Raw genomic sequence first — 57267 nt, 5'->3', positions numbered from 1 at the left:
GTGGGACGGCTTCCGGTCGGTGGTGTTCCGCGACGGCGACGAGGTCGAGATCGGCAGCCGCAACGAGAAGCCGATGACCCGCTACTTCCCCGAGCTCGTCGAGGCCGTCCGGGCCGCGCTCCCGCCCCGGAGCGTCATCGACGGGGAGATCGTCGTCGTCGACGCCGAGGGCACCGGGCTGGACTTCGAGGCGCTGCTGCAGCGCGTGCACCCGGCCGCCTCGCGGGTGAGGAAGCTGTCCGTCGAGACCCCGGCCCACTTCGTCGCGTTCGACCTGCTGGCCCTCGGCGACGAGGATCTCACCTCCCGCCCCTTCACCGAGCGCCGCGCCCGCCTGGCCGAGGTCGTCGGGGGCCTGGCGCGCCCCGACATCCACCTGACGCCGATGACCGAGGACCTCGACACGGCCGAGGAGTGGTTCGAGCAGTTCGAGGGCGCCGGGCTCGACGGGCTCATCGCCAAGAAGGCGGACCTGACCTACCAGCCCGACAAGCGGGTCATGAGCAAGATCAAGCACGAGCGCACCGCCGACTGCGTCGTCGCCGGTTACCGGGTCCACAAGTCCGGGCCCGACGCGCTGGGCTCGCTGCTGCTCGGGCTCTACACCGAGGACGGCTCGCTGCAGAGCATCGGCGTGATCGGCGCCTTCCCGATGGCCAGGCGCAAGGAGCTGTTCACCGAGCTCCAGCCGCTGGTCACCTCGTTCGAGGGCCACCCCTGGGCCTGGGCGGCGCAGGAGGAGGGCACCCGCACGCCGCGCGAGGCCGAGCACAGCCGGTGGAACGCGCAGAAGGACCTGTCGTTCGTGCCGCTGCGCCCGGAGCGCGTGGTCGAGGTCAAGTACGACCACATGGAAGGCGTCCGCTTCCGCCACACCGCGCAGTTCAAGCGCTGGCGCCCGGACCGCGACCCGGCGTCCTGCACGTTCTCCCAGCTCGACCGGCCGGTGCGGTTCGACCTCGCCGAGGTGCTCACCGCTCGTTGACCCGCCGAGGCGGGTCGACGGTCGGCGCTCCTTCGTCGCGCTGCCCGCCGCGGCGGTGGCAGCGCGGTGGCTACTCCACCCGCGCCGGCGTCGGCGACGCGCTGGCGTCGAGCTCCAGGCGCACGGCCGTCGGCAGTGCGGACACGGCGAACGCCTCGCGGGCGCGGGCGAGGACCCGGCCGTCGAGATCGGCCCACACGTCGCGGACGTCGGTGCCCTCCACCAGCGTCAACGCGATGCGCAGCGCGGGCTTCTGCGGTGTCCCGACGAGCCGGACGCGGGCCCGGCTCACGCCGTCGATCGTCTCGGCGTCGTGGCGCACGGCGTCACAGATCGCGGCGTGCTCGACGGTGAGCCGCTGCCCGGGCAGCTCGGAGAGCGACACGTCGGGCCGAGGCTCGGGACGCAGGGAGCGCAGCGTCCACCAGACGCCGACGACGAACAGCACGAGGCCGGCGCCGATCGCGATCCAGCGGGTGGCCGAGACGTGGGTCGACACCCAGGACACGGCGATCGGGTCGATCAGCGGGCGACCCGCGCGGTTGGTCCCGAACACGCCGTAGCTCACGAGCAGCGCGAGCACCGACGTGACGACGAGGACGAGGCCGAGCAGCAGGGTGAGCGTGCGGTCGCCCCCGGCGGACCGGGCGACGGCCTTGCGGGAGCGGCGGCTCACTTGACCCCCTTGGTGGTGGTGACCGACACCGCGACCCGCGGGCGCCGCGCCAGGGGCAGCCGGACGAGCAGCTCCTCGACGCGGTCGCGCACCGCCGTCCGGACCCCCTCGGCGGGGTCGAGGGTCGCGGCCTTGACGGTGATCTTCGACGACGACGCGACCACGGACGCGGAGACGACGTCGTCGTGCGAGCGGACCTCGTGGCCCACGGCGCGGGCCAGTGAGCGCGGCGAGGTGGTGACCGTCACCTCGGGGACCGGGTCGGCCAGGAACACGTCGTGCCGGCGTGCCGTCAGCGCGATGAGCAGCACGAACAGCCCGATGACGCCGACGACGACCGCCAGGACCCGGACCGACCCGGACTGCCAGGTCAGGCCCTCGACGGCCGTGCGCCACGCCGGCCACGGCACGACGAGCGGGCTCGAGGCCGGCGCGATCCAGGCCGTCACCGTCTCGACCACGAGGGCGAGGCCGACGACGGCGAGCAGCAGGCCGAACAGCGGCGCGAGCACGCGCAGGAGCAGGCGCACTTCTCACTCCGTCCGGGAGGAGGGGGTCCGGGAGGTCGCCGATCGGGACGGGGCGGCCCGGAGATCGGGATCGGTCAGCGCCGAGACGCCGATGTCGAGCGAGCGCACGCGATACGGCGTCAGCGCCTGCACCCGGTCGCGGACGGTGTCGCGCACGGCGGCGGCACTGTCGGCGATCCGGGCCGGGTAGGCCAGCGGGACCTCGAGGCGCAGGTCGACCTGCTCGCCGTAGCCCGAGACCTTCGCGCTGGTCCCGGACTCGCCGAGGTCCAGCCCGGCCAGGCGGCGCTGGGTGCGCACGGTGCCCGCGGTGTGGTCCGCGGCGTACTCCGCGATCTTGCGGACCACGGAGAGCGACACGTCCAGGCGGCCCCGCTCGGCGGCCTCGTCGAGGCTCTCCGGGACGGAGTCGACCATGGGGACGCCCGTCGGCGCGGTGACGTCGGTCGGGGTGCTCATTTGTCGCGGCCGCGCCCGACGAACTGGTTGACGTCGAGCTCACCGTCGAGCACGCGTCCGACGACGAAGCCCAGGACGCCGAGGATCAGGGCGACGAAGAAGCCCGGGAGACCGCCGGCGGCGGCCGCCACACCCAGGATGAGGCCGACGAACATGCCGGCGCGGGTGGCGCTCATGACCACTACCTCCACGAAGAACGTCGCCCCGCGCGGTCGGCGGGGCGGGACTGCTGCACGACTACTGCACGCGGGCGCTGCCGCGGCGCGGGTCGTACCGGCGGGCCAGGCGGCGCCCGAACCGCCCGAGCCGGGCGAGGCGGCCGTCGGGGACGACGACGATCGGCGCGTCGAGCCGGGGATCCCCGGCGTCCGGCCGGGTCGGGCGAGCGGCGGCTCCGTGAGCCGCCAGACCCTCCCGGAAGGCGACCGGGTCGCCGCCGACGTCGGGGTGGTGCGCGCGGACGAACGCCCGCCGCGCCGCCCGCGCCTCGTCGCCGACCGTCTCGCTCACCCCGGCATCTCCATGTCGACGACGGTGACGTCGACGCGCCGGTTGCCGGACGCCGCCGCGACGATCCGGCGCAGCTCCGCCGCGGTCGCCTCCACCGGGGCGCCGTAGTACAGGACCACGGCGATCCGGTCGGGCTCCTCGGCGTCGCCGAGGACGATGCCGGGCAGCCGGCGCCCGGGCAGGTAGCTCGCCACCGTGCCGAACGGCCCGCCGGAGAGCGCCGCCACCGCGGGGTGGGCGAGCAGCTCCTCGGCGATCCGCTCCGGCAGCGGGCCGAGCCCCGGGGCCTCCGGCGTCCCCGGGGCCAGCGCGGCGCTCGGGGGCCGGGTCCCGGTGGGGTGGTCCGTGCTCACTCGACGCGCGTCGACGGCTGGCTCGGCGCCGCCTCGCCGTTGTCGTCGTCGTCGTCGCCGGGCATGTGGATGTCGTTGACGGCGATGTTGACCTCGATCACCTCGAGGCCGGTCATCTGCTCGACCGCGGCGATGACGTTGCGGCGCACGGCGCGGGCGAGCTCGACGATCCCGGCGCCGTACTCGACGACGATGTCGAGGTCGATCGCGGCCTGCTTCTCGCCGACCTCGACCTGGACGCCGGCGGCCTGCGAGGTGCCGCTGCCGCCGGGGATGCGCTCGCGGATGGCGCCGAAGGCGCGCGAGACGCCGCCGCCCATCGAGTGCACGCCGGAGACGTCGCGGGCGGCGATGCCGGCGATCTTCTGGACCACGCCGGAGGCGATGGTGGTCTTGCCCTGCCCCGTGTCGTCGGCGAGGCGGGCGGGGGTCGCGCCCCCGGTCCGTCCGCTCGACACGGCTGCGGCCTCGGAGCCGGTGGCGGTGCTGGGGCTCTGCGTCATGGTGTGGCGCTCCTGGGTGCGCGGGTGTCTCGTCCGTGGTGCACGTTCATGACCGGGTGGGCCGGTTGCCGACCCGGTACCCGTGGGACACGGCGGACGCCGGGAAAGTCATGGCGTGTCACCCGAAAGGAGTAACGAGGTAGCGCAGGAGCAGCCCGTGGTCGTGGGCGACGACCGAGGCCAGCGTCAGGGGCCGCGGGCCGTCGAGCGCGGGGCCGCCGACGATGCGCTCGATACCCCCGCCGGCCAGCTGGGGCGCGACGCTCAGGCAGAGCTCGTCGACGCGGCCGGCGGCGAGCAGGGAGCCGAACAGCGCCGGGCCGCCCTCGCAGAGGACGCGGGTCAGCCCGCGCGCGGCGAGGGCGGCGAGCGCGGCGTCGGGGTCGGTGGCGCCGGTCTCGTCGCCGCTGACGGCGACCACCTCGGCCCGGTCGAGTCTCGTCGCGGCCTCCTCGGCGTGCGCCGCGGCGACGAGGACGAGCGGCGGCACGGAGGTGTCGGTGAAGAGGCCCGCGTCGGGATCGAGGTCGCCGCGGGTGCTGACGACGGCGATCGGCGGGACGGCCGCCTGGCCCCGGGCCGTCCGGCGCTCGCGGCGCTCGGGCGTGGTGCGCGCCCCGCGGTAGCGCTCGGCGCGCGCCGTGCCCGCCCCGACGAGGACGACGTCGGCGAGCTCGCGCAGGACGCCGAACACCTCGCGGTCGCCCGGAGCGTGCAGGCCGGTGGAGAGCCCGCCGTGCGCCTTGTCCGACACCGCCCCGTCCGCGCTGGCGACGAAGTTCACGCGGACCCAGGGTGCGTCCGGGTAGGCGTAGAGCTCGAGGAGGTCGTCGCGCCCCAGCTCACCACCCTCCGGTGAGGGCCAGACCCGCCTCACGAAGAGGCCTTCCGCGCTGATGTCCTCCGGCGGAGGTCGTCGATCGCCTCCGAGGCCTGCGACTTCGTCAGCCCGGTCGGTGGCTCGACGCCCGCTTGTTGCGCGAGGGTCTCCAGGTAGCTGGCCTGCGGCCCGGTCATCGGCTCGTCCCCTGTCACCCATTCGGACGTCGGACGCTCCTGGCGGGAGAGATCGGGAACGTCACCCGAGTCGCCGGCGCCGCTCGCCCCCGCAGACCCGTCACCGGGCGTCACCGACCCCTGGAGGCGCTCGATCTCGTCGGACGCCTGCGCCTTGGTGAGGCCGGACGGCGGAGCCTCTCCGGCCTGGTGGGCGAGGGTCTCGAGGTAGCTGGCCTGGGGCCCGGTCATGGGCTCGTCACCGGTGACCCACGCGCTGTTGTCCTTCGCCGCGGGGGAGTCGTCACCCGGGGTCGTCACGGCGTGCCCGGAGGGCGCCGCGGCCGCCCCACCGCCGTACCCAGCGGTAGTGGCCTCTTGGCCCGACGGTGTGTCGTCGGTCAGACTGGTCGGCGTGTCGGGATCGGTCATGAGCACTCCTCGCTCGTCGGGCGACGTCGCCGCGGCTGGTCTGCCCGGCCGCGACCCGTACGGTGATACGGCCGGGCGCGCGGCTGATACGGCCGAGCCCTCGAACAGACGTTCGAGGCACTGACCTGGTTACCCCCTCAACGGCGAGGGACACCTCGGTCGGCCGACCGCGCTCCGTGTCCGATTCCGCGTTGCTGCGCTATGGCGATCAGCACTCTTTCGGACGCGTCCGCACGGTGCGCAGTGACGGCCGCGGAGGTTAACGTCAGATTGCCCCTCCGGTCGTCCGCCCACGGACTCCACGACCGGTGCGCCGGGGCCTCTCCCGGGCCGAGCGCCGTCACAGCGAGCGCTCCCCGGAAGCCACGACCACCACGCCGGACCCCGGCACCACCACCTGCACGGAAGCGACGATCGGAGGCGCACGTGGAGACTCGACGTTCCGAGGGGCTCTACGACCCGGCGTACGAGCACGACGCCTGCGGCGTCGCCTTCGTGGCCGACATCGCCGGGCGTCGTGACCACCGCACCGTCACCCGCGGCCTGACCGCGTTGCTGAACCTCGAGCACCGGGGTGCCCGGGGCGCCGAGCCGGAAACCGGCGACGGCGCCGGCATCCTCCTCCAGGTCCCGGACGGCCTCTACCGCCCGATCCTCGCCGAGGCGGGCGTCGAGCTCCCCGAGGCCGGACGCTACGCCGTCGGCAACGGGTTCCTGCCCGCGAACGCCGATCCGGCGCAGGTCGAGGAGATCGTCGCGCGCATCGCCGCCGAGGAAGGACTCGAGGTCCTGACCTGGCGCGAGCTGCCCGTCGACCCCGACGGCGCCGGCATCGGCGACACCGCCCGCGAGGTCATGCCGCGGTTCCGCCAGCTCTTCCTGGGCCTGCCGGCCGCCGTGGACCACGTCGTCGACACGCCGAACGCGGGGGACGACGACGCGGGCGTCGTGATGACCCTGGAGCGGCGCGCCTTCGCCGTCCGCAAGCGGGTGGAGCACGAGACGCGCGCGGCGGGCGTCGAGACCTACTTCCCGAGCCTGTCCGGACGCACCGTCGTCTACAAGGGCATGCTCGCCGAGGCGCAGCTCGAGGCGTTCTTCGCCGACCTGGCCGACGAGCGCACCACCAGCTCGATCGCGCTGGTGCACAGCCGCTTCTCCACCAACACCTTCCCGGCGTGGAGCCTCGCGCACCCGTACCGCTACCTCGCGCACAACGGCGAGATCAACACGCTGCGCGGCAACCGGAACTGGATGGCCGCGCGCGAGTCGATGCTCACCACCGGGGCGTTCGGCGGCGACACCGCCGCCGACCTGGACCGGCTCTTCCCGATCGTCACCCCGGACGCCAGCGACTCCGCGACGTTCGACGAGGTGCTCGAGCTGCTGCACCTCGGTGGGCGCTCGCTGCCGCACGCGGTGCTGATGATGATCCCGGAGGCGTGGGAGAACCACACCGAGATGGACCCGGCCCGCCGGGCCTTCTACCGGTACCACTCCACCCTGATGGAGGCCTGGGACGGCCCGGCGCTCGCCGCGTTCACCGACGGCTCGGTGATCGGCGCGGTGCTCGACCGCAACGGTCTGCGCCCCGCCCGCTACTGGGTCACCGAGGACGGCCTCGTCGTGCTCGGCTCCGAGGTCGGCGTCCTCGACATCGACCCCACGACGATCGTGCGCAAGGGCCGCCTCGAGCCGGGCCGCATGTTCCTCGTCGACACCGTCGGGCGGCGCATCGTCGACGACGACGAGATCAAGGGCGAGCTCGCCGCCGAGCACCCCTACGACGAGTGGCTGCACGCGGGGATGGTCGAGCTGGCCGACCTGCCGGTCCGCGAGCGCATCCCGTTCAAGCACGACACCCTCGTGCGCCGCCAGCAGTCCTTCGGCTACACCGGCGAGGAGGTCTCGCTGCTGCTGCGCCCCATGGCGACCACCGGCGCCGAGGCCACCGGCTCGATGGGCAACGACGCGCCGCTCGCGCCGTTCTCCTCGCGCAGCCGGCTGCTGTTCGACTACTTCGTGCAGCTGTTCGCGCAGGTCACCAACCCACCGCTGGACGCCTACCGCGAGGAGCTCGTCACCTCGCTGCAGGTGCACCTGGGCTCGGAGACCAACCTGCTCGACGCCTCGCCGGCGTCGTGCCGCCGCGTCGTGCTGCCCCTGCCGGTGCTCGACGACGACGAGCTCGCCCAGCTCGTCGGCATCAACGACGACGGCGACATGCCCGGCTTCGCGCCGTACGTGGTGTCCGGGCTCTACCACCACGCCGGCGGCGGGGAGGCACTGCGCGCCCGGCTCGCGGAGATCCGCGAGGAGGTCGGCACGGCCGTCGCCGACGGCGCGCGCATCATCATCCTGTCCGACCGCAACTCCGACGCCGAGCACGCCCCGATCCCGTCGCTGCTGCTCACCGGCGCGGTCCACCACCACCTCGTGCGGGAGAAGACCCGCACCCGGGTCGACCTCGTGGTCGAGGCCGGCGACGTCCGCGAGACCCACCACGTCGCGCTGCTGCTGGGCTACGGCGCGAGCGCAGTGAACCCCTACCTCGCGCTCGACACGGTCGACGACCTCATCGACCGCGGCATCATCACCGGCGTCACCTCCGGTACCGCCACCCGCAACGTCGTCGAGGCGCTGGCCAAGGGCGTCCGCAAGGTCATGAGCAAGATGGGCATCTCGACGGTCGCCTCCTACATGGGCGCCCAGGTGTTCGAGGCCATCGGCCTGGGCACCGAGGTCGTCGAGGACTGCTTCGCCGGCACCACCTCGCGCCTCGGCGGCGTGGGCTACGACGTCCTCGCCGAGGAGGTCGCGATCCGTCACCGCCAGGCCTGGCCCGCGGACGGCGTCAAGGCCGACCACCGCGAGCTCGCGGTCGGCGGCGAGTACCAGTGGCGCCGCGAGGGCGAGCTGCACGTCTTCAACCCGCACACGGTGTTCAAGCTGCAGCACTCCACGCGCACCCAGAACTACGACACGTTCAAGCAGTACACGAGCGCGGTCGACGAGCAGAGCTCGCGGCTGCTCACCCTGCGCGGCCTGTTCGGATTCAAGGAGGGCGAGCGGACCCCCGTCCCGATCGACGAGGTCGAGCCGGTCTCCGAGATCGTCAAGCGGTTCAACACCGGTGCCATCTCCTACGGGTCGATCTCGCAGGAGATGCACGAGGTGCTGGCCATCGCCATGAACCGCCTCGGCGGGCGTTCCAACACCGGCGAGGGCGGCGAGGACCCGGACCGCTTCACCCGCGACCCGAACGGCGACTCGCGGCGCTCGGCGGTCAAGCAGGTCGCGTCCGGGCGCTTCGGGGTGACCAGCGAGTACCTCGTCAACTCCGACGACATCCAGATCAAGATCGCCCAGGGCGCGAAGCCCGGCGAGGGCGGGCAGCTGCCCGGCCACAAGGTCTACCCGTGGATCGCGAAGACCCGGTACTCCACGCCCGGGGTCGGCCTCATCTCGCCGCCGCCGCACCACGACATCTACTCGATCGAGGACATCGCCCAGCTCATCCACGACCTGAAGAACGCCAACCCGCGGGCGCGCGTGCACGTCAAGCTCGTCTCGCAGGTCGGTGTCGGCACGGTCGCGGCGGGTGTGTCCAAGGCGCACGCCGACGTCGTCCTGATCTCCGGGCACGACGGCGGCACCGGCGCCTCGCCGCTGAGCTCGATCAAGCACGCGGGCGGCCCGTGGGAGCTCGGACTCGCCGAGACCCAGCAGACGCTGCTGGCCAACGGGCTGCGCGACCGGATCGTGGTGCAGACCGACGGGCAGCTCAAGACCGGTCGCGACGTCATCATCGCCGCCCTGCTGGGCGCCGAGGAGTTCGGCTTCGCGACGGCCCCGCTGGTGGTCAGCGGGTGCATCATGATGCGCGTCTGTCACCTCGACACCTGTCCGGTCGGCGTCGCGACCCAGAACCCCGTGCTGCGCCAGAAGTTCGACGGTAAGGCCGAGTACGTCGTCGCCTTCATGGAGTTCATCGCCCAGGAGGTCCGCGAGCACCTCGCGGCGCTGGGCTTCCGGTCGATCTCCGAGGCCATCGGGCACACCGAGGTCCTCGACACCCGCGCCGCCGAGTCGCACTGGAAGGCCGAGGGCCTCGACCTCTCCGCGGTCCTGCACCGCCCGGAGATGCCGGCCAACTTCGCCGGCCAGGCGCTGCACCGGACCAAGGACCAGGACCACGGCCTGGAGAAGGCGCTCGACCACACGCTGATCCAGCTCGCCGAGGGCGCGATCGCCGACGGCACCCCGGTGCGCCTCGAACTGCCGGTGCGCAACGTCAACCGCACCGTCGGCACGATGCTCGGGTCCGAGGTGACCCGCCGCTGGGGCGGCAAGGGCCTGCCCGACGACACCATCGACATCACGTTCACCGGGTCCGGCGGGCAGTCCTTCGGCGCGTTCCTGCCCCACGGCGTGACGATGCGGCTCATCGGCGACACCAACGACTACTTCGGCAAGGGCCTGTCGGGCGGGCGGCTCTCGGTGCGCCCGCACCCGCAGGCGCCGTTCGTCCCCGAGCAGAACATCGTGGCCGGCAACGTCATCCTCTACGGCGCCACCGCCGGCGAGGCGTACCTGCGCGGCAAGGTCGGTGAGCGCTTCTGCGTCCGCAACTCCGGCGCGCTGGCCGTCGTCGAGGGCGTCGGCGACCACGGCTGCGAGTACATGACCGGCGGCCGCGCGGTGATCCTCGGCCCGACCGGGCGCAACTTCGCGGCCGGCATGTCCGGCGGCATCGCCTACGTGCTCGACCTGCAGGAGAGCCGGGTCAACCACCAGATGGTCGAGCTCGAGGTCGTCGGCCCCGACGACGTCGAGGAGCTCCGGTCGTTCGTCGAGCGGCACTACGCCGCGACCGACTCGGCCGTGGCCCACGACCTGCTCACCGACTGGGATGCCGCCCTGCCGCGGTTCACCAAGGTGATGCCCACCGACTTCAAGCGGGTGCTGCAGGCGACCGCCGACGCGGAGCGCAACGGCCGCGACGTGAACGAAGCGATCATGGAGGCTGCTCGTGGCTGACCCGCGGGGTTTCATGACCACCGGCCGGGAGCTCCCGCGGCGCCGGCCCGTCGACATCCGGATCCGTGACTGGCACGAGGTCTACGAGGAGTTCAACCCGGCCACCCTGCGCAAGCAGGCCGGGCGCTGCATGGACTGCGGCATCCCGTTCTGCCACCAGGGCTGCCCGCTCGGGAACATGATCCCGGAGTGGAACGACCTGGTCTGGCGCGACGACTGGGCCGAGGCCATCGAGCGCCTGCACGCGACCAACAACTTCCCGGAGTTCACCGGGACGCTGTGCCCGGCGCCGTGCGAGGCCGCCTGCGTGCTCGGGATCAACTCCGACCCGGTGACGATCAAGCAGGTCGAGATCGAGATCATCGACCGCGCCTGGGACGAAGGCTTCGTGCGCCCGGTGCTCCCGGAGACGAAGACCGGGAAGTCGGTCGCCGTCGTCGGCTCGGGGCCCGCGGGCCTCGCCGCCGCCCAGCAGCTCACGCGCGTCGGGCACGACGTCACCGTCTACGAGCGCGCCGACCGCATCGGCGGGCTGCTGCGCTACGGCATCCCCGAGTTCAAGATGGAGAAGAAGCGCCTCGACCGCCGCCTCGAGCAGATGGTGGCCGAGGGGACGCGCTTCTTCGCGGGCGTCGAGGTCGGCGGCCCGGCCGCCACGGACCTGTCGGTCGAGAAGCTGCGCGCCGACCACGACGCCGTCGTGCTCTCGGTCGGCGCCACCGCCTGGCGTGACCTGCCGATCACCGGCCGCGAGCTGTCCGGTGTCCACCAGGCGATGGAGTACCTGCCGCCGTCGAACAAGGTGCAGCAGGGCGACTACGAGCGCTCCTTCATCGACGCCGAGGGCCGCGACGTCGTGGTCATCGGCGGCGGCGACACCGGCGCGGACTGCGTGGGGACCGCGCACCGCCAGGGCGCGCGGTCCGTGACCCAGCTCGAGATCATGCCGATCCCGCCGAGCGAGCGCCCCGCCACCAACCCGTGGCCGACCTACCCGATGATCTTCCGGATCTCCTCGGCCCACGAGGAGGGCGGCGAGCGGCTGTTCTCGGTGAACACCGAGGAGTTCCTCGGCGACGCCGACGGCCACCTGCGCGCGCTGCGTCTCGTCGACGTCGAGCGCGTCGACGGCAGGTTCGTGCCCGTCGAGGGCAGCGAGCGCGAGATCCCCGCCGACCTCGTCTTCCTCGCGATGGGCTTCCTCGGCCCGCAGAAGGAGGGGCTGCTCGACGGTCTGGGCGTGGAGTACGACGACCGCGGCAACGTGCGCCGGGGCGACGACTACCAGTCCTCGGTCGCGGGCGTGTTCGCCGCCGGCGACGCCGGTCGCGGGCAGTCGTTGATCGTCTGGGCGATCGCCGAGGGCCGCGCCGCCGCCGCCGGGGTCGACGCGTACCTCACGGGTCGCGACGTCCTCCCACGCCCGATCGCCCCGACCGACCGCGCGATGGCGTAGGTGATTCACAGCGAACGTGGTGTTCGCTGCTTCTATGCGCTCGAAGTCCCCGTTCGCGGGTGCGCCGAGGCCAGCTTCACGCGACGGCTGTGAGAGCCGGGCGCGCCGGGGCGGGGTGCGCGGCGAGGGCGGGCGCCGCGGTGCGGTTGTGCCGGGCGAGACGGGCGGGGCCGGCGACACGGGCGGGGCCGGCGAGACGGGCGGGGCCGGCGACACGGGCGGGGCCGGCGAGACGGGCGGGGCCGGCGACACGGGCGGGGCTGGCGACACGGGCGGGGCTGGCGATCACGTCGGCGTCGCGGAGCAGCCCGCAGTGCCCGATGCCGTCGACGACGACCGTCTCGGTGCCCTCGACGGTGACGACCCGGGTGACGATCCCGGCGACGAGGACCCGCAGCGCCGAGCGGAGCTCGCGGAGGTGGCGGCGCACCGTCGACGAGATGCCCATGATCCATCTCCGTGACCCGGGGCCGGGCTCGGTACCCGGCCTGTCCTGGTCATGAGCGTGCTCGCTAGATCGGCCCGTGTCGGGTGGGCGGGCCCGCCGACCGGGTAGGGTGCGCCCCCGCATTCACCCGGAAGGGGCGAGAACAGTGGACGTCCAGGGCATCGGCGCCACGGCGGCACGCTACGCCCGGGCCGCGCGGTACATGGTCGAGTCGGGTACGTACAAGGACACCGCGAAGCGGCTCGGACGCCGGGTGTCGTCGACCCGCCACGCCTACGGCCTCAAGCGGGACCTCACGACGGCGCACGAGACCCCCGTCGCCAAGATCCCGATCACGGTCCGCCCGCTCGTCGACGCCGACGTCCCGCGCATCCTCGACGAACACGCCGAGGTCGACGAGACCGAGCGCTGGGAGCGGCACACGCGGACACGGCTCCTCGAGCGCGGGATCGGGCAGCCGTACGTGGCCGTCGACCCGGACGACGACCCCTGCTACGTCCAGTGGCTGTTCGGGCCCGACGAGAACGCCGAGGTCCGCGAGTTCTTCCGCGGCATCTTCCCCGTGCTGGGCTCCGAGGAGGCATTGCTCGAGGGTGCGTTCACGCCCACCCGCCACCAGGGCCGGCGGATCATGAGCGCCGGCATGTCGATGATCGCGGAGAAGGCGCGCGACCTCGGCGCCCGCGACGTCCTCACCTTCGTCGGGGTCGAGAACATCGCGAGTCTCAAGGGCTGCGAGCGGGCGGGGTTCCTGCCCGCGCTGGACCGCTGGGAGACGCGGCGGCTCGGTCACCTGCGCGTCCGGTTCCGCCCGATGGGCCCCGGCGAGGTCGAGTGCGCCCGCGTCCTGAAGCCCTGACGGTCCCTACGCGGGGCGGGGCTGCCGGTGGGCGGCGATCGCCGGCACCGTGACCCGCAGGCGGTGCGGGGCGACCTGCCAGTAGCGACGGTCGGGGTCGGCCAGACGCCAGCGCTCGGCGAGCTCGGTGACCCGGTCCTCGTCCACCGCCCCCGGCCGTGCCCGCCACCGGCGGGAACGCCCCCGGACGAGGACGTCGAGAGCGCCCCAGGCCTCGTCGGCCGAGCCGTGCACGGTGACGATGGCCGGGGACTCGCCGTCCCCGAACAGCACCGTGTAGGCACTGACCGCGTCGTAGGTCACCGGATCTCCTCCCGCCGGTCCGTTCGGGCCGGCTCGAGTCCAGTGAAGCCCTCCGCGCGTCCCCCCGACGAGCGGCGCGCGGCGGTTCCGCGCCGAGCTGAACCGATTCCGCGGCGGGTGGTCCGGCCGCTCGTGTGTCGCCCGTCCGGTCGTGCCGTCGGTCGCACGCAGGGCGCACGTGGCCCGTTCGGCCCGCGTGACCAGCCCGCGTGACCAGCCCGTGTGACCAGCCCGTGTGACCAGCCCGTGTGACCAGCCCGTGTGATCAGCCCGTGTTGCGCATTCCCGCCGAGATGCCGTTGACCGTGAGGAGCAGCGCGCGCTGCAGATCGGGGTCGGGCTCGGAGACCTTGCGACGCTCGGCGAGCGTGTGCACCTGCAGGTGGTGCAGGGGCTCGAGGTAGCCCTCGCGGATGTCGAGGGTGCGGCGCAAGAGCGGGTTGCCGTCGAGCAGCGCGCCGCCGGCGGAGAGCTTGAGGACCTCGCGCTCGGTGACCCGGTGCTCGGCCTTGATGATCTCGAAGATCTCCTGGAGCTCCGGGTCGACGAGCTCGGCGACGTAGAACCCGGCGATCCGCATGTCGGTCTTCGCCAGCGTCATCTCGACGTTGGACAGGAGGTTCGCGAAGAACGCCCAGTCGCGCATCTCGTCGACGACCTCGGAGTAGCCGGCGTCGTGCGCGGCCTTCAGCCCGGTGCCCAGGCCGAACCAGCCCGGCACGATCATGCGGGTCTGCGTCCAGCCGAAGACCCACGGGATCGCCCGCAGGTCGGCGAGCGAGGTCTGCCCGCCCGCGCCGGGGCGCTTGCCCGGGCGCGAGCCCACGTTGAGCATCGAGAGCTCGTCGACCGGCGTGGCCTGGGTGAAGAAGTCCGGCAGGCCCTCATGGGAGATCAGCTTCTCGTAGGCCTCCTGGGCGGCGTCGGAGATGACGTCCATCGCCTCGTCCCAGCGCTTGAGCGTCGAGGCCTCCACCCGCGAGGTCTGGTGCAGCAGCGTCGCGTCGAGCACCGCCGCGAGCATGATCTCGAGGTTGTCCCGGGCCAGGGCGGGCAGCGAGTACTTGTCGGAGATGACCTCGCCCTGCTCGGTCACCTTCATCACCGCGTCGACGACGCCGTGCGGCTGGGCGGCGATCGCCTCGCCCGCCGGCCCGCCGCCGCGCCCGACCGACCCGCCGCGGCCGTGGAACAGGCGCAGCCGCACGCCGTGCTTGGCGGCGACGTCGCGCAGCTGGCGCTGAGCCTGGTGGATCGACCACTGCGACGTGGTGAGCCCGGCGCCCTTGTTCGAGTCGGAGTAGCCCAGCATCATCTCCTGGACGTCGCCGCGGGCGGCGACGAGCGCCCGGTACGACGGGTCGGAGAGCATCCCGTCGAGCAGGTCGCCGGAGATCTTCAGCTCGGTCGCGGTCTCGAACAGCGGCACGATGTCCAGCGACGACGCCGCCCCGTCGGCGGTGAGCTCGACCAGCCCGGCCTCACGTGCGAGCACGGCGACGGCGAGGATGTCGTCGACGTTCTGGGCCATCGAGATGATGTAGGTGTGCAGGGCCTCCTGGCCGTAGGTCTGCTGCACCGTGCGGATGCACTCGAAGACCTCGAGGGTCTCGGTCACCGAGTCGTCGAACTGGCCGTCGCGGCGCGGGGTCAGCGTCCGGCGCCCGGCCAGCTCCTGCGAGAGCACCTCCCGGCGCCCGCTGTGGTCGAGCTCGCCGTACGGGGTGTGGAGCTCGCCGAGCCGGTCGAACAGCGCCGCCAGCGCCGTGTGGTGGTAGTTCGTGTGCTCGCGCACGTCGACGCTCGCGAGGTGCAGCCCGACGGCGTTGGCGCTGCGCATGACGTCACGCAGGCCCCCGTCGGCGATCCGCTCGCCCTGGTGGCCGCGCAGCGAGACGTCCATGACCTCGAGGTCGCGCAGGTACTCGTCGGCACCGAGGTAGTCGCGGCCCGGCCGGTGGGGCGTGTCCTCGGCGTAGCGGCGGCGGGTGTTCTCCAGGCGGGCGTGGATGTAGGAGCACTTCAGCCGGTAGGGCTCCTCGGCGTTGAGCCGCACGAACCGGTCGTAGACCTCCGGCAGTGCCCGCCGGTCGCGGGCGAGGCTGCGGCGCAGGTCCTCCGAGACGCCGACCAGGCGCGTCGACAGCGACAGCTCCTGCACGAGCTCCTCGACCAGGTCGCTCTGGATGCGCACGCCCCGCTCGCCGTAGATGCGCATGGTCTCGTGCGTGAGATCGGCGGTGACGTTCGGGTTGCCGTCGCGGTCGCCGCCGACCCAGCAGCCGAGGACCAGCGGGCGCGAGCCCTCCGGGAGGCGCAGGCCGACCCGCTCCAGCTCGGCGTCGAGCTCGGAGAGGACCTCCGGCAGCGTGCGCCGCCCGAGCTGGTCGAGGTAATACGCCACCGACCGCGCCTCGTCGAGCACGGTCGGGCGCTCGGGGCGGATCTCGTCGGTCTGCCAGATGAGGTCGACGAGCCGGTGCAGCCGCTTCTCGGCGAGGTCGTCGGGGAGGTCGTCGGCGAGCACGCTCGCGATCGCGCGCAGCTTCCCGAGCACCGACTGCCGCTGGGCCTCGGTGGGGTGCGCGGTGAACACCGGCTCGAGCTCGAGGCGGGACAGTGCGGTCGCGAGCTCGTCCGGGTCGGCGTCGCTGACGAGACGGTCGACCAGGGTGTGCAGCGGACTGCGTCCCTCGGCGTGCACGGCGGCCCGCTCCTGGCTGCGGTGGAGCTGCTCGGCGAGGTTGGCGAGGTGGAAGTAGGTCGCGAACGCCCGCCCGAGGACTGCCGCGGTGCCCGGGTCGAGCTCGGCGAGCAGGTCGCGGATCGCCGTGTCGCCCCCGCCCAACAGAGGATCATGACTGGGGACCTCGCGCACCAGGCGGCGCACCTTCTCGACCAGCTCGAGCATGTCGTCGCCGTGCTGCGCGGCCACCGTGCGCCCGAGCAGCGTCGACAGCCGCCGGATGTCGGCCCGCAGCGCCGAGTGCTCGGACTCCGAGGCGACGCTGCCCTCGGTGGGGACGCGGTCGGCGCGCGCGGGCCGATTGTTCTCGCTCATGGGGACGCCCTCCTGGTCGGCCAGCCCTCGGTCGGGTCCGCGACGGTGGGGACGCCACCGGATTGTGCCCCCGATCGTCGGTCGGGACACCTCAGGTGACGGTGGCCGTCTCGGGGAGGAGGCCGAGCTGGGTGAGCAGGCCGTGCTGGTCCCAGAGCGTGCGGTGCTCGGTGATCCGCTCCCGGCGCACGGCGACGACGGAGATCGCGAGCACCTCGACCGGCCGTCCCGTCGGCGCGACCCCGGGCAGGAGCCACGGCAGCTCCACGTCGTGGGTGAACGTCACGCGCTGCTCGTCGACGACCCGCCAGCGGTCGACCGTGCGCGAGACCCGGGCGGTCGCGAGGTCCGCGGGGCGGTGCGGCAGCACGTCGTCGGCGAGGTGGCGCCGCAGGACGTCCGCGCCCCGGGCGCCGGTGCCGGCCGGCAGCGTCGCCAGGGCCACGTCGTCGGTGACCACGGCCAGCGCGGCGTCGACGTCCCCCGCGCGGACCGCCGCGGCGAACGCGTCACGCGTGCGCTCGACCGCGACCATCATGTCCTGCACGGCCTTGGTCATCGTCCGATGCTCGCACCCGACGCCGGGCGCACGCGACGGCTCGTAGGCTGATCACGTGGACTACCTGTCCCATTACCCCGCCGCGCTGCGCGAGGGACCCGCCGCGACCGGTGAGTGGTGGCGCTGGGGTCCGCACGACGTGCGGCTGCACCGCCTGCCCGCTCCCGGCGCGCCGGTGGTCGCGATCGTCCTGCACGGCGCCGGCGGCCACGGGGCGATGCTCGTGCCGTACGGCCGGTTGGTCGACGGGCGCGCCGAGGTGATCGCGCCCGACCTGCCCGGCTACGGCGACACCCACGTCGGCGGTCCGGTCACCTGGTCCGACTGGATCGCCTGCGTCGCCGACCTGGTCCGCGCGCAGACCCGCCCGGTCGTGCTCCTCGGGGCGAGCCTGGGCGGGATGCTCGCCTACGACGCCGCCGCGACCGTCGGGGCCTCGGGAGAACGCCGGGTGCGCCACGTCGTCGCGACCTGTCTCGCCGACCCGTCCGACCGCCGGGTCCGCCGCGCCGCCGCCCGGTGGCCGGTCCTCGGCGAGCACGGGCCCGCGCTGCTCGACGCCGTGCAGTTCGCCGACTCCCTGCGTGTGCCGGTCCGGTGGCTCACGCGGATGACGGCGATGTCGGCCGACCCCGCGCTGACCGACCTGGTGCAACGGGACCCGCGCGGCGGGGGCGGTCGGGTGTCGCTGCGCTTCCTGCGGACGTGGATGACCTCGCGGCCCACCGTCGCCCCCGAGGACTTCACGGTCTGCCCCGTCACGCTCACCCATCCCGCGGTCGACACCTGGACCCCGCCGGAGCTCAGCATCCGGTTCCTGGCGCGGATCGCCGCACCCACCGAGGTCGTCATGCTGGAGAACGCCGGCCATCTCCCCGTCGAGCAGCCCGGCCTGGACCAGCTCCGGGCCGCGCTGCACCGAGGCCTGGACGGGCTGTCGTGAATCGACGCGCCGTCGCCCAGCAGTGGATCTCGATCGACGGCTTCGCCGCCGGCCCCACCGACGAGACGGAGATCTTCGCGGGGGTGCCGGCCGAGAGCGACAGTCGGAGCATGGAGCTCAACGCGGAGATGCTCTCCGAGGTCGAGACCGTCCTGCTCGGCCGCCGCACCTACGAGGCGTTCGTGAGCTTCTGGCCCACCGAGGCCGCGCGCGACGTCCCCGTCGCGCCGCTGGTCAACAGCGTGCCCAAGGTCGTCGCGTCGAGCACGCTGACCGCGGCCCCGTGGGGCGACCACCCGCCCGCGCGGGTCGTGCCCGACGCCGTCGAGCACGTGCGGGCGCTGCGCGCCGGGCCCGGCGGGATCGTGCTCGTCTGGGGCTCGCTGGCGCTGATGCGCACCCTCGTCGACGCGGGCCAGGTCGACGAGCTCGACCTGTTCGTCGCCCCGATCGCCCTCGGTGGCGGGACGCCGCTGGTGACGCCCGGCCGGCCGCTGGGGCTGCGGCAGATCGCCGGCGAGGTGTTCCCGGCGGGCGGGGCGCACCTGCGCTTCGCGCTCACTCAGCCCCCGGCGGGGGCGACGCGGTAGCGCAGGTGCACCATGCCCGGCCGTCGGCGCACCTGATCAGCTCCAGCTCCACCTGCTCCGGGGGCAGGCCGTCGAACAGGCGGCGCCCCTGCCCGAGCAGGACGGGGACGATCTGCAGCGCGATCTCGTCCAGCTCGCCGGCCCGCAGGAGGGCCTGCGCGGCGGAGGCGCCGTGGAACAGGACGTCCTTGTCGCCGGCGGCCGCCCGAGCCGTCGCGGCCGCCTCGTGCACGTCGGAGAGACAGGGTCAGCACGATGATCGGGACGCCGTCGTGGTGGTCGCCGCCCCAGCCGTCGGTGAGGTCGAAGGTGCGCCGCCCGGTGGGCACGGCGCCGGTCGCCATCGCCTCGGCCATGACGGCGGCCCCGACCTCGTCGCGGGGTGTGCACGGCCTGCGGGTGGTCGGGACCGTCGAAGGTCAGGACGTCGTGCAGCCGCTCGCCGCCGACCCCGAGGCCCTGACCCGGCCCGTCGTCGGGTCCGGTGACGAACCCGTCGAGGGACGTCCACATGTACAGCACGATCGTGCCCATGATGGTCCTCCTCACCGGCGCCGCAGGAGGGAGACGATCGCGCCGGTCGGGATCGTCTGCAACGACTCCACGTGATGTTGGCGCTGACGGTGCGGCTCATGGCGTGCTCCCGGGGTGCTCGGGGGGCTCGCTCGGTTCGGCGGCCCGGTCACCCCGACGTCGGTCGGTGTCGGCGTTCGTCGTCGCGCTTCGACAACCCCGGACGCACGAGCGGGGTCAGACGCGATCGCGTGCCGGATCGTCCACGTGCGCGGCGACACCGTCGAGCACGCGGGTGAGGCCGTCCTCGAACGGGTCGTCCGAGGGCGCGTCCTCGGGGGCGGCCTCGAGCACGGCCAGGAGCAGGGGGAACTCCCCGGCCCGCCCGGAGCCGTGGAGGTCCTCCGCGCGGGGGGCGCGGTCGCCCAGCGGGGCCGACGCGCCGCGGACGTAGCTGTTGACGGCGTGGAGCACGGCGAGCGCGTCGCGGACCGAGAGTCCGGCGTCGACGCCGGCGTGCAGGGCCGCCTCCGCCCACGCGCACTCGGCGGGGCCCATCCGGCGGCTGCCGCTGACCAGGGGCAGCGTCCACGGGTGCTCGACGAACACCGCCCGGTTGGCCCGCGCCCAGGCGGTGAGCGCCTCGCGCCACGGGCCGTCGGACGGCGGCGGGTCGCCGATCGCGGCGTCGAGCATCAGGCCGACGAGCGCCTCCTTGTGCGGGACGTGCCGGTACAGCGACATCGGCGCCGCGCCGAGCGTGCGGGCCAGGCGCGGCATCGACACCGCCTCGATCCCCTCGGCGTCGGCCAGTGCGACGGCGGCGTCGACGATCGCGGCGCGGGTCAACGGACGGCGCGAGGTCGGGGGAGCGGCGGGCGTCCAGCGCGGGTCGGACACGGATGTGATCGTCGCATGGATTCAGTGTAGACAGCTTTACGCGTAATGCGTAAGGCTTACGCACATGACGACGACCCAGGAGCCCACCACCCGGCGACGACGCCGCGACCCGCGTCGCGTGCGGCTCGGCCTCGCGGTCACGGCGCTCGTGTGTGTGGCGTTCCTCGTGCTCGAGCTGCCGGCCTACCTGGGCGTCGACCCGGCGCAGTCGCGGGTCCCGGTACGCACCGACTACGCGCTGCACTACCCCTTGCTGTGGGCGCACATCATGTTCGGCTCGGTGGCGCTGGTGACGGCGTGCCTGCAGATCTGGCCGTGGCTGCGGCGGGCGCACCCGCGCGTGCACCGCTGGTCGGGGCGGGTCTATCTGGTCGGCGGAGTGCTGCCCGGCGGGGTCGTCGGGCTGGGTGTCGCGCCGGTGAGCAGCACGGGCTTCGCTTCGGCGGTCGGCAACACGTTCCTCGCGGTGCTCTGGCTCGCCACGTCGATCGCGGGCTGGCGGGCCGCCCGGGCGCGCCGGTACGCCGACCACCGCGCCTGGATGATCCGCAGCGTCGCGCTGACGTTCTCGATCGTCGTCAACCGGTTCTGGGTGGTCGTCTACGTCGTGCTGCTCATGGCGGTCGACCCCGCCGACCCGGCGCTGATCCCGCACGCCGCGACGGCCTCGGTGTGGACGAGCTGGATCGTCAACCTCCTGATCGCGGAGTGGTGGATCCTGCGGTCGAGGCGGCGAGGCCGCGACACGTTGCCCGAGACGGATCACCGGGCATCCGTGCGGACGTGAGTACCCCTGTGGGCAACAGCCCCTCCGCCGACAGCAGCGGGTCCTACCGCCGCCGCGGCCCGCAGTTCACCGACCGCATCGTGGCCGAGTCCGCCGGCGACACCGCGTCGGATGGTCGAGCACCGTTGGGCTCGGTCTCCCGGTGGCCCGCCGAGCCGGGCCGCTACCGCCTCGTCGCGTCGCTCGCGTGCCCCTGGGCGCACCGCTCGATCATCGTGCGCCGGCTCATGGGGCTCGAGGACGCGATCTCCCTGGCGATCGTCGACCCGTTGCAGGACGACCGGTCGTGGCGGTTCGGCCTCGACGAGAACGGTGTCGACCCGGTGCTCGGGTACCGCTTCCTCTCCGAGGCCTACCTCGCGCGCGATCCCGAGCACGGCACCGACAACGGCGTCAGCGTCCCCGCGCTCGTCGAGGAGCCGACCGGCCTGCTCGTCACCAACGACTACCCGAACATCACGATCGACCTCGGGATCGAGTGGGCGAAGTACCAGCGTCCGGGCGCGCCGGCGCTCTACCCGCAGGAGCTGCGCGCGGAGATCGACGCGGTGAACGAGGGCGTCTTCCACGACGTCAACAACGGCGTCTACAAGGCCGGGTTCGCGACGAGGCAGGCGCGATACGAGGAGGCGTACACCGCGCTGTTCGCCCGGCTCGACGAGCTCGACGAACGCCTCGCCGAGCGCCGCTACCTCGTCGGCGACCACATCACCGAGGCCGACATCCGCCTGTTCACGACGCTCGCGCGCTTCGACGCCGTCTACCACGGCCACTTCAAGTGCAACCGGCAGAAGCTCGCGGAATTCGCGAACCTCTGGCCCTACGCCCGGGACCTCTTCCAGACGCCCGGCTTCGGCGACACCGTGGACTTCGACCACATCAAGCGGCACTACTACCAGGTGCACACGAGCATCAACCCGACGCAGATCGTGCCGCTCGGCCCGGAGCCGGCGGCCTGGCTGGAGCCGCACCGCCGCGAGGAGCTCGGCGGCTCGCCGTTCGGTCCGGACGGCACCCCGCCGGAGCCCCTCGACGGCCCGCTGCGCCCGCTGCCGCCGCTGGACATGTGACGCTCAGGGGGTGACACGGCGGGTGACACGGTGGTGGCACGTCGACCCGCTCGGGGTCGCCGTCGCCGGTGTCGCCGCGGTGCTCGCGCTGGCGCCCGGTCTCCTGCCGCGCGACGGGATCGTCCAGGGCGTCGTGTCCGGGGGCGTGGCGGCGCTCGGGTACGGGCTGGGTGCGGCCGTCTCGGGGCCCATCGGCCGCCGGCGGGGCGGGTGGGTCGTCGGGGTCGTCGTCCTGCTCGGCTTCACCGCGGCGCTCGTCGTCGCGGCGGGACGGCAGCGTGACGCCGCCACGCTGATCGGTGCCCCCGGACCGGGTACCGCGGAGTTCCTGCTCGCGCTGCCGGTGACGACCGGGTGCGTGGCCGTGCTCGTCACGGTGGGCCGCGGGTTCCGGCACCTCACCCGTCTGGTGCGCCGATGGCTCGGTGCCCGCCTGCCCGGTGCCCGCCTGCCCGGTGCCGCGGTGGTGGTCGTGGCGCTGGGCACGGTGCTCGCGGCCGGAGGTCTGGGCCGGGCCGGACTGGCGGTCGTCGAGCAGGGGTTCGCGGCGCGCAACGACGAGCCCGGGCTCGTGCCCGCGCCCACGAGCGCCGCCCGGTCGGGCTCGCCGGCCTCGCTCGTACCGTGGGAGACGCTCGGGCGCGACGGGCGCCGCTTCGTCGGCGGGGGCGGCGACGCCGCCCGCGTCTACGTGGGGCTGGGGAGCGCGCCGGACCCGCGCGCCCGTGCGGCGCTCGCCGTCGCCGAGCTGGAGCGGACGGGCGGCTTCGACCGCTCCGTCCTGGTGCTCGCCACGCCGACCGGGGCGGGAGCGGTCGACCCGCAGGTGCCCGACAGCCTCGAGCGGGGGCGCGGTGCGGACACCGCCGTGGTCGCCGTGCAGTACTCGACGCTGCCCAGCGACCTGGCGCTGCTCGTCGACGGGCCGCGGGCGGCGGAGCAGACCCGTGCCCTGGTCGACGCCGTGCGCCCGCGGCTGGACCAGCGCCCACCGGAGCGCCGACCCCGGCTGCTGCTCTACGGGCAGTCGCTGGGTGCGCTCGCGTCGCAGGCGGCGTTCGCGTCGCTCGACGAGGTCCGGTCGCAGGTCGACGGCGTCCTGTGGGTCGGCCCGCCGCACGCGAGCCGGCCGTGGGCGGACCTCGTCGCCCGCCGCGACCCGGGCTCGCCGGAGGTGCTGCCGGTGGTCGACGGCGGCCGGGCGGTGCGGTTCGCGGGGCGCGCCGAGGACCTGGCGACGCCGACCGGCCCGTGGGACACGCCGCGCGTGCTCTACCTCCAGCACCCGTCCGACCCCGTGGTGTGGTGGTCGCCGGACCTGCTGTGGCACCGGCCGGACCGTCTCGCCGAGCCGCCGGGGTTCGACGTCCCGGAGCAGCGCTGGCTCCCCGTGATCACGTTCTGGGCGACCACCGTCGACCTGGCTCGCGCGCAGTCGGTGCCGCCCGACCACGGCCACCTCTACGACGCGCTGCTCGTCGACGGGTGGCGGGCCGTCCTACCGGGGAGCCCTCCGGCGTGAGTTCTCCGAGGTCCACACCGAAGACCGTTGCCCAGCACGTGCTCGCCCGCCTCGCCGAGTGGGACGTCCACCGGTTCTACGGCTATCCCGGCGACGGGATCGGCGGCATCTTCACCGCGCTGCCTGAGCGCACGTCGGAACGGGGCGGCTGCGCAGGCTCCGTGTCCCGGGGCGCGGAGTTCATCCAGGTCCGGCACGAGGAGACCGCCGCCTTCGCCGCGTGCGCCGACGTGAAGTTCGGCGGGTCGCCGATCGGCTGCTGCGTCGTCACCAGCGGGCCGGGCGCCGTGCACGCGCTCAACGGCCTCTACGACGCGAAGCTCGACCACCAACCCGTGGTCGCGCTGGTCGGGCACACCGCGCAGACCGCCCAGGGTGGCGGCTACTACCAGGAGATCGACCTGGGCGCGCTGCTCTCCGACGTCACCGGCTACCTCGCCGAGGTGAAGGACCCCAGCCAGGTCCGCCACGTCGTCGACCGCGCCTGCCGCAGTGCGCTCGCCGACCGCACGCCCTCGGCGATCATCCTGCCCTCCGACGTGCTCGAGCAGGACGCCGTCGTCGACCCGCCGGACGCCCACGGCTACTACCACACCTCGGCGGTGCCCTCGTCCGCGATCACGACGCCGCCCGAGGCCGCGCTGGACGCGGCGGCGGAGGTGCTCGACGCGGGGGAGAAGGTCGCGATCCTCGCCGGCGCCGGCGCGCTCGGGGCGTCCACCGAGCTCACCGAGGTCGCCAACGCGCTCGGCGCCGGGATGGCGACCGCGCTGCTCGGCAAGGGCGTCGTCGACGAGCGCTCGCCGTGGGTGACCGGCGCGATCGGGCTGCTCGGGACGACGGCGTCGTGGCACCTCATGCGCGAGTGCGACACGCTGCTGATCGTCGGCTCGACCATGCCGTACACCGAGTACTACCCGGCGCCGGGCCAGGCGCGCGCGGTGCAGATCGACGTCGACGGCTCCCGGTGCGGCATCCGCTACGACACCGAGGTCAACCTGACCGGCGACGCCGGCGCGACGCTCGCGGCGCTGCTCCCGCGCCTGCGGGCCCGGGGCGACAACGCCTGGCGCGCCCAGGTCGAACGGTGGACGAGCGCCTGGGACGACTACTCCGTCCAGCGGGCCCACGCCCACACCAGCGCGCTGAACCCCGAGCTCGTCGTCCGGGAGCTCTCGGACCGCCTGCCCGACGACGCCCTGCTCGCCGTCGACTGCGGGACGGCGACGTCCTGGTACGCCCGCGACGTCACGCTGCACGGGCGCCAGTACGGCTCGCTGTCGGGGACGTTGCTGTCGATGGGCGGCGGGATGCCGTACGCGCTCGCGGCGAAGAACGCGCACCCCGACCGTCCCGTCGTGGCGCTGATCGGCGACGGCGCGATGCAGATGAACGGGGTCAACGAGCTGGTCACCGTGCAGCGGTACTGGCAGGACTGGGCCGACCCGCGCTTCGTGGTGCTCGTCCTGTCCAACGACGACCTGTCCTACGTCTCCTGGGAGACGCGCGGGATGCTCGGCGAGGCGCCCGACCCGCAGTCCCAGGCGGTCCCCGCCGTGCCCTACGCGCAGTGGGCGATGCTGCTCGGGCTGGACGGCGTCGAGCTGCGGGAGCGCGAGCACATCGGCGGGGTGTGGGATCGGGCGCTCGCCGCCGACCGTCCCGTGGTCGTCGACGCGAAGGTCGACAAGGACATCCCGCTGGTGCCGCCGCACGTGACGGTCCAGCAGGCGCTCAACACGGCACGCTCCCAGCTCGCCGGCGACGCTGACGCGCTGTCGATCATCGCCAACGGCGTCAAGGAGACCGTCGGCGCCAAGGCGCGCTCGGTCCTGGGACTGTCGCCGAAGGAGTGATCTGGTCCCGGACGGGGCACACGACCCGACATGGCGGCCAGAGGGAAGGCGTTCGTCGCGTCGCTGTCGGGGACGTCGCTGGAGTACTACGACTTCGCGGTGTACGGCACGGCGTCGGCGCTCGTGTTCCCCCAGCTCTTCTTCCCCGGTTCGGACCCGCTGACCGGCGTCCTGCTGGCCTTCACGACCTTCGCGGTCGGCTACATCTCCCGGCCGGTGGGCGGATTCGTGTTCGGCCGGCTCGGCGACACCCTCGGGCGCAAGCGCGTGCTGGTGGCGACGCTGCTGCTCATCGGTGTCGCCACCGTCCTCATCGGCCTGCTGCCGACCTACGAGACGATCGGCGTGACGGCCCCGATCGTGCTCGTGCTCCTGCGCTTCGCCCAGGGCGTCGGCGTCGGCGGCGAGTGGGGGAGCGCGGTGCTGCTCTCCGGCGAGTTCGGCGACCCGCGGCGGCGCGGCTTCTGGTCGTCGGCGGCCCAGATCGGCCCGCCGGCGGGCAACCTGCTCGCCAACGGCGTCTTCGCCGTCCTCGCCGCGACCCTGACCGGCGAGCAGTTGCTGTCCTGGGGCTGGCGTGTCGCGTTCCTGCTCTCGGCGGTGCTCGTCGCCTTCGGGCTGTGGATCCGCCTGAGGCTCGAGGACACCCCGGTGTTCCGCGCCTTGCAGGAGTCGGGCGCGACGTCGGGCAGCCCGATCCGCGAGGTCGTGCGCACCCAGCCGCGCGGGCTGGTGGCCGCGATCCTCTCGCGGCTCGGGCCCGACGTGGCGTACTCCCTGCTGACGGTCTACGTGCTGACCTACGCGACCCGCACCGCGGGCTTCGAGCGCGCCGCGGTGCTCTCCGCGGTCCTCGTGGGCTCGGCGCTGCAGCTCGGGCTCGTGCCGGCGTTCGGGGCGCTGTCGGACCGGTGGAACCGCCGGCTGGTGTCGCTGGTCGCCGTCGTCGGGATCGGCGTGTGGGTGTTCGCGCTGTTCCCGATGGTCGGCTCCGGGTCGTTCGCGCTGCTCGTGCTCGCCGTCGTCGTCGGGCTCGCCCTGCACGCCATGGCCTACGGGCCCCAGGCCGCCTTCATCACCGAGCAGTTCGGCCCGCGCCTGCGCTCCACCGGCGCGTCGCTGGGCTACACCGTGGCGGGCGTGCTGGGCGGCGCGCTCGCCCCGCTGCTGCTGACGTCGCTACAGGCCGACCTCGGCTGGGCCGCGGCGGCGGGTTACGTGGCGCTCGCGTGCGTGCTCTCCGCGGTCGGGCTCGCGCTGGGCCGCGACCACGACCCGCGCGAGGACGAGGAGCTCGCGGCCGCTGCGTCGGGCGGCTCGGGGTTCGGTGCCGCTCGCCCGTAGGGTCGCGGGCATGGCAGTCACCGTGGACAACACCGACGACCTGACCCGCGCGCCCGGCGCGTCGGTCACCCCCGACACCCTGCCGAACGACCTCGACATCACCGACCTCGTGGTCGGCGGCGGCGCCGAGGCCGGCCCGCGTGACACCGTGCAGGTCCAGTACCAGGGCATCCGCGTCTCGGACTCCGGCGAGTTCGACTCGTCCTGGGGCCGCGGCGGGACGCCGGTGGAGTTCCCCCTGAACGGCGTCATCGACGGCTTCAAGCTCGGCATCTCCGGCATGCGCGAGGGTGGGCGCCGGATCCTCGTCGTCCCGCCGCACCAGGGTTACGGTGACCGCGGCGTGCCGCCGGTGATCCCGGCGAACGCGCACCTGGTCTTCGTCGTCGACCTGGTCAAGGTCGACTAGCTAGGGGGTTCGCTCTCCGCCGTGGGCCGCGCCGGGACCTCGGCGGCCAGCCGCGGGATGAGCGCGTCGTCGGTCGTCCGGTGGCCGAACTCGGCGTACGCCGCGACCTCTGGTCGGCCAGCCGCACCGGGGCGTCGCCCCGGACGATCGGCGGCGGGGGAACGTCGATCATGACGATCTCCGGTTCTCGGGGTGTCGGCCGACCAGGTCGGCGAGGAACCCCGGCGGCCCGGCCCGGCGGACCGTGACGCACATCATCACAGTGTCCGACGGTCACCGTCGAGCGAGCAATCCGGACACCGCCCGAGACCACTACGGCGACTTCGTGTAGTCGTCGGGCTAGGTGGTGAACGACGCGGGCTGCCCCGTCGCCTCGAGCACCGACATCCACAGGTCGCCGTCGGGGTCGACCTGGTTGCGGTGCGAGGTGATCAGCTTCATCGGGATGTGCACGAACCGGCGTCGCCAGCGCACGACGACGGTGTCGGTGCGTCCGGCCATGCCCGCGTGGACGGCCGCGTGGGCGAGCCGTACGCAGTAGACGCTGTCGTAGGCGTTCGCGGCGACGCTGCGGATGGCGTAGCTGGGGTCGAGGTAGCGCACCGTCGGGGGCAGGCCGACCTCGGTCAGGTGCTCGGTCAGCTTCTGCTTGAGGAACAGGCCGATGTCGCCGAGTTTGGTGTTGCCCGACGCGTCGGTGGTGCGCCCCTCCTCCTCGAGGAGCTCCTGGCCCGCGCCCTCGGCGACGACGAGGACCACCTGTCCGTGCCGGCGCACGTGGTCCTCCACCTGGGCCAGGACGCCGTTCGGCCCGTCGAGGGCGAAGGGCACCTCGGGGATGAGGACGAAGTCGGCGTCGTTGTTCGACAGCGCCGCGTAGCAGGCGATGAAGCCCGAGTGCCGGCCCATGAGCTTGACGATGCCGACGCCGTTCTCGGCGGCCTGCGACTCGACGAACACCGAGGCGATGAACTCGGTGGCCTGCGCGAACGCCGTCTGGAACCCGAAGCTCTGGTCGGTGTAGGGGAGGTCGTTGTCGATCGTCTTCGGGACCCCGACGACGGCGATGTCGAGCCCGCGGGAGTCGATCTCCTTGGTGATCTTCATGGCGCCGCGCATGCTGCCGTCGCCGCCGATGACGAACAGGACATGGATGTCCAGGGCGACCAGGGTGTCCACCATCTCCTCGGCGCTCTGGTCGCCGCGCGAGCTGCCGAGGATCGTGCCGCCGTCGTTGTTGATGTCGCGGACGGCGTTCAGGTCCAGCTCCACCACGCGCTCGCGGTGCGCCTCGGTGAGCCCCGCGTAGCCGTTGCGGAAGCCGTGGATGCGGGCCACGTGGTAGTGCTCGGTGAGCTCCTGCACGATGCCGCGGATGACGTCGTTGAGGCCGGGGCACAGGCCGCCGCACGTCACGATGCCGACGTTCGTCCTCGCCGGGTCGAAGTAGACCTTCCGCCGCGGCCCGGCCGCCTCGAGACTGGGTAGCTGGTCGATCGGGACACCGCGCCCGAGCAGCACCGAGACCGTGTCGTCGACCAGGACGCGGTCGTCCTCGTGGACGTAGTGCGGCGAGGTCCGTTTGGAGGCGAGCATCTCGGCGAACGGGGAGTCGTACCGGCACTCGCCGAGCGTCCGGACGCGCAGGTCGTCGAGCTCGAGGGTCACAGGAGACTCCCGGGTGGTCGGGTGCTACCGGTTCTGTATCGGTCACGATAACCGAGGGCCACGGCCCGTTCCATCGGGGAAGCTCCGGACGAGCTCGCTGCGCGAGCGGAGGCCGAGCTTGCGGTAGACGCGCGTCAGGTGGTTCTCGACGGTCTTGCGGGAGACGAACAGGGCGGCGGCCGCCTCGTCGTTCGACCGGCCCTCCGCGACGACCCGCGCGACCTGGAACTCCTGGGGCGTCAGCGCCGCCCACGCGGTCCGCGCGGGGGAGCGTCGCGGCGAGGACACCCCGGCCGCCGCCAGCTCGGACTCGGCGCGGGCGGCCCACGGCGCGGCCCCGAGGGCGACGAACGTGGCGTGCGCGTCGCGGGCCGCGGTGCGCGCCGCGGTCGGCCGGCGCAGACGGCGCAGGCACTCGGCCTCGGCGAGCAGGGTCCGCGCCCGCTCGAACGGTTGGTCGCAGCGGGCGTGGAGCTCGCGGGCCCGCGCGAAGCACGCGGCGGCCTCGTCGGCGTCGTCGGCCAGGAACCCGTGGCACCGGGCCGTCGTCGCGGCCGGGAAGGCGAGACCCGTCGCCGCCTTCGGCTCCCACCAGGCGAGCACCTCGCGGGCCCGGCCGGTGTCGCCGCGCCGGACGAGGGCCTCGACGAGGTCCGGGCCGTACGGGACGACGTTGCTCGCCTCGAGGCCGTCGGCGCGCGCCCGCCGGTGGGCCTGCTCGAGGCGGTCGACGGCGTCCTCGGTCTCCCCGGCGACGAGGGCGGCGAGCCCCTCCACCGCCGGGGCGTAGGTCTGCAGGCAGTCGATCCCGTGCGAACCGACCTCGGCGAGGACGCGTCGGGTGCTCTCGCGGCTGCGGTCCACGTGTCCGGTGACCGCGTCCAGCCGGGCGAGGGTCAGGGTGGCGATCGCGGCGGTGCCCGCCTCGCCCCTCTCCTCGGCCCACTGACGGGCCTCGACGGCGTCGGCGCGTGCGGCGGGCCAGCGCCCGCGCCACCAGTCGAGCTCGGCGCGGATCGCGTGCGCGTACGCCAGCATCGTGGCCGTGCCGTGGCGGCGACCCTCGGTCACGAGGGCGTCGATCCGCTGGTGGGCGTCCTCGTAGCGCTCGGTGTGGACGGCGACCTGGGCGAGCTGGGCCGCGTTCTGCAGCTCCCAGGGGCCCGCACCGGAGTCGAGACCGTCGAGCAGGGCGAGCGCCTCGCGGCTCTCCCCGCCGAGGACGAGCGCGCACACCAGCGCCGCGCCCGCCGACCCCGGCGCGAGGGCCGCCGCCCGACGGGCGAGGTCGAGCATCGCGTGGACCCGGCCCGACATCCCGGCCGGCATCGTCGCTTCCGTGTAGAGCACGGCGGCGGCCTGCGCGTCCACCGGCGCCACGCGCTCGGCCGCCCGCACCAGGTCGGTGTGGGCGCGCCGTGGATCGCCGAGCCAGGCGGTCGCCCGGCTCCGGACGACCTCGACGCCGGCGCCGAACGACACGTCGTCGTCCAGCGCCGCGGCCGCCTCGGCGTGCCCTGCCGCGAGGTCGAGAGCCCCGGCGAGGAGGAACTCGCGGGCGGCGGAGAGGAAGCGCCGGGCGCGGTGCCCGCGGTCGGTGGTGAGCTGCGCGGCCCGCGCCCACGCGTCGCCTGCGGAGCGGTGGCCGCCGAGCGCGGTCGCCTCTCCGGCGGCCCACGCCAGCTGTGCTGCGACGGCGTCGTCGACACCGTCCACGGTCGCGGCGAGGTGCCAGGCACGCCGCGCACCCGTGGTGCGTGCGGCCAGGGCACCGTGCACCCGGCGGGTGATCGCCCGATCGGCGCCGAGGACGACCGGGCGGAGCAGGGGATGGCGCAGGACGTGACGGTCGCCGTCCGCGTGGATCAGGCCGGCCTGCTCGGCGCACCGGCGGTCGTGGGCGGACACGCCGAGGTCGGCGAGCACCCGGTCCACGACCCCGGCGTCCGCCGATCCGGCGCCGGCGACGACGGCCACGGCCTCGCGCGCCGCCTCGGGGAGGCCCGCGAGCGCGCTCGTCCACAGGGACTCGAGGGCGGGGCCGGGTCGGGGAGCGCTCCTCCGGTCGCCCGTCCGGTGCCGCGCGTTCTCGACGAGGGCGAGTGGGTGCCCGGCGAGGTCCTCGACGAGCCGGTCCAGGGCGATCGGGGGGAGCCGGTCGGCGAGGGTCCCGAGGAGCAGACGGCTCTCGTCAGCGGCGAGCCCGTCGAGATCGACGACGAGCGCGCCCGGGACCGTTCGGCTCCGGTCACGGGTCGCCAGCACCAGCGCGACCCGCGACGAGCGCAGCCGTCGCGCCACGAACAGCAGCACCTCCGTCGACGCCGTGTCGACCCACTGCAGGTCGTCGACAACCACCAGGAGCGGGTCGCGCTCGCCCGCCGCCTCGAGCAGGCCGAGCGCGGCCGCGCACACCGCGAGAGACCCGCCGGCCTGACCGGCCCGCAGCGCCACGCTGACCTCGAGGGCCTCGCGCTGGACGTCCGGGAGCGCGGGGAGCGTGCCGCGCAGCGGCCGGACGAGGTCGGCCAGGACGGCGAACGGGAGACGCGACTCCGCCTCGCTCCCGGCGACCGTCACCCTGCGACTCCGTGTGCCCGCGCGGGCGAGCAGCTCCGTCTTGCCGATACCGGGCTCGCCGCGCACGAGGGCCACCCGCTCGGGACGGCGCCCGGCCACGAGCGCGCTGAGCGTCTCGATCTCGGCGGTCCGCCCCACGAACGTCGGCGCGTCCGTCGCTGTGCTCATCGTGTCCCCCCGTGGTGGTGTCACCGGGGCGTGCGTGGTGGGTGGGACCCAGGATGCCGCTGGTCCCTCGGTCGGTCGTGCCGCCTTTCGGGTCGGACCCGGGGGATTTCCCGGGTGCCCGGGAATGGCGTCCTAGGCCGTCGGAATGAACGAACGACCGTGCGCAATCGATCGATCACGGGTGGGCAGCAGCGGCCGGTCGGTACGGACGACGAGAACACATTCCGCGGTTGGCCATGTACTCGCCGCAACCTCGCGAACTGTCGATGTGGGAGTTCTCCCCACTGCCGCTGATGTACACGGAGCGGAATCGTCGAAACCGGACAGGTGGGGGGACGCCGTGTCGACATGGATGCTCTCCGAGTCGAGCCGAGGCGATCGCGCGCTGCTGTCCGGACTCACGCGGCTGCATGCGATGACGCATGCCGCGGAGGGGTCACCACTATGGAAGTCTCGGGAGGAAGCACATGACGGACAACGGCAACGGCCGGCGACGTGTCATCACGGCGCTCCGACACGGCGCCCACGCAATCATCGATGCAGCGCCGGGCGCGGCGGCAGCGGTCGGCACCGGGTCGTCGGTCCTCAGCGACGTGACCCAGGAGGCCGCGGTCGGCAAGGCGAGCGTCGAGACGGCGCAGGCGATGGCGGGCGTCACCGATTTCGACTATCTCTTCCGGTCCCTCGCGCACGACTCCACCAAGCTCTTGCCAGCGGAGACCCCGGAGATAGCCGCACGCACAGTCCGGGCACTCAACGAACTGGGCAACGCGATGGTCGAGCAGGACGTCCCGCAGGTGAACGCGCCGATTCCACCGATCTTCACCTACTGGGGTCAGTTCGTTGATCACGATCTCACCGCAGCAACGGACAACGACAGCGTCATCGGCATCGACGTCGAGCCTCTCGTGCCGATGGCACCCGGCGACGTGACGACGAAGCTCGTTAACGCCCGCAACCCGGCGCTCAACCTTGACTCGTTGTACGGCGACGGGCCTTTCGCGACACCGCAGGCTGGCAAGGTCATGGTGCCGTACCAGCAGAATGACAAGGCCAAGCTCCTCGTCGGGCCCCTCTCCGCCTCCACCCGCGGCGGCGAGCTGATCCCTCCGACCGGTGACCGTGACAGGGATCTGCCCCGGGACGGCCTCACGGCACAGATCGGTGACGGTCGCAACGACGAGAACCTTGTGGTTGCCCAGCTGCACGTGGCGTTCCTGCGTTTCCACAATGCGGTCGTCGACTGGGTGCGCCAGAACGAGCCGGAGCGCATCAGCGTGGGGGACGTCTTCGACCGCGCGCGCGGCCTCGTCCGTCACCACTACCAGTGGCTCTGCGTCAACGAGTACCTAGCGACGGTTCTCGATCGGGGGGCTGTCGACCGCGCTCTGGTGAGCGAGGACGACCTGCTGGGCTTCGCCGGGCGGGCGAAGCCGTACATGCCTCTCGAGTTCTCTGTGGCCGCCTTCCGGTTCGGCCACAGCATGATCCGTGGCGCGTACGACTGGAACCGGAACTTCGGTGATCCAGGAACGGGGCTTCCCAATTCTCCGCTCAGCCTGCTGTTCCAGTTCACGGGTACGGGAAAGTTTATCGACAATGCTCCGACGCTCCCTGACAACTGGCCCGCTGAATGGGACCGGTTCGTCAAGATCGATCCCGCATTCCCGATCCGCTCCGCGCGGCCCATTGACACGTTCATCGCCGCGCCGCTGACCGAGATGGTCAACCAACTGGTCGGAACAACGGAGGAGGACACCCCCGACAGCGAGCTCGGAAAACTGCTCAAGCACCTGGCGCGGCGCAATCTCCTCCGCGGCTTCCGGCTCAGCATCCCCACCGGACAGGCCGTGGCCGAGTCGTTGGGAATCACGCCCCTGACCGCGTCAGATATCACGAACGGCGTCGCCCAGCCCATCCAAGAAGCGCTCAGCATGGGCGAGTTCCTCGAGAAGCGAACAGTGCCACTCTGGTACTACATCCTGCGGGAATCGGAAGTCGTGAACGGCGGCGAGCGTCTCGGGCCCGTGGGTAGCAGGATCGTCGCTGAGACGATCATCGGTCAGCTCCGGTACGACCCGAAGTCGTACCTCAACCAGGGTGCGTGGACCCCCGCTGCCGGTGTGAAGTTCGCTGACGGTTCCACGGTGAACTCGATCGAGAAGTTCCTCCGCTTCGCGGGCGTTCTGGTATGAGCACCAGCCTGCGCGAGCAGCAGGATCTCGCCGCCACGCGGTACAGGAACCGCGCACCCGAACGGGCGGAGACCGAGCGCAAGCAGGAGGCCGGCGGCACCCCGGTCGTCGACGAGCCGGACCAGATCCAGGCCCGGGCGGAGAGGCTCCTCGGTGACGCCGTCGGCGTCCGGGCGGTGCGGCGGGCCGCGCGGACCGAGGGCGCCCTCGAGCGGATCATCGCCGGGAACGACCTGCAGCCGAGCCTCTTCCTCGGCCGCGGGACGGCGATCGCCGAGTCGGTCGGCCGGATATCGCTGGCGGGCGGCGGGGCCGGCACCGGCTTCCTCGTCGGTCGGCGGTTGCTGCTGACGAACAATCACGTCCTGCCCGACGCCGCCACCGCGGCGGACGCGTTCGTGGAGTTCGACGTCGAGCTCGGGCTCGACGGGAGGCCGGAGACGCCGGCCGTGTTCTCCCTCGACCCGGACACGCTCTTCCTCACCGACGCGGAGGTCGACGCCAGCCTCGTCGCCGTCGCGCGGGCGGGTGGTGTCGTCGCCGGCGAGAAGTACGGGTGGAACACGCTGCTCAAGCAGCAGGGGAAGATCGTGATCGGCGAGGCCGCGAACGTCATCGGTCATCCGTCGGGGCGCCGCAAGGAGATCGCGGTCCGCAACAACCGCCTGCTCGACCAGCTGGACCTCTTCCTCCACTACGAGGCCGACACGGAGCCGGGCAACTCCGGGTCGCCGGTGTTCAACGACCAGTGGGAGGTCGTCGCGCTGCACCACTCCGGGGTGCCGAGGACCAACGACGCCGGGCAGTGGCTGACGATCGACGGCAGGGTGTGGGACCGCGCCATGGGCGACGCCGTCGTCGACTGGGTGGCCAACGAGGGCGCGCGGATCTCGGTGGTGCCCACGCGGCTCCGGGCGCTGGCCCGCACGCCCGCGCAGATCGCTCTGGTCGACGAGCTCGGTGCCGAGGCGGTCGACGCGGTGCCCACTGAGGCCCGGGTGCGCGGCACGGCGATCGCCCGCGAGGACACCGGGGGTCGGGGGCTCCGCGGCGTCCCGGAGACGCCACCCCATCTCGTGTTCCTGCACGGTCGGGCCCAGCAGAACCGGGATCCGAAGGAGCTGCGCCTCGCCTGGGCGGGGGGTCTCACGCGCGGGCTCGGTGCGGCCGGACTCCCACCCCTCGACCCGGCGCGTGCGTGGTTCCCGTACTACGGCGACCGTCTCGCCCAGCTCGCCGGCCCGTCGGCCGTCGAGCTGGCGGGGGCCGTCGAGGACGCCGAGGCCACGGCGGCCGAGCAGGCGGCGCCCCCCGGTCCGTCGGCGCGCGCCACGTACGCGGCGCTCATCGAGGACGCGGCGGCGCACGCCGGGTTCCGTCCGGAGACAGCGGACGAGGGCCTCGCGGATCTCCTCGGGCCCGTCCAGGCGGCGCTGTCGCACCTCGCGGCCAGCAGCCGGCTCGACGACCTGTTCATCGCCCTCCGCTTCCGGGACGTCGCGCTCTATCTGGACGACGACCAGGTCCGCAGCCAGGTCCTCGACACCGTGCTCGAGACGTTCCCGACGTCCGGGCCGGTGACGCTGGTGTCCCACAGCCTCGGGACGGTGGTCGCGCTCGACCTCCTCACTCGGGTGCCGCCGCCGGTGGACCTCCGTCTGCTCGTCACCGCCGGCGCCCCGCTCGGGCTGGACTCGGTGAACAAGCGACTGCTCTCGGGAGGTCCACGACAGCCGGACGTCGGGCGGTGGGTCAACGCGTGGTGCGTGGCCGACGCGGTGACGATCGGCTGCCCGCTCGCCCCGACCTGGGGCAACGGCGTCGAGGACATCCGGACCGACAACCCGCTCACGGCAGCCCATGCGATCGCCGAGTACCTCGCCGACCTGCGGGTGGCGTCGGCGATCGGGGACGCGGTCTGATCTGACCACCGTCGACCACGGCGGCGCGTCGTCGGACGGGGGAGCCCACGTCGTGCCGGACGACCCGGCGCTCGTCGGTGAGCGAGAGCGAACCCGTGGGCCACCGACCTGCCTACCCTGGGCGGCGGCAACGACGCCGGCGGTTCACCAGGGATAACTGAGCGCCGCGCTGCCGTCCGGGCTACGGTGCGGCGGTCCCGCTGCCGCCATCCGGAGGAACCATGGCCGACGACATCGTGGTCACCCGCACCGTCGACGCGACCGCCGAGCGCGTCTGGGACCTGGTGGGCGACCCCGCCCGGATCGGGGCCATCTCGCCCGAGTGCCACCGCGTCGACTGGCTCGGCGGCGCCTCCGGGCCCGCGCCCGGAGCCAAGTTCAAGGGCCACAACCGCAAGGGCCTGTTGCGCTGGTCGACGGTCGGCACGGTCGTCGAGTTCGCCCCGCAGCGGGAGATCAGCTGGGACGTCGACCTCATGGGCCAGTCCGTGGCCCGGTGGGGCTTCCGGTTGGCCCCCGAGGGCGAGCGGACGCGGATCGACCAGTACTGGCAGGACAAGCGCAGCCCGCTCGCCAACATCGTCGGACGGGCGCGCGCCTGGGACGTGCCCGCGGCCAACCGGCGCGGCATGGAGGAGACGCTCGACGCGCTGCGCCGGCAGGCCGAACAGGGTTGAGCTGGAGGTCAGGCCTCCATCGACGCGAGGCTCTCGAACCCGGAGAGCTGCAGCACCCGTCGGGTGTGCGACCCGGGCGGCACCTCGACCCGCAGCTCGATCTGCAGCACCTCGAGGCGCGCGGCCAGCGCGAACAGCACGCGCAGGCCGGCGCTGTCCAGGTAGTCGAGGTCGGCCAGCTCCAGGGTCACGGTGTTCGTCTCGTTCGGGATCGCCGCGGCCAGCTGGTCCTCGACGAGGTTCGCGTTGTCGAGGTCGACCTCGCCGCTGATCGTGATGCGGACGTCGGCACCCTCGGGCCGGACGACGACGGTGGCGTCGGTCATGGCGCATCCCCCCTGATGCGACGCCGGAAGGTCACGGTCGTGCCGCCCGCCCCGGCGATCACGTCCATCTCGTCGCTGCACTGCCGGATGAGGGTCGTGCCGCGCCCGCGATTCTGCCCGCGGGCCGACCGCCAGCGGCCGTTGTCCCGCACGGTGGTCACCACCGATCCGCCCTCGCGCTCCATCTGCAGGGTCAGCGTGCCGCCCGCGGGCCCGTAGGCGTGCTCGACGACGTTGGACGCGGCCTCGCCGGCGGCGACCAGGATGTCGGCCATGTCCTCCCCGGTGGCCCCGGCGGCGGCGAGCCAGCGGCGGACCGCCGAGCGGATGTCCGCCAGGACCCGCGGCACGGCCGGCACGACGATGTTCAGCGGCACCACGGCCGGCGTCACGCCACGCCGGAGGACGAGCATGGCGACGTCGTCGTGCACCGACTCCGTCCCGATCATGCGGTGCAGCACCGTGGCACACACCGCGTCCGCGTCCGTGTCCGCATCGATGACCTCGCACAGCGTGTCGAGCCCGACGTCGAGCGAGCGCCCGCGCCGCTCGACGAGACCGTCGGTGTAGAGGAAGAGCAGCGACTGCGCCGGGAGCTCGATCGTCGTCGTGCGCCGCGGCGGGCCGACCGACACGCCGACCGGCAGGTCGACGGGCACGTTGATCAGGCTCGCCGCGTGCCCGGAGCGCGCGAGGACCGGCGGCAGGTGACCCGCGGTCGACAGCGACAACGACTCCAGCGACGGCTCCACGATCGCGTAGAGCACGGTCGCCATCACGTTCTCCTCGAAGTGCTGGACGTTGGCGTCCAGTCGTTCGATCACCTCGGCGGGATCGTCCTCCTCGAGGGCGAACGCGCGCAGCGCGCTGCGCAGCCGGCCCATGACGACGGCGGCCTGCAGCCCGCGGCCGACGACGTCGCCGATGACGATCCCCAACCGTCCCGACGGCAGGGAGAACACGTCGTACCAGTCCCCGCCGAGACCGCCCGCTTCGCCGGGAACGTAGCGCGCCGCGAAGTCGACGCCCGTGACCTTCGGCAGCGCACCGGGCATGAGGCTGCGCTGGAGCACCGACGCCGCGGCGCGGTCGAGGCCGGTGAGGTGGGTGCGCGTGACGAGCGCGATCCGGTCGGCGGCCGTCTGCAGCAGGTCCGCGTCGTCGGAGGTGAACAGCCGCGGCCGCAGGGTGCCGACGTGCAGGACGCCGATGACGCTGCCCTCGGCGATCAGGGGCACGCCCAGCAGCGAGCGGATGTCCTTGTCGCGAAGGATCGGGTTCATGACGTTCGAGTGGTCGACCTCGTCGATCACGACCGGCCGGCGACCCGCGGCGATGCGCCCCGCGAAGCCCTTGCCGACGGGGATCCGCACCCCCTGGCGCACCTCCTCCTCGATGCCACGCGCGGCGGTGGCCACGAGATTGTCCCCGGCGGCGTCGAGCAGGAGTACGGCCGCCGTGTCGGCCCCGAGCAGGGCGCGCACGCGGTCGAGGAGCTCGGTGAGCATGTCCTCGACGTCGAGGTGGGCGAGCCCGGTGTCGGTGATCTGTTCGATGCGCCGCAACCGATCCTCATCGGTGACGGGGCTCGACGCTGCCATGGGCGCGAACGCTAGTACGCCCGTCCGATGTCGCGGAACGACCGTGGCGCCGAAACGACCGTGGCCCCGAACGAAAGGGCCTCTCCCGTGTCGACGCCGTCGGCGGGGCTGTCGGTGCTCCCGGCTAGCGTGGCGGGCGTGCGACTGGCGACGTGGAACGTGAACTCGGCCAAGGCGCGCGAGCCGCGGCTGCTCGGCTGGCTCGACGAGCGCGCGCCCGATGTGGTCTGCCTGCAGGAGACCAAGCTGTCCGACGAGGCGTTCGACGAGTCGTTCGGCGCCCCGCTGACCGAGCGGGGCTACGCCGTCGCCCATCACGGCGAGGGCCGCTGGAACGGCGTCGCCCTGCTCTCGCGTGTCGGGCTCGACGACGTGGAGGAGGGCCTGACCGGCGGGCCCGGCTACCCGCACCAGGAGGCGCGCGCGGTCACCGCGACCTGTGGCGGCCTGCGCGTCACCTCGGTGTACGTGCCGAACGGGCGCGAGCCCGGCGACCCGCACTACGCCTACAAGCTCGAGTGGCTCGCCGCGCTGCGCGACCGCGTCGAGGCCACCGGGGCCGACTCGGCGGTCGTGGCGGGCGACTTCAACATCGCCCCCGCCGACCCCGACGTCTACTCGGTCGAGGCGTTCGCCGAGTCCACCCACGTCACGCCGCCCGAGCGCGAGGCCCTCGCGGCCCTGCTCAAGACCGGGCTGCACGACGTCACCCGCGAGCGCTGGCCCGACGAGCGCGTCTTCACCTACTGGGACTACCGCGGCGGCGCGTTCCACCAGGACCGCGGCATGCGCATCGACCTCGTGCTCGCGGGCGAGCCGGTGGCGCAGCGCCGCGCGGCGCTGTGGGTCGACCGCCAGGCCCGCAAGGGCACCGGCCCGTCCGACCACGCGCCGGTGATCCTCGATCTCGACGAGGCCCCCGACGGCGACATCGGCCCCGTCGTGCCACCGCCGTCCCTGGGCGCCAAGAAGGGCGGCTCGCGCAAGAAGTCCTGAGGGCCGAGGAGATGGGCGCGGTTCGGCACCCGGAAGCCCGATCGCGTCGTCGTCGACGACGAGCGGCACGACCGCGCCGTCCCCCTGCGCGGCGGCGCGGAGGACGGGCTGGTCGTGGAGGTCCCGGGTGACCCGGCAGAGGGTCGTCACGGGGTCGCGTTCCCGTCAGGAGCGGGCCGTGCTCACCAGCGCGGCGGCCCACTGCTCGAGGGTCGTCGGGGTGGTGGTCGCCGGGGTGCGCCCGGCGTGGCTGCGCACGACGCCGCGGTTGAACGCCGCGTTCATCGCGAGGTGCTCCTCGGTGAGGTCGGCGGGCAGGCCGGCCTCGACCAGCACCGTGCGCATCACGTCGTCGGGCGCGCGCTCGTAGCGCAGCGGAGTGCCGAGCACCCCACCGAGCCGGGCGACGGCGCCGGGCATCGTCACGTCCTCGGCGCCGAGGACCTCGCGGATCCCGGACGCCGTCGGGTCGAGCAGCGCGGTGGCCGCGACGTCGCCGACGTCGGCGGTGGCCACCATCGGCAGCACGACGTCCGGGTCGACCGTGTCGTGGTGCACGCCCGTCGCCTGCATCGCGGCGAGCGAGGGCAGGAACGACTCGAAGAACAGCCCGGGGCGCACGAACGTCACCTGTGCGTCGAGCGCGCGGAGGCGCTGCTCCTGCTCGTACAGGGTCTCGAGGAAGCCGGTGCCGCGCTCGACGTCGGCGCCCAGCGAGCTCAGCGCGACCACCCGCGGGACGCGGGCGGCGGCGAGCGCCGTCGCGATCGCGCTGCCGACCTGCTCCTGCTGCGTCCGGTAGCCGCCCGCGGCCAGGTCGAGGGGCATGAGGACGTAGGCCGCGTCGGCGCCGCGCATCGCTCCGGTGAGGTCGGCGGGGTCGGTGATGTCGCCGACGACCGGCTCGGCGCCGCGCCCGACGGCGTCGGCGAGCCGGGCGGCGTCGCGCCCCACGGCCCGCACCGGCACCCCGGCCTCCCGCAGGCGGCGGACGACCCGGCCGCCGGTGTTCCCGCTCGCTCCCAGAACAGTGATCATGATGGCGTCTCCTCGGTGTGGCCCGATCTGCTGCGTCCGAGCCTGCTGCCGGGACGCCGGACGAGCCATCACCAGGACGCCGGGTTCCTTGCTCGATCGTCCATCGTGCTGGAGGATCGATGCCGTGACCGTCGTCCAGCCGCCCTGGACCCCGACCGACGCCGTCGGGGAGGCCCTGCACGTCCTGCGCATGAACGGGACGTTCTACTGCTCGTCCGACCTGCGGGCGCCCTGGGGTCTGAAGCTGCCGCGGACGCCCAGCTGCCTGTGGTTCCACGTCGTGACGTCGGGGTCCGCGACGATCCGGGTGGGCGACGACGAGGGGACGCTCTCGCCGTCGGACGTCGTGCTCCTGCCGCGCGGCGAGGGCCACGAGATGCGCTCGACCGACCCGGCGCCCCGCTCACCCGCGCCGAACGTGCTGACGCTGCCGCACACCTGGTACGGCGACCGCTACGCGACGATCACCTACGGCGGCGACGGGCCGACCACGACCATGGTCTGCGGCGCCGTCCGCCTCGAGCACCCGATGGCCGAGCGGCTCGTCGAGCTGATGCCCGACATCGTGCACGTGCCGGTCTCACCGCTCACCGCGCGTCTGCACGACACCCTGCGGTTGATCGCGCTCGAGGTGGAGGAGACCAGCCCGGGCGGCGAGGCCGTGATCACGCGCCTCGCCGACGTGCTCGTCGTGCAGATGCTGCGCGCGTGGCTGTCGCACGACCCGGCGGCACGCTCGGGCTGGCTGGGCGCGCTCGCCGACCCCGACATCGGCCGTGCGCTCGCCCTCGTCCACGCCGACCCGGCCCACGACTGGACCGTCGCCGGCCTCGCCCGCGAGCTCGCCCTGTCCCGCTCGACCTTCGCCGCCCGCTTCACCGCACTCGTCGGCGAGCCGGTCATGGCGTACGTGACGCGCTGGCGGATGCTCGTCGCCCACGACCGCCTGCGGGCGGGCGACACCACGGTCGCGGCCGTCGCCGCGGCCATGGGCTACCGCTCCGAGGCGGCCTTCAGCCGCGCGTTCCGCCGCGTCGTCGGGACCCCGCCGGGCTCCGTGCGCGCCCGCCCGCGTACGGACGAGATGCGGCTCGGTGCGTGAGGTGCGTGAGGTGCGGGAGACCGCGAACGGCCGGCCGGCCGGTCTCGCCGACATCGGCACGTGATCGCGTCGAGTCGGACACGGCTCCGTCGACGCGCGCCCGCGGCCTCGGCCGACCGCGATCATGGATGCGCCAGCCTCCGAGATCCGGATCCGTGGCGCGAATGTCTCGCTGAGCGGAGCGTTCGCTCCACAGATCCAGATCTTGCTTGCCCGGCGGTGTGCTCGGTGGCCCGTCGCCGCGTCCGGTAGGGCAATGCGAACTGGTACAGGCCCGTGAGCAGGAGCAGCGCGAGGGGGGTCGGCGCCGGCTGCTCAGGTCACCGACATCGGCCCGACGCCCGTCACGTGCACGACGGCGGCGCCCAGCTCGTCGGAGGCGTCGAGGTCGACGTCGGCGGTGATCGACCAGTCGTGGTCGCCCTCGGGGTCGTCGAGGACCTGGCGGACGTGCCAGGTCCGCCCGTCCACGGTGACGCGGTAGAACGCGGGGCCGCGCGCGTCGGGGCCCGCGCCGAGCTCGTCGTACTCGGCGAAGTAGCCCTCGACCGCCTCGGTCCAGAACGCCGCGTCCGGGCCGTGCTCGGCCAGCTCGGCCAGCTCGGCGGGGGAGCGGCGGGCGAAGAGCTCCACGCGGCGGAACATCTCGTTGCGCACGAGCACCCGGAACGCGCGCTCGTTGCGCGTGACCGGCGGCGGGCCCTGGTCGACCGGGCGGGCGTCGTCGCCGGCCGCGTCGAGCGCTGCATCAGACCCACCCGCCCCGGCGAGGTTCTCCCACTCGTCGAGCAGCGACGAGTCGGTCTGCCGGACGAGCTCGCCGAGCCAGGCGATGAGGTCGTCGAGGTCCTCGGTGCGCGACGCCTCGGGGACCGTCTGGCGCAGAGTGCGGAAGGCGTCGGTGAGATAGCGCAGGACGAGGCCCTCGGAGCGCGCGATCTTGTAGTACGAGACGTACTCGGTGAACGTCATCGCGCGCTCGTAGAGGTCGCGGACCACCGACTTCGGCGACAGCTCGTGGTCGGCGACCCAGGGGTGCCCGGAACGGTAGGACTCGTAGGCGCCCTCGAGGAGCTCGGCGAGCGGCTTCGGCCACGTGACGTCCTCGAGGAGCTCCATGCGCTCCTCGTACTCGATGCCCTCGGCCTTCATCGCCTGCACGGCCTCGCCGCGCGCCTGGTTCTCCTGGGCGCGCAGGATCTGCTTCGGGTCGTCGAGGGTCGACTCGACCACCGAGACCATGTCGAGCGCGTAGGTCGGCGACTCCTTGTCCAGCAGGTCGAAGGCCGCCAGCGCGAACGGCGAGAGCGGCTGGTTGAGCGCGAAGTCGACCTGGAGGTCGTCGACGAGGCGCACGTCGGGGCACCTCTGGTCCGGGTCGAGCTCCGCTTCGCCGCGTCTTCCCGCGGGCGGTCCGATCCGCTCGAGGACCTGTGCGTCGATGAGGCCCCGGTAGAGCGCGATCGCGCGCAGGATCAGGCGGCGCTGGACCGGGCGGTCGGCGTGGTTGTCCTCGAGCAGGTGGCGCATCGCGGCGAAGAAGGGCTGCTTTCGCTGCGCGACCTGCAGCAGCATGGCCGTCGACACCCGGAACTGGCTGGTCAACGCCTCGGGCTGCGCCTCGATGAGCCGCTCGAGGGTCTTCTCCGACCACGACACGAAGCCCTCGGGCGGCTTCACCCGCACCACGCGCCGCTGCTTCTTGACGTCGTCACCGGCCTTGGCGAGGCGCTTGGCGTTCTCGACCTCGTGCTCGGGGGCCTGGGCGACGACGTAGCCCGCGACGTCGTGCCCGGCGCGTCCGGCGCGACCGGCGACCTGGTGGAACTCGCGGGCGCGCAGGTGGCGCACGCGCTGGCCGTCGAACTTCGTCAGCGCGGTGAACAGCACCGTGCGGATGGGCACGTTGATGCCGACGCCGAGGGTGTCGGTGCCGCAGATGAGCTTGAGCAGCCCCGCCTGCGCGAGGGTCTCCACGAGGCGCCGGTACTTGGGCAGCATCCCGGCGTGGTGCACGCCGATGCCGTGACGCACCAGGCGCGAGAGCGTCCTGCCGAACCCGGCGGTGAAGCGGAACGAGCCGATGAGCTCGGCGATCTGCTCCTTCTCCGCCTTCGTCGAGACGTTGAGGCTCATCAGCGCCTGCGCCTGCTCGATGGCTGCGGCCTGCGTGGTGTGGACGATGTAGACCGGCGCCTGCTGCCCGGCGAGCAGCTCGGTGATCGTCTCGTGCAGAGGCGTCGTGGCGTAGCGGAACGACAGCGGCACCGGGCGCTCGGTGTGCGCGACCACGGCGGTCTCGCGGCCGGTGCGCCGGGTCAGGTCGCCCTGGAAGAAGGTGACGTCACCGAGGGTCGCCGACATCAGCAGGAACTGGGCCTGCGGCAGCTCGAGCAGCGGCACCTGCCACGCCCAGCCGCGCTCGCTGTCGGCGTAGTAGTGGAACTCGTCCATGACCACCTGGCCGACCTCGGCCCCGCTGAACCCCTCGATGGCCGGCCCCTCGCGCAGTGCCCAGTTGGCCAGGACCTCGGCGGTGCAACAGATCACCGGTGCTTCGGGATTCACGGCGGCGTCGCCGGTGAGCATCCCGACGTTGGCGTAGCCCAGCTGGGCGCCGAGGGCGAAGAACTTCTCCGAGACCAACGCCTTGATCGGCGCGGTGTAGACCGAGCGCTCGCCCCGCGACATCGCCGTGACGTGCGCGCCGAGCGCGACCAGCGACTTGCCCGAGCCCGTCGGCGTCGAGAGGATCACGTTCGACCCCGACACGAGCTCGATGAGCGCCTCGGACTGGGCGGGGTAGAGGTCGAGACCGCGCTCGGCGGCCCACTCGGCGAAACCCTCGTAGATCTCGTCGGGGTCCGCGCCGGAGGCGGGCAGGAGCGCGGTCGAGGTGGTCACGCCTCCATTGTCCGGGATCGCATCCCCTCCTCGAGGAGGCCCGCGGGTTACGATCCGTCACTGCGAGCGCCTGCCGTCGTTGGGCTGGTCGGTGGCAGGAAGGATGACGTGTGACCCAGGGTGACGAGGCGACGAGCACGACGCGCGCCCCGCTCGGCCGCCGGGCGGCGACCAAGGCACGGACCCGCGAGGCCTTGCTGGACGCCGCGCGCCGGGTCTTCGCCGAGCGCGGGTACGGGCCGGCGTCCGTGGAGGAGATCGCGCGCACCGCCGGCGTGTCCGTCGGGTCGGTGTACGTGCACTTCGCGAGCAAGGAAGCGCTGTTCACCGCCCTGCTCGAGGCCCAGACCTCGGCGGATGTCTCGGCGATGAGCGCGGTCGTCCACGACGACCCGGACGAGACCTTCGCGGCCCTCGATCGCCTGGTCGCCGACGTCGCCGACTCCCGCGAGGAGGCGCTGCTCGACGCCGAGATGTGGCTCTACGCCGTGCGCCACCCCGAGTTCGCCGACCGTCTCGCCGAGCACGAGGTCCGGATGGCCCGCTTCGCGAACGACCGGCTCTCGCACGACTGGGACACCATGGACCCCGCCGTGCGCTCCGCGGTGCGTGACGACGAGTTCGTCATCGCGGCCGCGGCGCTGTTCCACGGCCTCATCCGCCTGCGCCGCGTGCTGGGCGAGGACGCGGTGCCCACCGACCTCTACAGCCGGGTGCTGCGGCTGATCCTGCGCCTGCCGGCGTCCTAGCGACCAAGGATCACGAGGCGGGGAGCACCGCCCGCAGCGACGGCACGAAGGCGGCCGGGTCGTCGGCGAAGCCGATGTGGTCGCCGGGGAAGAGCGTCGGGTCGGTGCCCAGCGCGGCCGCCAGCGCCCGCGAGGTGCGGTCGCACAGCTGCCCGGCCGAGTCCTCGCCGATACCGACGACGATGCGCGGACCCCCGGCGCGCAGCACCGCGACGTCGGGCCGGAAGTGCGTCGTCGGGCGCAGGAGGTGCGCGTTCTGGTAGTCGCCGTCGGCCTTCGCCGCGGTGTCCGGCTCGGACGCGAACACCATCTGGAACACCTCCTCGGGCATCGCGATGTCCGCGTTCTCCAGGAACGCCCGCCACGAGCCGACGTGGTCGCCCGCGAACCAACGCTCGATCACCACGTCCTCGCCGGCATGGCGCTCCTCGCGGTCGGGCAGCAGCTCGACCAGCGGCGGCTCGTGGGCCACGACGGTGTCGAGGAGCCCGGGGTGCTCCTGCGCCACGGCGAGCGCGGTGACGGCCCCGCCGCTGGACCCGAACAGCGTCACCGGGCCGGCGGGGTCCATGTGCCGGATCAGCCGGGCGACGTCGTCGGCGCGGGTCGACAGCGTCGGGCTCGCGTCCGGGTCGTCCACCGGGCTGCGGCCGATGCCGCGGACGTCGGTGGTCAGCACGGTGTGGTCGACGGCGAGCAGGTCGGCGAGGCCGGCGAAGGCGTCGGCGCCCATCGGCGTCCCGAGCAGGACGACCAGCGGGCCGGTGCCGCGGACCTCGTGGTGAAGGCGGGCGCCGGGGACGGCGAGGGTGTCGATGACGGGCGAGGGGGTGGCGGTCACGGGAACCTCCGGGGTGGTCGGGGTGTCGTGGGTGTGACGGGTCCGAGGCCCGGGAGTCATCGGTCCCGCGAGAATTTCGGGTACGCCCGGCTCGTGTCCGAGAATTCGCGCGACCTGACCTGGATCCCCCGCCTGCTCGGCGTCGCCACCGCCGGTTACAGCGTGGCGATCATCGCCAACCCCTCGCTGTTCGCCCGGACCACCGGCCTCCAGGCCGACGGGGCACCGCTGCCCACCGCCACGGCGATCGGGGTGCGCGCGCTCGGCGGCCGCGACCTCGCGTCCGGGATCGCGATGGCCCTCGCTCCCGCCGGGAAGGCGCTCAGGACCGCGGTGGCCGTGCGCGTCGGCGCCGACGTCGCCGACCTCGCGGTGCTGGGGACCTCGCTGCCCGGGCAGCAGTACCGCGCGAAGGCGGCCGGCGTCGCGGCCGCGTGGGGCGCGCTGTGCGGGCTGAGCTACCTCGCCGCCGGCGACTGATCGACCGGTACCTCCGCAGGCCGCAGGTGGTAGACACCGGCGGCCGGGGTGAGCGGATGCAGGTCGTAGACGTGGACGACCTTGGGGCCGTCGTGGAGGTGGGTGTGGGTGACCACCGGGAGGGGTGCGCCGTGACGCGCCTCGCGCACCTCCACACGCCCGTCGAGCGGCCCGCCCACGTAGAGCAGGACCGCGTCCTCGTCGGTCATGGCGGCCTCCCCGGGAACGCTCGACGGCTGGCAGGTGGACGGATGATGCGTCGGATCCAGCGTAGGGATCAACACCGTCGGGCGCTGCGTCTCTTCGGAGGCAAACGGTGACGAACGGTGACGGCGGCGGTGACGGCGGCGGTGACGGCGGCGGTGACGGGGTGCGGGACTGGACCGCGCCCGGCACCGCGCCGCTGGTCCCGGAGATCACGCTCCTGCTCGCCGACGACATCCACCGCACCTGGTCGGCCCTCGACGAGGAGGCGCCGCCGTTCTGGGCGTTCGCGTGGGTCGGCGGGCAGGCCCTCGCCCGGCACGTCCTCGACCACCCCGACCTCGTGCGCGGGCGCCGCGTGCTCGACCTCGCGTCCGGGTCGGGGCTGGTCGCGATCGCCGCCGCCCGCGCCGGCGCCGCTGCGGTGATCGCCTCCGACACCGACGCCCGCTCCCGTACCGCGATCGGGCTCAACGCCGCGGGGAACGGCGTCGCGATCGCCGTGGTCGGCGACGTGGTGGAGGCCGAGGAGGCGCTCGACGTCGACGTCGTCCTCGCCGGCGACGTCTTCTACGAGCAGCCGATGGCCCGGCACATGGAACGGTTCTGCGACGAGGCGAGCGGCGCGGGCGTCGACGTCGTCGTCGGCGACCCCGGTCGCGAGTACCTGCCCCGGGGGCGGGTGACGGCCCTGGGCAGCTACGAGGTCACCGGCACCGGCGACCTCGAGGGCGGAGCGACCACCACGACCACGGTCTACCGCTTCACCTGATCCGGGACCTCCTGTACAACCGTCACGACTGACGGTCCGGGGAAAGATCAGGGAGGCGCGGTGCGCGCGGTGCAGGTCGTCCGGCTCGACGGGCCGGAGGCGGTCGAGGTCAACGAGGTCGAGGAGCCGAAGGCCGGGGCCGACCAGGTGCTGATCGACGTCGAGGCGGCGGGCGTCGTCTTCCCCGATCTCCTGCTCACCCGCGGCCAGTACCAGATGCGGCCCGAGCTGCCGTTCCTGCTGGGCAGCGAGGTCGCGGGCACCGTGCGCGAGGCCCCCGACGGCTCGGGCTTCTCGCCGGGCGACCGGGTGGCCGCGCTGCCGGTGCTCGGTGGCTTCGCGACCACGGTCGCGTCGTCGACCGAGACCGTGTTCCCGCTGCCGGACGGGGTGTCGTCCGACGTCGGGGCCTGCCTGCCGATGAACTACCTGACCGCGCACTTCGTGCTCGAGACCCGCGCGCACCTCGCGGCGGGGGAGACGGTGCTCGTGCACGGCGCCGCCGGCGGCGTCGGTGTGGCCTGCATCCAGTTCGCGAAGGCTCGCGGGGCGACGGTGATCGCGGTCGTGTCGTCGGAGGCCAAGGGCGCGGTGGCCGCGGCGGCGGGCGCCGACCACTGGGTGCTCGTCGACGGCTTCAAGGACGCCGCCAAGGAGCTGACCGGCGGGCAGGGCGTCGACGTCGTCGTCGACCCGGTCGGCGGCGACCGATTCACCGACTCGCTGCGCAGCCTCGGCGAGGACGGCCGGCTCGCGGTCGTCGGCTTCACCGCCGGCGAGATCCCCACCGTGAAGGTCAACCGGCTGCTGCTCAACAACATCTCGGTCGTCGGCGCGGGCTGGGGCGCCTACGCGACCAGGCGCCCGGGCTTCATGCACCGCCAGTGGGACGCGCTCCGCGCCGACATCGCGAGCGGGAAGCTCGCCCCGCCGATCAGCGCCACCTACCCGCTCTCGCAGGCCGCGGCGGCGGTCGCCGAGCTCGCGGAGCGGCGCGTCACGGGCAAGGTCGTCATCCATCCCGGGGAGCAGTAGTGGACCTCGCGCACACCCGCACCGGGAGTGGCGAGCCCGTGCTGCTCCTGCACGGGATCACCCACCGCCGCCAGGGCTGGGACCTCGTCGCGCCGCTGATCGCCCAGGAGCGCGAGGTCTGGGCGCTCGACCTCCCGGACCACGGCGAGTCGCCGGACCTCCCGTCCGAGTACACCGGCGACATCGCGCCCGTCGCCGACGCCGTGGAGGCGTTCTGCCGGGCGCGGGGACTCGACCGTCCGCACGTCGTCGGCAACTCGCTCGGCGGCCTCGTCGCCCTCGAGCTCGCGGCGCGGGGGACGGTGCGCTCGGCGACGGCGCTCTCGCCCGCCGGGTTCTGGTCGACGGCCGAGCGGATCTACGTCCGCGGGGTCCTCGGCGGGGCGCACGCGCTGCTCGCCCTGATCCCGTCGCAGCGGCTGCGGCGCATGCTCGCGACGCCGATCCTGCGCACGGTCCTGCTCGGCGTGCTGCTGGCGCACCCGTCGCGGGTCGATCCCGAGCAGATCATCGGCGACCTGCACGGCCTGGGCCACCCGCGCTCGTCGTTCCGGAAGATGCTGACCCGCCTCGACACGTGGACGGTGCCGCAGCCCGCCAGCGTGCCGACCACCGTCGGCTGGGGGGCCCGCGACTTCCTGCTGCCCCGCTGGCAGTCGAAGCGACTGCGCCGCGCCCTGCCCGGCGCGGCGGTCTACGTCCTGCCCGGCTGCGGGCACGTCCCGATGGGCGACGATCCCCACCTCGTCGCCGACCTCGTCCTCGCGGCGACGCGCCCGCGGCCCGTCTGATCGCGACGTGCCGACGCTCTACCTGACCCGCGGGCTCCCGGCCTCGGGCAAGTCGACGTGGGCGCGGGCACTCGTGGCGTCGCGGCGGCCCGGCTCGATCCTGCGGATCAACCGCGACGACCTGCGCCGCAGCATGGTCGACGCCGCCTACTCGACGCCTCTCGACGCCGTGGAGCGGCGGATCTCCGACGTGGAGGGGCGCATCGCCCGCGGTGCGCTGCGCGACGGGGTCGACATCGTCGTCGACGCCACGAACCTGCGCGCCGGGCCGGCGCGGCGCTGGCTCGCGCTGGCCGAGGAGTGCGGGGCGGAGTGGCACGTCGAGGACGTGGTCTCCGATCTCGAGGAGTGCGTCCGCCGCGACGCCGCCCGCCCGGCGGTCGAGCGCGTGGGGGAGGAGCGGTTGCGCGACCTCGCCGCCCGGTTCCTCGACCCGGCGACGGGACGACCGCCGCCGCTCCTCCCGCCGCTCGTCCCACCGGCGGACTCATGTCCGTGCCAGCATGGGTCCGTGGCCCACGAGAACGAGTGGTACTACTGCCTCAAGCACCATCGGGTGGAGCCGTGGGACGGCTGCCGCGCCGCGGACCGGCTCGGCCCGTATCCCGACAAGGAGACCGCCGAGCACGCGCTGGAGATCGCGAAGCAGCGCACCGAGGCGGCGGACAGGTACGACGAGAGCTAGCCGAGGGGAAGCTAGTGCTGCGTCAGGAAACGTTGAGGCCGTAACCGAGACTTGATCAGGATCTTGAGGGGTTGGAGGCTGTTGCCCGGGAGGTGGGCGATGGCACGGCCTGCAGAGGTGTTCGCTCGGGAGCTGTCCGAGGCGGAGGCGGAGCGCCTGGTCAAGATCACCCGCACGGCGAAGGACCGGGTGCGGTTGCGGCGGGCGGGGATCGTGCTGGCCTCGACCCAGGGGCGTAGCGCCACCGACGCGGCGGCGATGTTCGCCGCGACCGCGGCGTACGCGCGGGAGGTGATCCACGCGTTCAACGACCAGGGGTTCGCAGCCTTGGACCCAAAATGGAGCGGGGGCCGGCCTCGTAGGTTCGGCCCCCGGTCCCGCGAGACGATCGCCCAGCTCGCCAAGACCGCCCCGGCCCAGCTCGGGCTGCCCTTTCACCACCTGGAGCCTGACCAAGCTCGTCGAGCATCTCGCCGTGGCCCACCGGATCGCGGTGAGTACCGAGACCGTGCGCCAGGTGCTGCGTGCCGCGGGGATCAGCTGGCAGGCCACCAAGACCTGGAAGGGCAGCCGGGACCCCGAGTTCACCGTCAAGAAGGACCGGATCCTCGAGCTCTACGACCAGTCCACGGCCGGGACCGTCCCCCACGGGGGGCGGGTGGTGTGCGTCGACGAATTCGGGCCGTTGAACCTGCAGCCCCGCCCCGGCCACGGTTGGTTCCCCCGCCGGCGGGCAGCGCGGCTGCGCGCGACCTACACCCGCACCGGCGGGGTGCGGCACATGTACGCCGCGCTCGACCTCGCCAGCGGGCAGCTGTTCTACCGGTTCCGCGACCGCAAACGCAGCCAGGAGTTCCTCGGGTTCCTGCGCCAGCTCCGGACTCGGTTCCCGACCGGGCGGCTGTTCGTGGTGTGCGACAACTTCTCCCCGCACCGCCACCACCGGGTCACGGCCTGGTGCGCCGCCCACGACGTCGAGCTGGTCTTCACCCCGACCCACGCCTCCTGGCTGAACTGGATCGAAGCCGAGTTCACCGCGCTGCGCTACTTCACCCTCGACGGCAGCGACTACCCCTCCCACGCCGCCCAGGAGCAAGCGATCGCGGGCTACGTGCGCTGGCACAACCGCCACGCCACCCCGAAACGCCGCTTCGCCGCCAACTCCAAGATCCGCAGACCCGATTACCTACCCAACGTTGCCTGACGCGGCACTAGCGGTACCAGCGCCGGTGGGCGGCACGCGCGACGTCGGTGACGTCGGCGACGAGCCGGTCGCGCTCCGCGCGGAAGCGTGCGGCGGGCAGGGAGATCGCGATCGCGGCGCTCACCCGGCCGCCGGGGTCGGCGATCGGGGCGCAGACGCAGCCGAAGCCGACCGCGTATCCCTCCTCGTCGAGCGCGTAGCCGTCGCGGCGCACCCCGGTCAGCTCGGCGTCGAACGCCGCCCTCGTGTCCGGCGCCCATCCGCGGGTGTCGAGCCGCGCGCGGCGGTCCGGCGCGAACGCCACGAGCACCTTGCTCACCGCCAGCGCGTGCGCCATCGACGGCGGGATGCGCGCGGGCAGCTCGGGAACGAGCCCGAGGCCCTGGTGGCCGCGCAGGTCGACGACGTCGAGGTGGTCGTCGTCCGCCCACTCGACGAGGTAGGTCCACGCGCGGGTGCGGCGGTAGAGCTCACTCACCGCGTCCGAGAGCACCTCCGGGAGCTCGCGCCGCGGCGCCGGCTGGTCGGGTCCGCCCCACGTCGGGCGGGGACGCAGGCGGTAGGCGCCGGTGTTGGTGCGCTCGGCGTGCCCGGTGCGCAGCAGCCCTGCCAGGACGGGTACGACGCCCGTGCTCGTGCGGCCGAGGTGGCCGCTCAGGGTCGCGAGGTCGACGCCCTCCGGGTGGGCAGCGAGCACGCGCAGTGCCCGCAGTGTGCCCGGGGCGAGGGTATCCTGTTCGCCCGTTCGGGGCCGCGGAAGCTCGATCGTCACGACACGTGATCGTAAGGATCGCGGTGTGCGCGGGGAACGGCTGCACCCTGAGGAAAGGGTGAAAGTCCGCACCGGACGTCAGTCGGCTGGCAGCGCCACGCCGCACCCCCCGGCACCGGGTCGGTGGGTCCTCGTCGGCGAGGCGCCCGCACTCCGGGCAGACACGGTGCATCCAGCAGGCGGGGTCGCCGCCCTCCTCGCCAGGCTCCACCGGGTCAGCGTGCGCCGGTGCGCCGGGCAGCGCTGGGCGAACGGGTCGTCGGACGCGAGGAGCCATGTGCCGTCGAACGCCGGCGAACTGAAGCGACTCCGAAACGACGAAAGCCCTGGCCGCGGCCCTCACGAGGGTTCCGACCAGGGCTTTCGTGCTGGGCGATACTGGGATTGAACCAGTGACCCCTACCGTGTCAACGGGGACGAGCGGTGCCACCGGGTCCTCGTTGGTGCGGTCGAGGTGCTGCCCGACGTGCCGTTCTCTGGTCTCCCGGACCGTGGCGGACGACCTCGAACGAGCGGCCTCGCTGCCTGCTCGCTGCCTCGTGCTGTCCGCGTCGACCGACGCACGGGCCGGCTCCGGGGACTCTCCCTCGGCGGCGCAGGGTCGCCTCGGACGGGCCGGTCGTGCGGTCGCAAGGGCTCCCCGTTCAGCATCGCCGCCGGCTTCCTCGTCGAGTCGTGCCCTTGCGACCGTGCGGCCGGGCTGTCAGACCCGTGAAGCGCCGACGTGGGTGAGGCCCCGTCCCGACCACCGCCCCACCGCCACCGTCGCCCAGCTCATCGGCTCGGACTGCTCCCTTGGTGGTGCCCGGGTCCAGGGCGGAGCGCCTGGCTGCCGGAGGCCGGACGCGTCTCGCACCGTCGTCCTGGTCGGCGTCGTCGCTGCCGCTGCCGTCGTGCCAGGCCCCGGGGCCGGGCGCGCGCCCCGGGTCGAAGACAGGAGGGGAAGCGTGCCCGGCCCGCAGGGGCCGGGCACGGCCGGCGCGCCAGCGCCGGCCCTGACCGTGGGCGGTGTGCGATGAGCGCTCTCGGTAAAGGGCGAACAGGTTTTCCGTCAGGACCTCAGGGCGATCAATCCAAGGTCCGGACCGTCGCCGAGGACGAGGCGGTCCGGCAGGAAGGGCGTGCGTCGCGGTGGAGGCGCCGCTCCCAGATTCAGAAGCTCAGCTCGATCGGCCGGCTACGCCGCTGCGGCATGGAGCGCGACCCGGACGCCGGCACGGTGCTCGTGGTGAGCGACCGTCCGGAAGGTCGTCGCGCCGGTATCGAGGGCCTGGTCACCTGCGGATCGGTGTGGGCGTGCCCTGTGTGCGCGGCGAAGGTCGCGGCCAAGCGAGCCGAGGAGCTGGCCCAGGTTCTCGATGCCGTTCACGCGGCGGGTGGTTCGGCGTTCATGCTCACCCTGACGATCAAGCACAGCGCCCGGGATCGGCTCGGCCTCTCGCGGGAGGAGCGGGAACGTCGCTACGTGCTCGACCGGCGCCGGAAGTGGCGTAACCGCCTCGACAAGATCGACCAGCGCCGAATGTCTCGGGAGACCGCCGAGCAGAAGGGCTGGGACGTCGACGAGCATCAGGCCGACGCCGACGACATCACCGAGGCCAGCATCCGTAAGGAGATCGGCGAGAAGGACGAGGCGTTCATCGCGGTCGGCGCGGAGGCGCGCAAGCAGCGCGACAGTGACATCCGCGAACTCGACGAGCTGAACGCCCGCCAGGGCTGCTGGGACGCTGTCGCCGACTGCTGGCACGCCGCGACCAGCGGACGGGCCTGGGACGACGGCCAGGACGACGCCGGACTGCTTGGCTGGGCACGGGTCACCGAGGTGACCGACGGCGGTACTCCCGCGATCCTGGCTGGACTTCCGGCTGGGCACGGCTACTCCGGCAACGGATGGCACGTCCACGTCCACGCGTTGCTGTGCTTCGACTCGGATGTGTCCGAAGAGTTCGTGGCCGCGAAGCTCGGCGTCGCCATGCACGGCCGCTGGGCCTCCAAGGCCCGAGCGCTCGGCTTCGATTCCTCGACCGAACACGGCTGGGACCTGCGCAAGACTCGACGCGGCGACGCCGAGAACATCCACTCCTACTTCGTGAAGCAGGCTCACGAGGTCACCGGTGCGCACCGCAAGGAGGGCCGGCGCAAGGGCGGCCGGACCCCGATGCAACTCCTGGCCGATGCCGTCGACACCCACCGAGTGGAGGACGTCGCCCGCTGGTGGGAGTGGGAATCGGTCGCGGAGGGTCGCCGTCAACTCACCTGGTCGGTCGGGCGCCGCTCCCTGCGCGCGTTCGCCGGCCTCGACGCCGAGCAGACTGACGAGGAGGTCGCCGACGAGACTCTTGACGGCGAACAGCGCCTTGGACTGCCCGAGGAGACCGCACGTTCGCTGCGCGCCAACAACCAGTACCCCGGCCTGCTCGACGCCGCCGAGACCGGCGGACTCGACGGCGCTCGTCGATGGCTAGCAGGCCATTCTCTCGACTGGAACGATGATCCCGCACCACGCGAGAAGGACGCCGGCGGTCACGGATCGTCCGTTCCGGACTCCAGCCTCGTATAGCTGCGACTGCGTTGCGCCATCGGCACGTCGTTGACTCGGAGGCCATCGAGACCGAGACCGACCACTCGACCATGCTCGTTCAGCGTGTATAGATGGATTGATCCACCCCACGTGAGCGTATCTTGGACTGTGCCGTCAACATTTGCCGCTACAACAGTGATCGACCAGTGCCAAGGATTCTCGGGCGGATACGGCCGATCGAACCCCTCTTTCGCATATCTACGCAGACCGTCATTCGAGAGTGGGATGACAAAGTCTCGAATTAGTGGACCGTCGAATGCCGAATTCGGAGCGAGGGTCTGATGATAGCGATAGTCCACGCTCCAACCGGCGGTTGGAAGCATGAGCGCAACTGGCTCCGACCCCCAGTTCTTGATCTCGAAGTGCGTCCGGACAATCAGAGCCCCATCCGAGACCTCCAGCTCTGATATTTCGGGAATCCTGGCTGTGCCCTCGTTACTTCCGCGGGGCCGAAAGTAGAGCGCATCCTCCGTTCTCCTTAACGTCACCCGAGGTGCCATCGCATCGAGTCTAGCGCGGATGCTCTCCCGGTTTCCCTCTAGAGCAACTCGACGGGCCTCCGCAGCTTCGGTCCTTGCCTCTCGAGCCTGTTCTTGGGCGGAAGTGAGTTGATCTCGTGCAATTCGAAGTTGCTCCGACGCCTCGTCTCGCTCCGCTTTGGAGTTCCGAAGAATTGTGCCGAGCTGTGACTGAGTAGTGAGAAGAACGAAAAACGTCAAGACGATGTTGACGGCGGTGGCGCTCGACGCGATGACTGCAGTCGTGAAGCTGGCGGGGTCCTCGGGGCCCGTGTAGCGGTACGCAATGAAGACGCTGGTTCCGACTCCCACGACCAAGATGGCTGCCGGGATGCCGATAAGCAGGGAGAGCGACGTGGGAACGCGCACCGTCGGAGCACGCTCGTCGGTAACGATGTTGCTCACGGCAGCACGTTAACGCTTGGCAGTCGACGAACAGCGGAAGACGCGCGGAAGGATGGCAACTAGCAGTTCACGAGCTCGGGTTTCTGGTTGAGGAGCTGGGCTCGGTTCGATACGAACTCGGCGTGCTGCTCCTCGGCGCCTGGCTTGAAGACTCCGACCTTGCAACAGTTCTGGAAGGCGAGCTTGATGCCGTAGTGGCGCTGGACGGCGCCGCGCATGGCGTCGCTGCCGAGGAGGCGCAGCAGCTCGCCGCGCTCCTTCTCGGTGGGAGGCTCCTCTTCCAGCTCGGCGGTCAGCTCCTCGCCCAGGTCGCCGACGACTCGGCTCACGATCGACCAGGCGTAGGGGAGGGACGTGCGGACGCACTCGACCATCTCGGCGTCGGAGACCTCGCCGGCCTCGGCCTTGGCCTGCAGTTCGGGGGAAACGGTGAGCGACATGGCATCGATCGTGCGCCCCGGTTCCGACGAGATCAAGAGTGTCACACCGTCGGGCTAACTATTGTCGAGTGCGCATCCAACAATTGCTATTCAGCGGGTGCGACGGTGGTGACGTTCCGCAGCTTGTAGTGACTGGAATCAAGCAGAATGTCAGCCGTTTCGAGGATTGTGCGCTCGTCGTCGCGCTCGCAGACGGTGTACCGGGTCATGACGATGACCGGCGTTCCCGGCTTCATCTGTAGCTCCTCCAGCTCGGACGGCCGGGGCATGCGGGACGTCAGCTCCTCGATGACGGCGGTCGGGCGGAGGTTGATCGCGGAGAAGCGCTCGACGAGGCCGGCTCCCATGAAGGGGCCCCACTCGGGGTTCTCGATGGGGGTGCCGCCGGTGATGGCACGCGGCTCGTAGGACCGCGTGATCATCATCGGGTCGTCGTTGCCGTACGACACGTAGTCGGTGTGCACGACGTCTGATGCCGTGGGGATGTCGAGCCGACGTGCGATGTCCTCGGAGGCCGGCTCCACCTCGGTGTGGTGGCTGTACCGCGGGATGCGGTCGGCGGCCAGGGCTTCGTCGGCGAAGGGGAGGCCCGGGTTCGAGCGGTAGTGCTTGGACGCGTCGCGCACGAGTGGCTGGTAGCGCCGGACGAACGCACCGCCGCCCTGCACGCGGTCGATGAGACCTTCGGCTTCCAGAATGTCGAGCGCGCGGCGGACCACGATCCGTGACACGTCGAAGCGCTCGCAGAGCACGTCCTGGCTCGGTAGCCGGTCACCCCAGCCGAGCGCCCCGCTGACGATCTGCTCGCGCAACGTCCCGGCGACCTCCTCGTACTTGTGCTGCTCAGCCATCGCGTCGATCTCTCTCCTCGTGCTCTGCCAGGCGCCGGGCGGCGACCTTAGCGGAACTTGGTATGGCAAACCTGGTATGCCAAGTGATAGACTTGGCATGCCAAGTTGAGCAGCCGGAGAGGAACCGCAGTCATGGCTGAGGCAGTGTTCGAGTACGGAAGCAAGGTGGAGCTGGACGTCGCACCGGTCGCGACAGGGCACGTCGCCACGAAGATGGCGTGGGAGGACGCGCCCAACGGCAAGCGCCGGCCGGGCAACACCCCGGAGCTGGACGAGTACGGCCGTCCGCAGCACATCCTGGACGCCCTCCTCCCGCTGGGCCGAGATGGTCAGCTGCTGGTGTTCGGCGTGACGGTCACCTCGCACGAGGTCCCCGCTCCGAGCCCGCTGCAGCCCGTCGAGTTCGACGACCTGCGTGTGAAGGTGCGCCAGCACAAGAGCGGTCGAGGCGTCGAGGTCTCCTTCACCGCCAACGCGGCCCGACCGGTCGGGGGCGCGGCGCCGAAGCCGGCCAAGCGTGAGGGCGAGGCCGCTGCCTAATGCTTCTGTCAAGCGGCTTGGACCGGCCGATGGTCGAGACGGTAAGGCTGGCGGGTGCGCAACATGGCGTGCAGGACGTTGACCCGCCGGCGAGCGAGCGCAATCACGGCTTGTTGAT

General features: G+C 72.9%; 54 protein-coding genes and 1 pseudogene (1 of these 55 only partly in view). 28 read left to right on the top strand and 27 right to left on the bottom strand.

Annotated elements, in window-relative coordinates; all coding sequences use genetic code 11:
• A protein-coding gene (locus AC2A1K_RS26570) for an ATP-dependent DNA ligase (protein ID WP_483899380.1) crosses the window boundary here: on the top strand, positions 1-985 show its 3' portion. It extends 86 nt beyond the left edge of the window; only the last 985 of its 1071 coding nucleotides appear in the window; the start codon falls outside the window, past its left edge; it ends in the stop codon at positions 983-985.
• A 70-nt stretch (positions 986-1055) separates the two neighbouring features.
• Here the strand turns inward: AC2A1K_RS26570 and AC2A1K_RS26565 are convergent, their stop codons facing one another.
• The 9 genes from AC2A1K_RS26565 to AC2A1K_RS26525 all read right to left on the bottom strand — a co-directional run bounded on the left by AC2A1K_RS26565 (position 1056) and on the right by AC2A1K_RS26525 (position 5444).
• Positions 1056-1661, bottom strand: coding sequence for an Asp23/Gls24 family envelope stress response protein (locus AC2A1K_RS26565; protein ID WP_483899347.1), 606 nt, complete (start codon positions 1659-1661; stop codon positions 1056-1058).
• Positions 1658-2191 (bottom strand): DUF6286 domain-containing protein, encoded by a 534-nt coding sequence (locus AC2A1K_RS26560; RefSeq protein ID WP_483899346.1) that lies wholly within the window; start codon positions 2189-2191, stop codon positions 1658-1660. The genes AC2A1K_RS26565 and AC2A1K_RS26560 overlap by 4 nt, the downstream gene beginning before the upstream one ends.
• Positions 2192-2194: 3 nt before the next feature.
• Positions 2195-2650, bottom strand: coding sequence for an Asp23/Gls24 family envelope stress response protein (locus tag AC2A1K_RS26555; RefSeq protein WP_483899345.1), 456 nt, complete (start codon positions 2648-2650; stop codon positions 2195-2197).
• Positions 2647-2826, bottom strand: a complete 180-nt coding sequence (locus AC2A1K_RS26550; RefSeq protein ID WP_483899344.1) for a hypothetical protein — start codon at positions 2824-2826, stop codon at positions 2647-2649. Before AC2A1K_RS26550 ends, AC2A1K_RS26555 begins: the two co-directional genes overlap by 4 nt.
• 61 nt (positions 2827-2887) lie before the next feature.
• Complete coding sequence (locus AC2A1K_RS26545; RefSeq protein ID WP_483899343.1) at positions 2888-3160, bottom strand: hypothetical protein; 273 nt, start codon at positions 3158-3160, stop codon at positions 2888-2890.
• Positions 3157-3513 (bottom strand): hypothetical protein, encoded by a 357-nt coding sequence (locus AC2A1K_RS26540; protein WP_483899342.1) that lies wholly within the window; start codon positions 3511-3513, stop codon positions 3157-3159. The genes AC2A1K_RS26545 and AC2A1K_RS26540 overlap by 4 nt, the downstream gene beginning before the upstream one ends.
• Entirely contained in the window at positions 3510-4016 is a 507-nt protein-coding gene (locus tag AC2A1K_RS26535; RefSeq protein WP_483899341.1) for an Asp23/Gls24 family envelope stress response protein, read from the bottom strand. The genes AC2A1K_RS26540 and AC2A1K_RS26535 overlap by 4 nt, the downstream gene beginning before the upstream one ends.
• A 118-nt stretch (positions 4017-4134) precedes the next feature.
• Positions 4135-4893 (bottom strand): pyrimidine reductase family protein, encoded by a 759-nt coding sequence (locus AC2A1K_RS26530; RefSeq protein WP_483899340.1) that lies wholly within the window; start codon positions 4891-4893, stop codon positions 4135-4137.
• Positions 4890-5444, bottom strand: coding sequence for a DUF3072 domain-containing protein (locus AC2A1K_RS26525; protein ID WP_483899339.1), 555 nt, complete (start codon positions 5442-5444; stop codon positions 4890-4892). Before AC2A1K_RS26525 ends, AC2A1K_RS26530 begins: the two co-directional genes overlap by 4 nt.
• A gap of 426 nt (positions 5445-5870) precedes the next feature.
• Here AC2A1K_RS26525 and gltB point away from each other — a divergent pair, with 426 nt between their 5' ends.
• Both gltB and AC2A1K_RS26515 read left to right on the top strand, forming a co-directional pair.
• Positions 5871-10484: a glutamate synthase large subunit gene (gene gltB, locus AC2A1K_RS26520; protein ID WP_483899338.1), complete on the top strand. Its 4614-nt coding sequence runs from the start codon at positions 5871-5873 to the stop codon at positions 10482-10484.
• Positions 10477-11940, top strand: a complete 1464-nt coding sequence (locus tag AC2A1K_RS26515; protein WP_483899337.1) for a glutamate synthase subunit beta — start codon at positions 10477-10479, stop codon at positions 11938-11940. The genes gltB and AC2A1K_RS26515 overlap by 8 nt, the downstream gene beginning before the upstream one ends.
• A 76-nt stretch (positions 11941-12016) precedes the next feature.
• Here AC2A1K_RS26515 and AC2A1K_RS26510 read toward each other — a convergent pair whose 3' ends face one another.
• Entirely contained in the window at positions 12017-12388 is a 372-nt protein-coding gene (locus AC2A1K_RS26510; protein WP_483899336.1) for a hypothetical protein, read from the bottom strand.
• A 145-nt stretch (positions 12389-12533) separates the two neighbouring features.
• Here AC2A1K_RS26510 and AC2A1K_RS26505 point away from each other — a divergent pair, with 145 nt between their 5' ends.
• The gene (locus tag AC2A1K_RS26505; RefSeq protein ID WP_483899335.1) at positions 12534-13247 is read left to right on the top strand and encodes a GNAT family N-acetyltransferase; all 714 of its coding nucleotides are present in this window, start codon (positions 12534-12536) and stop codon (positions 13245-13247) included.
• 6 nt (positions 13248-13253) lie between these two features.
• Here the strand turns inward: AC2A1K_RS26505 and AC2A1K_RS26500 are convergent, their stop codons facing one another.
• The 3 genes from AC2A1K_RS26500 to AC2A1K_RS26490 all read right to left on the bottom strand — a co-directional run bounded on the left by AC2A1K_RS26500 (position 13254) and on the right by AC2A1K_RS26490 (position 17170).
• On the bottom strand, positions 13254-13550 hold the full coding sequence (locus AC2A1K_RS26500; RefSeq protein ID WP_483899334.1) for a hypothetical protein: 297 nt from the start codon (positions 13548-13550) through the stop codon (positions 13254-13256).
• Positions 13551-13815: 265 nt separating this feature from the next.
• A complete protein-coding gene (gene ppc, locus AC2A1K_RS26495) occupies positions 13816-16611 on the bottom strand; it encodes a phosphoenolpyruvate carboxylase (RefSeq protein ID WP_483899333.1) in 2796 nt (931 codons plus the stop codon).
• 91 nt (positions 16612-16702) lie between these two features.
• Complete coding sequence (locus tag AC2A1K_RS26490) at positions 16703-17170, bottom strand: ester cyclase (RefSeq protein WP_483899332.1); 468 nt, start codon at positions 17168-17170, stop codon at positions 16703-16705.
• Positions 17171-17225: 55 nt separating this feature from the next.
• Here AC2A1K_RS26490 and AC2A1K_RS26485 point away from each other — a divergent pair, with 55 nt between their 5' ends.
• Together AC2A1K_RS26485 and AC2A1K_RS26480 are read left to right on the top strand one after the other, a co-directional pair.
• The gene (locus AC2A1K_RS26485; RefSeq protein ID WP_483899331.1) at positions 17226-18113 is read left to right on the top strand and encodes an alpha/beta fold hydrolase; all 888 of its coding nucleotides are present in this window, start codon (positions 17226-17228) and stop codon (positions 18111-18113) included.
• Positions 18110-18703, top strand: a complete 594-nt coding sequence (locus AC2A1K_RS26480) for a dihydrofolate reductase family protein (RefSeq protein WP_483899330.1) — start codon at positions 18110-18112, stop codon at positions 18701-18703. The genes AC2A1K_RS26485 and AC2A1K_RS26480 overlap by 4 nt, the downstream gene beginning before the upstream one ends.
• Here the strand turns inward: AC2A1K_RS26480 and AC2A1K_RS26475 are convergent.
• Positions 18672-18935, bottom strand: coding sequence for a dihydrofolate reductase family protein (locus AC2A1K_RS26475; RefSeq protein ID WP_483899329.1), 264 nt, complete (start codon positions 18933-18935; stop codon positions 18672-18674). The genes AC2A1K_RS26480 and AC2A1K_RS26475 overlap by 32 nt on opposite strands.
• A 23-nt stretch (positions 18936-18958) precedes the next feature.
• Between AC2A1K_RS26475 and AC2A1K_RS26470 the strand changes: the two genes are divergently transcribed.
• Positions 18959-19312, top strand: coding sequence for a hypothetical protein (locus AC2A1K_RS26470; RefSeq protein ID WP_483899328.1), 354 nt, complete (start codon positions 18959-18961; stop codon positions 19310-19312).
• A gap of 141 nt (positions 19313-19453) precedes the next feature.
• Here the strand turns inward: AC2A1K_RS26470 and AC2A1K_RS26465 are convergent, their stop codons facing one another.
• Positions 19454-20116 carry a TetR/AcrR family transcriptional regulator gene (locus AC2A1K_RS26465; RefSeq protein ID WP_483899327.1) on the bottom strand — a complete coding sequence of 221 codons (663 nt, stop codon included), beginning with the start codon at positions 20114-20116 and terminating at the stop codon, positions 19454-19456.
• Between the two features lie 64 nt (positions 20117-20180).
• On the opposite strand from AC2A1K_RS26465, the gene AC2A1K_RS26460 reads away from it, so the two are divergent.
• From AC2A1K_RS26460 to AC2A1K_RS26435, 6 genes are read left to right on the top strand one after another with little or no spacing between them, the layout of a single operon-like run.
• Positions 20181-20903: a DUF2306 domain-containing protein gene (locus AC2A1K_RS26460; protein ID WP_483899326.1), complete on the top strand. Its 723-nt coding sequence runs from the start codon at positions 20181-20183 to the stop codon at positions 20901-20903.
• Complete coding sequence (locus AC2A1K_RS26455) at positions 20900-21973, top strand: glutathione S-transferase family protein (protein WP_483899325.1); 1074 nt, start codon at positions 20900-20902, stop codon at positions 21971-21973. Before AC2A1K_RS26460 ends, AC2A1K_RS26455 begins: the two co-directional genes overlap by 4 nt.
• A gap of 10 nt (positions 21974-21983) precedes the next feature.
• Positions 21984-23495, top strand: coding sequence for an alpha/beta-hydrolase family protein (locus tag AC2A1K_RS26450; protein WP_483899324.1), 1512 nt, complete (start codon positions 21984-21986; stop codon positions 23493-23495).
• Entirely contained in the window at positions 23492-25351 is a 1860-nt protein-coding gene (locus AC2A1K_RS26445) for a thiamine pyrophosphate-requiring protein (protein ID WP_483899323.1), read from the top strand. The genes AC2A1K_RS26450 and AC2A1K_RS26445 overlap by 4 nt, the downstream gene beginning before the upstream one ends.
• Positions 25352-25381: 30 nt before the next feature.
• On the top strand, positions 25382-26695 hold the full coding sequence (locus AC2A1K_RS26440; RefSeq protein ID WP_483899322.1) for an MFS transporter: 1314 nt from the start codon (positions 25382-25384) through the stop codon (positions 26693-26695).
• Between the two features lie 10 nt (positions 26696-26705).
• Entirely contained in the window at positions 26706-27104 is a 399-nt protein-coding gene (locus AC2A1K_RS26435; protein WP_483899321.1) for an FKBP-type peptidyl-prolyl cis-trans isomerase, read from the top strand.
• A gap of 339 nt (positions 27105-27443) precedes the next feature.
• Here AC2A1K_RS26435 and AC2A1K_RS26430 read toward each other — a convergent pair whose 3' ends face one another.
• A complete protein-coding gene (locus AC2A1K_RS26430) occupies positions 27444-28772 on the bottom strand; it encodes an ATP-dependent 6-phosphofructokinase (RefSeq protein ID WP_483899320.1) in 1329 nt (442 codons plus the stop codon).
• A gap of 42 nt (positions 28773-28814) precedes the next feature.
• On the bottom strand, positions 28815-31520 hold the full coding sequence (locus AC2A1K_RS26425; protein WP_483899319.1) for a helix-turn-helix transcriptional regulator: 2706 nt from the start codon (positions 31518-31520) through the stop codon (positions 28815-28817).
• Between the two features lie 467 nt (positions 31521-31987).
• Here AC2A1K_RS26425 and AC2A1K_RS26420 point away from each other — a divergent pair, with 467 nt between their 5' ends.
• From AC2A1K_RS26420 to AC2A1K_RS26410, 3 genes are all read left to right on the top strand, one after another.
• Complete coding sequence (locus AC2A1K_RS26420) at positions 31988-33715, top strand: peroxidase family protein (protein ID WP_483899318.1); 1728 nt, start codon at positions 31988-31990, stop codon at positions 33713-33715.
• Complete coding sequence (locus AC2A1K_RS26415; protein WP_483899317.1) at positions 33712-35637, top strand: trypsin-like serine peptidase; 1926 nt, start codon at positions 33712-33714, stop codon at positions 35635-35637. The genes AC2A1K_RS26420 and AC2A1K_RS26415 overlap by 4 nt, the downstream gene beginning before the upstream one ends.
• 221 nt (positions 35638-35858) lie before the next feature.
• Positions 35859-36314 carry an SRPBCC family protein gene (locus AC2A1K_RS26410; protein WP_483899316.1) on the top strand — a complete coding sequence of 152 codons (456 nt, stop codon included), beginning with the start codon at positions 35859-35861 and terminating at the stop codon, positions 36312-36314.
• Between the two features lie 8 nt (positions 36315-36322).
• Here AC2A1K_RS26410 and AC2A1K_RS26405 read toward each other — a convergent pair whose 3' ends face one another.
• Both AC2A1K_RS26405 and AC2A1K_RS26400 read right to left on the bottom strand, forming a co-directional pair.
• Positions 36323-36640, bottom strand: coding sequence for an STAS domain-containing protein (locus AC2A1K_RS26405; RefSeq protein WP_483899315.1), 318 nt, complete (start codon positions 36638-36640; stop codon positions 36323-36325).
• Complete coding sequence (locus AC2A1K_RS26400) at positions 36637-38241, bottom strand: ATP-binding SpoIIE family protein phosphatase (RefSeq protein WP_483899314.1); 1605 nt, start codon at positions 38239-38241, stop codon at positions 36637-36639. The genes AC2A1K_RS26405 and AC2A1K_RS26400 overlap by 4 nt, the downstream gene beginning before the upstream one ends.
• A 138-nt stretch (positions 38242-38379) precedes the next feature.
• Here AC2A1K_RS26400 and AC2A1K_RS26395 point away from each other — a divergent pair, with 138 nt between their 5' ends.
• Complete coding sequence (locus tag AC2A1K_RS26395; RefSeq protein ID WP_483899313.1) at positions 38380-39237, top strand: exodeoxyribonuclease III; 858 nt, start codon at positions 38380-38382, stop codon at positions 39235-39237.
• A gap of 165 nt (positions 39238-39402) precedes the next feature.
• Here the strand turns inward: AC2A1K_RS26395 and AC2A1K_RS26390 are convergent, their stop codons facing one another.
• Complete coding sequence (locus AC2A1K_RS26390) at positions 39403-40275, bottom strand: NmrA family NAD(P)-binding protein (protein ID WP_483899312.1); 873 nt, start codon at positions 40273-40275, stop codon at positions 39403-39405.
• Positions 40276-40399: 124 nt separating this feature from the next.
• Here AC2A1K_RS26390 and AC2A1K_RS26385 point away from each other — a divergent pair, with 124 nt between their 5' ends.
• Positions 40400-41377: an AraC family transcriptional regulator gene (locus AC2A1K_RS26385; protein WP_483899311.1), complete on the top strand. Its 978-nt coding sequence runs from the start codon at positions 40400-40402 to the stop codon at positions 41375-41377.
• A 315-nt stretch (positions 41378-41692) separates the two neighbouring features.
• Here AC2A1K_RS26385 and AC2A1K_RS26380 read toward each other — a convergent pair whose 3' ends face one another.
• Positions 41693-44281: a DEAD/DEAH box helicase gene (locus AC2A1K_RS26380; protein WP_483899310.1), complete on the bottom strand. Its 2589-nt coding sequence runs from the start codon at positions 44279-44281 to the stop codon at positions 41693-41695.
• Positions 44282-44391: 110 nt separating this feature from the next.
• Here AC2A1K_RS26380 and AC2A1K_RS26375 point away from each other — a divergent pair, with 110 nt between their 5' ends.
• Entirely contained in the window at positions 44392-45030 is a 639-nt protein-coding gene (locus AC2A1K_RS26375; RefSeq protein WP_483899309.1) for a TetR family transcriptional regulator, read from the top strand.
• A 10-nt stretch (positions 45031-45040) separates the two neighbouring features.
• On the opposite strand, the gene AC2A1K_RS26370 is transcribed toward AC2A1K_RS26375, so the two are convergent.
• On the bottom strand, positions 45041-45871 hold the full coding sequence (locus tag AC2A1K_RS26370; RefSeq protein WP_483899308.1) for an alpha/beta fold hydrolase: 831 nt from the start codon (positions 45869-45871) through the stop codon (positions 45041-45043).
• Positions 45872-45964: 93 nt separating this feature from the next.
• On the opposite strand from AC2A1K_RS26370, the gene AC2A1K_RS26365 reads away from it, so the two are divergent.
• Positions 45965-46351, top strand: coding sequence for a hypothetical protein (locus tag AC2A1K_RS26365; RefSeq protein WP_483899307.1), 387 nt, complete (start codon positions 45965-45967; stop codon positions 46349-46351).
• On the opposite strand, the gene AC2A1K_RS26360 is transcribed toward AC2A1K_RS26365, so the two are convergent.
• A complete protein-coding gene (locus AC2A1K_RS26360; protein ID WP_337699406.1) occupies positions 46330-46560 on the bottom strand; it encodes a hypothetical protein in 231 nt (76 codons plus the stop codon). The genes AC2A1K_RS26365 and AC2A1K_RS26360 overlap by 22 nt on opposite strands.
• Positions 46561-46667: 107 nt before the next feature.
• On the opposite strand from AC2A1K_RS26360, the gene AC2A1K_RS26355 reads away from it, so the two are divergent.
• From AC2A1K_RS26355 to AC2A1K_RS26330, 6 genes and pseudogenes are all read left to right on the top strand, one after another.
• On the top strand, positions 46668-47327 hold the full coding sequence (locus AC2A1K_RS26355; protein WP_483899306.1) for a class I SAM-dependent methyltransferase: 660 nt from the start codon (positions 46668-46670) through the stop codon (positions 47325-47327).
• A 60-nt stretch (positions 47328-47387) separates the two neighbouring features.
• Positions 47388-48362: an NADPH:quinone oxidoreductase family protein gene (locus AC2A1K_RS26350; RefSeq protein WP_483899305.1), complete on the top strand. Its 975-nt coding sequence runs from the start codon at positions 47388-47390 to the stop codon at positions 48360-48362.
• Positions 48362-49153: an alpha/beta fold hydrolase gene (locus tag AC2A1K_RS26345; RefSeq protein ID WP_483899304.1), complete on the top strand. Its 792-nt coding sequence runs from the start codon at positions 48362-48364 to the stop codon at positions 49151-49153. The genes AC2A1K_RS26350 and AC2A1K_RS26345 overlap by 1 nt, the downstream gene beginning before the upstream one ends.
• A 7-nt stretch (positions 49154-49160) precedes the next feature.
• The gene (locus AC2A1K_RS26340) at positions 49161-49838 is read left to right on the top strand and encodes an AAA family ATPase (protein ID WP_483899303.1); all 678 of its coding nucleotides are present in this window, start codon (positions 49161-49163) and stop codon (positions 49836-49838) included.
• 99 nt (positions 49839-49937) lie between these two features.
• Positions 49938-50135, top strand: a pseudogene (locus AC2A1K_RS26335) (IS630 family transposase); the annotation flags it as partial.
• 178 nt (positions 50136-50313) lie between these two features.
• Complete coding sequence (locus AC2A1K_RS26330) at positions 50314-51042, top strand: IS630 family transposase (protein ID WP_483899302.1); 729 nt, start codon at positions 50314-50316, stop codon at positions 51040-51042.
• Between the two features lie 7 nt (positions 51043-51049).
• On the opposite strand, the gene AC2A1K_RS26325 is transcribed toward AC2A1K_RS26330, so the two are convergent.
• Positions 51050-51814, bottom strand: a complete 765-nt coding sequence (locus tag AC2A1K_RS26325) for an IclR family transcriptional regulator domain-containing protein (protein ID WP_483899301.1) — start codon at positions 51812-51814, stop codon at positions 51050-51052.
• Between the two features lie 1192 nt (positions 51815-53006).
• Between AC2A1K_RS26325 and AC2A1K_RS26320 the strand changes: the two genes are divergently transcribed.
• Positions 53007-54374 carry a hypothetical protein gene (locus tag AC2A1K_RS26320; RefSeq protein ID WP_483899300.1) on the top strand — a complete coding sequence of 456 codons (1368 nt, stop codon included), beginning with the start codon at positions 53007-53009 and terminating at the stop codon, positions 54372-54374.
• Here AC2A1K_RS26320 and AC2A1K_RS26315 read toward each other — a convergent pair.
• The 3 genes from AC2A1K_RS26315 to AC2A1K_RS26305 form a co-directional block, all read right to left on the bottom strand.
• Positions 54338-55318 carry a hypothetical protein gene (locus tag AC2A1K_RS26315; RefSeq protein ID WP_483899299.1) on the bottom strand — a complete coding sequence of 327 codons (981 nt, stop codon included), beginning with the start codon at positions 55316-55318 and terminating at the stop codon, positions 54338-54340. The two genes, AC2A1K_RS26320 and AC2A1K_RS26315, sit on opposite strands and share 37 nt — an antisense overlap.
• A 59-nt stretch (positions 55319-55377) precedes the next feature.
• Positions 55378-55758 carry an SCO5389 family protein gene (locus AC2A1K_RS26310; RefSeq protein ID WP_483899298.1) on the bottom strand — a complete coding sequence of 127 codons (381 nt, stop codon included), beginning with the start codon at positions 55756-55758 and terminating at the stop codon, positions 55378-55380.
• 86 nt (positions 55759-55844) lie between these two features.
• On the bottom strand, positions 55845-56678 hold the full coding sequence (locus tag AC2A1K_RS26305; RefSeq protein ID WP_483899297.1) for a GntR family transcriptional regulator: 834 nt from the start codon (positions 56676-56678) through the stop codon (positions 55845-55847).
• A 63-nt stretch (positions 56679-56741) separates the two neighbouring features.
• Between AC2A1K_RS26305 and AC2A1K_RS26300 the strand changes: the two genes are divergently transcribed.
• On the top strand, positions 56742-57149 hold the full coding sequence (locus tag AC2A1K_RS26300) for a hypothetical protein (RefSeq protein WP_483899296.1): 408 nt from the start codon (positions 56742-56744) through the stop codon (positions 57147-57149).
• Positions 57150-57267: the final 118 nt, after the last annotated feature.

It is taken from the genome of Actinomycetospora sp. 2LY8.5 (assembly GCF_057180585.1).
Note: the sequence above shows the minus strand (reverse complement) of the source record. Positions and strands in the feature narration are given on the sequence as shown.

Excerpts from the sequence above, each read along its gene's own strand:
- AC2A1K_RS26555 (WP_483899345.1), bottom strand. The coding sequence starts at position 2,650 with ATGAGCACCCCGACCGACGTCACCGCGCCGACGGGCGTCCCCATGGTC.
- AC2A1K_RS26550 (WP_483899344.1), bottom strand. The coding sequence starts at position 2,826 with ATGAGCGCCACCCGCGCCGGCATGTTCGTCGGCCTCATCCTGGGTGTG.
- AC2A1K_RS26535 (WP_483899341.1), bottom strand. The coding sequence starts at position 4,016 with ATGACGCAGAGCCCCAGCACCGCCACCGGCTCCGAGGCCGCAGCCGTG.
- AC2A1K_RS26525 (WP_483899339.1), bottom strand. The coding sequence starts at position 5,444 with ATGACCGATCCCGACACGCCGACCAGTCTGACCGACGACACACCGTCG.
- AC2A1K_RS26510 (WP_483899336.1), bottom strand. The coding sequence starts at position 12,388 with ATGGGCATCTCGTCGACGGTGCGCCGCCACCTCCGCGAGCTCCGCTCG.
- ppc (WP_483899333.1), bottom strand. The coding sequence starts at position 16,611 with ATGAGCGAGAACAATCGGCCCGCGCGCGCCGACCGCGTCCCCACCGAG.
- AC2A1K_RS26490 (WP_483899332.1), bottom strand. The coding sequence starts at position 17,170 with ATGACCAAGGCCGTGCAGGACATGATGGTCGCGGTCGAGCGCACGCGT.
- AC2A1K_RS26470 (WP_483899328.1), top strand. The coding sequence starts at position 18,959 with ATGATCGGGACGCCGTCGTGGTGGTCGCCGCCCCAGCCGTCGGTGAGG.
- AC2A1K_RS26460 (WP_483899326.1), top strand. The coding sequence starts at position 20,181 with ATGACGACGACCCAGGAGCCCACCACCCGGCGACGACGCCGCGACCCG.
- AC2A1K_RS26440 (WP_483899322.1), top strand. The coding sequence starts at position 25,382 with ATGGCGGCCAGAGGGAAGGCGTTCGTCGCGTCGCTGTCGGGGACGTCG.
- AC2A1K_RS26435 (WP_483899321.1), top strand. The coding sequence starts at position 26,706 with ATGGCAGTCACCGTGGACAACACCGACGACCTGACCCGCGCGCCCGGC.
- AC2A1K_RS26425 (WP_483899319.1), bottom strand. The coding sequence starts at position 31,520 with ATGAGCACAGCGACGGACGCGCCGACGTTCGTGGGGCGGACCGCCGAG.
- AC2A1K_RS26420 (WP_483899318.1), top strand. The coding sequence starts at position 31,988 with ATGACGGACAACGGCAACGGCCGGCGACGTGTCATCACGGCGCTCCGA.
- AC2A1K_RS26415 (WP_483899317.1), top strand. The coding sequence starts at position 33,712 with ATGAGCACCAGCCTGCGCGAGCAGCAGGATCTCGCCGCCACGCGGTAC.
- AC2A1K_RS26410 (WP_483899316.1), top strand. The coding sequence starts at position 35,859 with ATGGCCGACGACATCGTGGTCACCCGCACCGTCGACGCGACCGCCGAG.
- AC2A1K_RS26405 (WP_483899315.1), bottom strand. The coding sequence starts at position 36,640 with ATGACCGACGCCACCGTCGTCGTCCGGCCCGAGGGTGCCGACGTCCGC.
- AC2A1K_RS26400 (WP_483899314.1), bottom strand. The coding sequence starts at position 38,241 with ATGGCAGCGTCGAGCCCCGTCACCGATGAGGATCGGTTGCGGCGCATC.
- AC2A1K_RS26390 (WP_483899312.1), bottom strand. The coding sequence starts at position 40,275 with ATGATCACTGTTCTGGGAGCGAGCGGGAACACCGGCGGCCGGGTCGTC.
- AC2A1K_RS26360 (WP_337699406.1), bottom strand. The coding sequence starts at position 46,560 with ATGACCGACGAGGACGCGGTCCTGCTCTACGTGGGCGGGCCGCTCGAC.
- AC2A1K_RS26320 (WP_483899300.1), top strand. The coding sequence starts at position 53,007 with ATGGAGCGCGACCCGGACGCCGGCACGGTGCTCGTGGTGAGCGACCGT.
- AC2A1K_RS26310 (WP_483899298.1), bottom strand. The coding sequence starts at position 55,758 with ATGTCGCTCACCGTTTCCCCCGAACTGCAGGCCAAGGCCGAGGCCGGC.
- AC2A1K_RS26300 (WP_483899296.1), top strand. The coding sequence starts at position 56,742 with ATGGCTGAGGCAGTGTTCGAGTACGGAAGCAAGGTGGAGCTGGACGTC.